This window comes from Undibacterium sp. (genome assembly GCF_030683615.1).
Classification (GTDB): domain Bacteria; phylum Pseudomonadota; class Gammaproteobacteria; order Burkholderiales; family Burkholderiaceae_D; genus Undibacterium; species Undibacterium umbellatum.
In genome coordinates, this window is sequence record NZ_JAUXQE010000007.1 from 1 (window position 1) to 57,671 (window position 57,671).

General features: G+C 49.2%; 53 protein-coding genes, 3 tRNA genes and 1 pseudogene (1 of these 57 running past the window's edge). 25 read left to right on the forward strand and 32 right to left on the reverse strand.

What is annotated here, in order from left to right; genetic code table 11:
* Both Q8K39_RS04050 and Q8K39_RS04055 read left to right on the forward strand, forming a co-directional pair.
* Positions 1-187: pseudogene (locus tag Q8K39_RS04050) on the forward strand (thioredoxin-disulfide reductase); the annotation flags it as partial.
* Between the two features lie 22 nt (positions 188-209).
* The gene (locus Q8K39_RS04055) at positions 210-845 is read left to right on the forward strand and encodes a Smr/MutS family protein (RefSeq protein WP_305258407.1); all 636 of its coding nucleotides are present in this window, start codon (positions 210-212) and stop codon (positions 843-845) included.
* A gap of 46 nt (positions 846-891) precedes the next feature.
* Here Q8K39_RS04055 and Q8K39_RS04060 read toward each other — a convergent pair whose 3' ends face one another.
* From Q8K39_RS04060 to Q8K39_RS04070, 3 genes are all read right to left on the reverse strand, one after another.
* Positions 892-1,989, reverse strand: coding sequence for an ABC transporter substrate-binding protein (locus Q8K39_RS04060; protein WP_370868564.1), 1,098 nt, complete (start codon positions 1,987-1,989; stop codon positions 892-894).
* Between the two features lie 92 nt (positions 1,990-2,081).
* Positions 2,082-2,420 carry a P-II family nitrogen regulator gene (locus Q8K39_RS04065; protein ID WP_110253085.1) on the reverse strand — a complete coding sequence of 113 codons (339 nt, stop codon included), beginning with the start codon at positions 2,418-2,420 and terminating at the stop codon, positions 2,082-2,084.
* Between the two features lie 46 nt (positions 2,421-2,466).
* On the reverse strand, positions 2,467-4,080 hold the full coding sequence (locus tag Q8K39_RS04070) for an NAD+ synthase (RefSeq protein WP_186954558.1): 1,614 nt from the start codon (positions 4,078-4,080) through the stop codon (positions 2,467-2,469).
* Positions 4,081-4,106: 26 nt separating this feature from the next.
* Between Q8K39_RS04070 and Q8K39_RS04075 the strand changes: the two genes are divergently transcribed.
* Together Q8K39_RS04075 and Q8K39_RS04080 are read left to right on the forward strand one after the other, a co-directional pair.
* Positions 4,107-5,288, forward strand: a complete 1,182-nt coding sequence (locus Q8K39_RS04075; RefSeq protein WP_305258409.1) for a GNAT family N-acetyltransferase — start codon at positions 4,107-4,109, stop codon at positions 5,286-5,288.
* Positions 5,289-5,319: 31 nt separating this feature from the next.
* Positions 5,320-6,360, forward strand: coding sequence for a serine/threonine-protein kinase (locus Q8K39_RS04080; protein WP_305258410.1), 1,041 nt, complete (start codon positions 5,320-5,322; stop codon positions 6,358-6,360).
* 94 nt (positions 6,361-6,454) lie between these two features.
* Here Q8K39_RS04080 and ppa read toward each other — a convergent pair whose 3' ends face one another.
* The 5 genes from ppa to hemC all read right to left on the reverse strand — a co-directional run bounded on the left by ppa (position 6,455) and on the right by hemC (position 11,220).
* Positions 6,455-6,991 carry an inorganic diphosphatase gene (gene ppa / locus Q8K39_RS04085; RefSeq protein WP_186954555.1) on the reverse strand — a complete coding sequence of 179 codons (537 nt, stop codon included), beginning with the start codon at positions 6,989-6,991 and terminating at the stop codon, positions 6,455-6,457.
* A 128-nt stretch (positions 6,992-7,119) separates the two neighbouring features.
* Positions 7,120-8,316, reverse strand: coding sequence for a heme biosynthesis protein HemY (locus Q8K39_RS04090; protein ID WP_305258411.1), 1,197 nt, complete (start codon positions 8,314-8,316; stop codon positions 7,120-7,122).
* A gap of 4 nt (positions 8,317-8,320) precedes the next feature.
* Positions 8,321-9,490: a uroporphyrinogen-III C-methyltransferase gene (locus Q8K39_RS04095; RefSeq protein WP_305258412.1), complete on the reverse strand. Its 1,170-nt coding sequence runs from the start codon at positions 9,488-9,490 to the stop codon at positions 8,321-8,323.
* Positions 9,487-10,260 carry a uroporphyrinogen-III synthase gene (locus Q8K39_RS04100; protein WP_305258413.1) on the reverse strand — a complete coding sequence of 258 codons (774 nt, stop codon included), beginning with the start codon at positions 10,258-10,260 and terminating at the stop codon, positions 9,487-9,489. Before Q8K39_RS04100 ends, Q8K39_RS04095 begins: the two co-directional genes overlap by 4 nt.
* A 12-nt stretch (positions 10,261-10,272) precedes the next feature.
* A complete protein-coding gene (gene hemC / locus Q8K39_RS04105; protein WP_305258414.1) occupies positions 10,273-11,220 on the reverse strand; it encodes a hydroxymethylbilane synthase in 948 nt (315 codons plus the stop codon).
* Between the two features lie 318 nt (positions 11,221-11,538).
* On the opposite strand from hemC, the gene trpS reads away from it, so the two are divergent.
* The 9 genes from trpS (at position 11,539) to Q8K39_RS04150 (ending at position 20,218) form a co-directional block, all read left to right on the forward strand.
* Positions 11,539-12,558 carry a tryptophan--tRNA ligase gene (gene trpS / locus Q8K39_RS04110; RefSeq protein ID WP_305258415.1) on the forward strand — a complete coding sequence of 340 codons (1,020 nt, stop codon included), beginning with the start codon at positions 11,539-11,541 and terminating at the stop codon, positions 12,556-12,558.
* Between the two features lie 55 nt (positions 12,559-12,613).
* Positions 12,614-13,840 carry a winged helix-turn-helix domain-containing protein gene (locus Q8K39_RS04115; protein WP_305258416.1) on the forward strand — a complete coding sequence of 409 codons (1,227 nt, stop codon included), beginning with the start codon at positions 12,614-12,616 and terminating at the stop codon, positions 13,838-13,840.
* Positions 13,841-13,980: 140 nt separating this feature from the next.
* A complete protein-coding gene (locus tag Q8K39_RS04120) occupies positions 13,981-14,436 on the forward strand; it encodes a universal stress protein (RefSeq protein WP_186954549.1) in 456 nt (151 codons plus the stop codon).
* A gap of 208 nt (positions 14,437-14,644) precedes the next feature.
* On the forward strand, positions 14,645-15,274 hold the full coding sequence (locus tag Q8K39_RS04125) for a response regulator transcription factor (RefSeq protein WP_186954548.1): 630 nt from the start codon (positions 14,645-14,647) through the stop codon (positions 15,272-15,274).
* A 231-nt stretch (positions 15,275-15,505) separates the two neighbouring features.
* Entirely contained in the window at positions 15,506-15,889 is a 384-nt protein-coding gene (locus Q8K39_RS04130; protein WP_186954547.1) for a response regulator, read from the forward strand.
* 27 nt (positions 15,890-15,916) lie between these two features.
* Positions 15,917-16,804 (forward strand): helix-turn-helix domain-containing protein, encoded by an 888-nt coding sequence (locus Q8K39_RS04135; RefSeq protein WP_186954546.1) that lies wholly within the window; start codon positions 15,917-15,919, stop codon positions 16,802-16,804.
* Between the two features lie 101 nt (positions 16,805-16,905).
* Positions 16,906-17,745: a universal stress protein gene (locus Q8K39_RS04140; protein WP_186954545.1), complete on the forward strand. Its 840-nt coding sequence runs from the start codon at positions 16,906-16,908 to the stop codon at positions 17,743-17,745.
* Between the two features lie 122 nt (positions 17,746-17,867).
* Entirely contained in the window at positions 17,868-19,796 is a 1,929-nt protein-coding gene (locus tag Q8K39_RS04145) for an MASE3 domain-containing protein (RefSeq protein WP_305258418.1), read from the forward strand.
* Between the two features lie 98 nt (positions 19,797-19,894).
* Positions 19,895-20,218 carry a flagellar basal body rod C-terminal domain-containing protein gene (locus Q8K39_RS04150; protein ID WP_305258419.1) on the forward strand — a complete coding sequence of 108 codons (324 nt, stop codon included), beginning with the start codon at positions 19,895-19,897 and terminating at the stop codon, positions 20,216-20,218.
* Positions 20,219-20,232: 14 nt separating this feature from the next.
* Here the strand turns inward: Q8K39_RS04150 and Q8K39_RS04155 are convergent, their stop codons facing one another.
* From Q8K39_RS04155 to Q8K39_RS04215, 13 genes are all read right to left on the reverse strand, one after another.
* Positions 20,233-21,018: a sulfite exporter TauE/SafE family protein gene (locus Q8K39_RS04155; RefSeq protein ID WP_305258420.1), complete on the reverse strand. Its 786-nt coding sequence runs from the start codon at positions 21,016-21,018 to the stop codon at positions 20,233-20,235.
* Between the two features lies 1 nt (position 21,019).
* Positions 21,020-22,423 carry an oxygen-independent coproporphyrinogen III oxidase gene (gene hemN, locus Q8K39_RS04160; RefSeq protein WP_305258421.1) on the reverse strand — a complete coding sequence of 468 codons (1,404 nt, stop codon included), beginning with the start codon at positions 22,421-22,423 and terminating at the stop codon, positions 21,020-21,022.
* Between the two features lie 17 nt (positions 22,424-22,440).
* A complete protein-coding gene (locus Q8K39_RS04165) occupies positions 22,441-22,698 on the reverse strand; it encodes a hypothetical protein (protein ID WP_230413767.1) in 258 nt (85 codons plus the stop codon).
* 58 nt (positions 22,699-22,756) lie between these two features.
* A complete protein-coding gene (locus tag Q8K39_RS04170) occupies positions 22,757-23,302 on the reverse strand; it encodes a FixH family protein (RefSeq protein WP_186954541.1) in 546 nt (181 codons plus the stop codon).
* Between the two features lie 9 nt (positions 23,303-23,311).
* Entirely contained in the window at positions 23,312-24,724 is a 1,413-nt protein-coding gene (gene ccoG, locus Q8K39_RS04175; RefSeq protein WP_305258422.1) for a cytochrome c oxidase accessory protein CcoG, read from the reverse strand.
* Between the two features lie 116 nt (positions 24,725-24,840).
* Complete coding sequence (ccoP, locus tag Q8K39_RS04180) at positions 24,841-25,842, reverse strand: cytochrome-c oxidase, cbb3-type subunit III (protein ID WP_305258423.1); 1,002 nt, start codon at positions 25,840-25,842, stop codon at positions 24,841-24,843.
* Positions 25,843-25,844: 2 nt separating this feature from the next.
* Positions 25,845-25,991, reverse strand: a complete 147-nt coding sequence (locus tag Q8K39_RS04185; protein ID WP_186954538.1) for a cbb3-type cytochrome c oxidase subunit 3 — start codon at positions 25,989-25,991, stop codon at positions 25,845-25,847.
* A gap of 50 nt (positions 25,992-26,041) precedes the next feature.
* Positions 26,042-26,659, reverse strand: a complete 618-nt coding sequence (ccoO, locus tag Q8K39_RS04190; protein WP_305258424.1) for a cytochrome-c oxidase, cbb3-type subunit II — start codon at positions 26,657-26,659, stop codon at positions 26,042-26,044.
* Between the two features lie 17 nt (positions 26,660-26,676).
* On the reverse strand, positions 26,677-28,116 hold the full coding sequence (gene ccoN, locus Q8K39_RS04195; protein ID WP_305258425.1) for a cytochrome-c oxidase, cbb3-type subunit I: 1,440 nt from the start codon (positions 28,114-28,116) through the stop codon (positions 26,677-26,679).
* A 197-nt stretch (positions 28,117-28,313) separates the two neighbouring features.
* Positions 28,314-30,233 carry a SurA N-terminal domain-containing protein gene (locus Q8K39_RS04200; RefSeq protein WP_305258426.1) on the reverse strand — a complete coding sequence of 640 codons (1,920 nt, stop codon included), beginning with the start codon at positions 30,231-30,233 and terminating at the stop codon, positions 28,314-28,316.
* An 86-nt stretch (positions 30,234-30,319) separates the two neighbouring features.
* A tRNA-Asp gene (locus tag Q8K39_RS04205) sits at positions 30,320-30,396 on the reverse strand.
* Between the two features lie 35 nt (positions 30,397-30,431).
* A tRNA-Val gene (locus Q8K39_RS04210) sits at positions 30,432-30,507 on the reverse strand.
* A 51-nt stretch (positions 30,508-30,558) separates the two neighbouring features.
* Entirely contained in the window at positions 30,559-30,831 is a 273-nt protein-coding gene (locus Q8K39_RS04215) for an HU family DNA-binding protein (RefSeq protein WP_186954534.1), read from the reverse strand.
* Positions 30,832-31,265: 434 nt separating this feature from the next.
* On the opposite strand from Q8K39_RS04215, the gene nadB reads away from it, so the two are divergent.
* From nadB to Q8K39_RS04245, 6 genes are all read left to right on the forward strand, one after another.
* Positions 31,266-32,873: an L-aspartate oxidase gene (nadB, locus tag Q8K39_RS04220; RefSeq protein WP_305258427.1), complete on the forward strand. Its 1,608-nt coding sequence runs from the start codon at positions 31,266-31,268 to the stop codon at positions 32,871-32,873.
* Positions 32,874-33,026: 153 nt separating this feature from the next.
* Entirely contained in the window at positions 33,027-33,698 is a 672-nt protein-coding gene (locus Q8K39_RS04225) for an ABC transporter ATP-binding protein (RefSeq protein WP_305258428.1), read from the forward strand.
* A 59-nt stretch (positions 33,699-33,757) separates the two neighbouring features.
* Entirely contained in the window at positions 33,758-35,683 is a 1,926-nt protein-coding gene (locus tag Q8K39_RS04230; RefSeq protein WP_305258430.1) for an HlyD family secretion protein, read from the forward strand.
* Positions 35,680-36,909, forward strand: coding sequence for an efflux RND transporter periplasmic adaptor subunit (locus Q8K39_RS04235; RefSeq protein WP_305258431.1), 1,230 nt, complete (start codon positions 35,680-35,682; stop codon positions 36,907-36,909). The genes Q8K39_RS04230 and Q8K39_RS04235 overlap by 4 nt, the downstream gene beginning before the upstream one ends.
* A complete protein-coding gene (locus Q8K39_RS04240) occupies positions 36,906-38,141 on the forward strand; it encodes an ABC transporter permease (protein WP_305258432.1) in 1,236 nt (411 codons plus the stop codon). Before Q8K39_RS04235 ends, Q8K39_RS04240 begins: the two co-directional genes overlap by 4 nt.
* A gap of 59 nt (positions 38,142-38,200) precedes the next feature.
* Positions 38,201-38,968 carry a hypothetical protein gene (locus tag Q8K39_RS04245; RefSeq protein WP_305258433.1) on the forward strand — a complete coding sequence of 256 codons (768 nt, stop codon included), beginning with the start codon at positions 38,201-38,203 and terminating at the stop codon, positions 38,966-38,968.
* Between the two features lie 68 nt (positions 38,969-39,036).
* Here Q8K39_RS04245 and Q8K39_RS24930 read toward each other — a convergent pair whose 3' ends face one another.
* The 5 genes from Q8K39_RS24930 to Q8K39_RS04265 form a co-directional block, all read right to left on the reverse strand.
* Positions 39,037-39,441: a pentapeptide repeat-containing protein gene (locus tag Q8K39_RS24930; protein WP_370868556.1), complete on the reverse strand. Its 405-nt coding sequence runs from the start codon at positions 39,439-39,441 to the stop codon at positions 39,037-39,039.
* 14 nt (positions 39,442-39,455) lie between these two features.
* Entirely contained in the window at positions 39,456-40,322 is an 867-nt protein-coding gene (gene nadC / locus Q8K39_RS04250; RefSeq protein ID WP_305258434.1) for a carboxylating nicotinate-nucleotide diphosphorylase, read from the reverse strand.
* A 39-nt stretch (positions 40,323-40,361) separates the two neighbouring features.
* Complete coding sequence (gene nadA, locus Q8K39_RS04255) at positions 40,362-41,492, reverse strand: quinolinate synthase NadA (RefSeq protein ID WP_305258435.1); 1,131 nt, start codon at positions 41,490-41,492, stop codon at positions 40,362-40,364.
* Between the two features lie 139 nt (positions 41,493-41,631).
* Complete coding sequence (locus Q8K39_RS04260; protein WP_305258436.1) at positions 41,632-43,683, reverse strand: M13 family metallopeptidase; 2,052 nt, start codon at positions 43,681-43,683, stop codon at positions 41,632-41,634.
* A gap of 24 nt (positions 43,684-43,707) precedes the next feature.
* The gene (locus Q8K39_RS04265; protein WP_305258437.1) at positions 43,708-45,657 is read right to left on the reverse strand and encodes a CocE/NonD family hydrolase; all 1,950 of its coding nucleotides are present in this window, start codon (positions 45,655-45,657) and stop codon (positions 43,708-43,710) included.
* 302 nt (positions 45,658-45,959) lie between these two features.
* On the opposite strand from Q8K39_RS04265, the gene Q8K39_RS04270 reads away from it, so the two are divergent.
* Entirely contained in the window at positions 45,960-46,412 is a 453-nt protein-coding gene (locus tag Q8K39_RS04270; RefSeq protein WP_305258438.1) for a hypothetical protein, read from the forward strand.
* An 87-nt stretch (positions 46,413-46,499) separates the two neighbouring features.
* On the opposite strand, the gene Q8K39_RS04275 is transcribed toward Q8K39_RS04270, so the two are convergent.
* Both Q8K39_RS04275 and ppnN read right to left on the reverse strand, forming a co-directional pair.
* The gene (locus Q8K39_RS04275) at positions 46,500-47,456 is read right to left on the reverse strand and encodes a chemotaxis protein (protein WP_186955422.1); all 957 of its coding nucleotides are present in this window, start codon (positions 47,454-47,456) and stop codon (positions 46,500-46,502) included.
* A gap of 65 nt (positions 47,457-47,521) precedes the next feature.
* Positions 47,522-48,892 carry a nucleotide 5'-monophosphate nucleosidase PpnN gene (gene ppnN, locus Q8K39_RS04280; RefSeq protein WP_305258439.1) on the reverse strand — a complete coding sequence of 457 codons (1,371 nt, stop codon included), beginning with the start codon at positions 48,890-48,892 and terminating at the stop codon, positions 47,522-47,524.
* 251 nt (positions 48,893-49,143) lie between these two features.
* Here ppnN and Q8K39_RS04285 point away from each other — a divergent pair.
* Positions 49,144-49,220, forward strand: a tRNA-Met gene (locus tag Q8K39_RS04285).
* A 122-nt stretch (positions 49,221-49,342) separates the two neighbouring features.
* Entirely contained in the window at positions 49,343-49,570 is a 228-nt protein-coding gene (locus tag Q8K39_RS04290) for a hypothetical protein (RefSeq protein WP_186955423.1), read from the forward strand.
* Positions 49,571-49,599: 29 nt separating this feature from the next.
* Here the strand turns inward: Q8K39_RS04290 and Q8K39_RS04295 are convergent, their stop codons facing one another.
* Together Q8K39_RS04295 and Q8K39_RS04300 are read right to left on the reverse strand one after the other, a co-directional pair.
* Positions 49,600-50,400, reverse strand: a complete 801-nt coding sequence (locus Q8K39_RS04295; protein WP_370868557.1) for a LytR/AlgR family response regulator transcription factor — start codon at positions 50,398-50,400, stop codon at positions 49,600-49,602.
* Positions 50,397-51,434, reverse strand: coding sequence for a sensor histidine kinase (locus tag Q8K39_RS04300; RefSeq protein WP_305258440.1), 1,038 nt, complete (start codon positions 51,432-51,434; stop codon positions 50,397-50,399). Before Q8K39_RS04300 ends, Q8K39_RS04295 begins: the two co-directional genes overlap by 4 nt.
* 208 nt (positions 51,435-51,642) lie before the next feature.
* Here Q8K39_RS04300 and argH point away from each other — a divergent pair, with 208 nt between their 5' ends.
* From argH to Q8K39_RS04315, 3 genes are all read left to right on the forward strand, one after another.
* Positions 51,643-53,046, forward strand: coding sequence for an argininosuccinate lyase (argH, locus tag Q8K39_RS04305; RefSeq protein WP_305258441.1), 1,404 nt, complete (start codon positions 51,643-51,645; stop codon positions 53,044-53,046).
* Between the two features lie 367 nt (positions 53,047-53,413).
* On the forward strand, positions 53,414-53,956 hold the full coding sequence (locus Q8K39_RS04310) for a TRAP transporter small permease subunit (protein WP_186955425.1): 543 nt from the start codon (positions 53,414-53,416) through the stop codon (positions 53,954-53,956).
* Entirely contained in the window at positions 53,953-55,710 is a 1,758-nt protein-coding gene (locus Q8K39_RS04315; protein WP_305258442.1) for a TRAP transporter large permease subunit, read from the forward strand. The genes Q8K39_RS04310 and Q8K39_RS04315 overlap by 4 nt, the downstream gene beginning before the upstream one ends.
* Before the next feature lie 141 nt (positions 55,711-55,851).
* On the opposite strand, the gene Q8K39_RS04320 is transcribed toward Q8K39_RS04315, so the two are convergent.
* Positions 55,852-56,943 carry a TRAP transporter substrate-binding protein gene (locus tag Q8K39_RS04320; protein WP_186955427.1) on the reverse strand — a complete coding sequence of 364 codons (1,092 nt, stop codon included), beginning with the start codon at positions 56,941-56,943 and terminating at the stop codon, positions 55,852-55,854.
* Positions 56,944-57,349: 406 nt separating this feature from the next.
* On the reverse strand, positions 57,350-57,671 hold the end of the coding sequence (gene pmbA / locus Q8K39_RS04325) for a metalloprotease PmbA (protein WP_305258443.1). The gene runs 1,031 nt beyond the window's last position; the window shows 322 of its 1,353 coding nt (coding positions 1,032-1,353); its start codon lies beyond the right edge, outside the window; it ends in the stop codon at positions 57,350-57,352.

Sequence of the window (57,671 nt, forward strand, 5' to 3'; positions counted from 1 at the left end):
CCAACTGGAAATGTATAACGGTTATATCAAGACCCGCACAGGTACAGAAGGCATGGCAACAGCCACTAATGTACCAGGCGTGTTTGCAGCAGGCGACGTACAGGACCATATTTATCGTCAAGCCATTACCAGCGCGGGCACAGGCTGCATGGCAGCCCTGGATGCACAGCGCTTCCTGGAAGAATAAGTTCACATCAAGGAAGTACAGCATGTCGTCTTTTAAAAACCTTGCTGACCTGAAGTCACTCAGTCAGCAATTAAAGCAGCAAGAAGAAAGCCGACAGCGCGCCGAAGCAGGACGTCTGGAACGCGAAAAGAAAGCCAAAGAAGAAGCCAATATTTTTCGTTCCAGCGTAGGCAAGGTCGAAGTTTTAAAGACTGTGGTCAAACATCACCCCGCGCCCACTCGCCTTGAGCCTCTACCCTTTCAGCACATCGCCGATGAGCAGGCAGCGCTACAGGAATCTTTATCGGATGAGTTCGACGCTGACTCCTTGCTGGAAACAGATGAGAACCTGAGCTACACCAGATCAGGTGTAGGCCAGGATGTCGTAAGGAAGCTGCGTAAAGGCCATTGGGTCATACAGGCGCAACTTGACCTGCATGGCTTGCGTAGGGATGAAGCCAGGGACAGCCTGGGAGAATTCCTACGTAAATGCATGCGCAATGGCACACGTTGCGTGCGTATCATTCATGGTAAAGGTCTGGGCTCTATCAACAAGGAACCTGTGCTTAAGCAAAAAGTCAGGAACTGGCTGATACAGAAAGATGAAGTATTGGCATTCAGCCAGGCGACTGCGGCTGATGGTGGCGCTGGTGCATTGATCGTACTACTGAAATCCTGAGCATAGATAATGCACCTGAGCCCGGTCGGATTCAGGTGCAACAAACTTAATTGCGGAACTTCTTGTCTTTGGAAATAACGGTCATATCCACATATTTTGAACCGTTATGATTTGAAGGCGAGAAGCTGACGTCAAAACCGCCGACATCATAACTACTGCGATTGATGCTTTCCAGCGAAGACACCAGTTTTTCTCTCGTCAATCCAGGTCCGGCACGCTTTAATCCTTCAACAAACACCTTGGCCGCAACGTAGCCTTCAAGGCTGGAGAAATTCAGGTTTTTAATGCCTGCCTTTTCCAGTGTTTTTGTATACTCACCCACGACAGGTATGGAAGGCGACCACGGAAATGGCACTACCTGAGAAATTACCACACCTACCCCGTCTTTATCGAGTGCATCTGCCAATGCCTGGCTACCGACAAAGGACACGTTGTAGAACATGCCAGTGTAGGATGCCTTGCGCATTTCTTTGACCAGCGCACTACTCGCGGCATAGGTGCTGATTTGGATGATGGCATCCGGGCGCTTGGGCAAAAGCTTGCTTACGGCTGCGGCCACATCGAGGCTGTTTCGCTCTACTGTTGCCACTTCAGAGACGCGCAAATTCCTTTTTTTCATCGCCAGTTCTACGCCAGCCAGACCAGCCTTGCCATAAGCATCGTTTTGATAAAAAACGGCGATATTTTTAGTGCCAAGATTCACCAGGCGGTCGATCAGATATTCAGTCTCATCGTTATAACTGGCCCGGATATTGAAAATTTGCTTATTGAAAGGTTCTCGCAAAGACTGCGCACCAGTATAGGGGGCAAAGAATGGAACTTTGGCTTGCGTGAAAATGGGTAAAGCTGCATTACTGGTGGCTGTTCCTACATAGCCAAATAAAGCAAACACACCATCATTTTCAATCAGGGCCTTGGTATTCGTGGCCGCCAAGTCTGCCTCATACTTATCATCCTTCTTTATAATTTCAATCTTACGACCATATACACCACCAGTTGCATTGACCTGATCAAAATATAACTTGGCACCAGAATTCAACTGTATGCCCAACTCTGCAGCAGGTCCGGTAAACGCTGCGGACTGCCCAAGTAAAATTTTCTTATCAGTGACACCAGTTTCAGCTTGGACATTTGCCATCGCCATCAACACCAGTGCCACCCCTATTTTTGTTTTTGCTCTTGCTTTTGAAACACCAACAAATTCACTTACTGCTAACTGCTTTAACTTCATCATATTTAAACCGCATCAGGTCCCGTCTCGCCAGTGCGAATACGTATCACCTGCTCCACATTTTGTACAAAAATTTTCCCGTCACCAATCTTGCCGGTGTGGGCTGCCTTGATAATTGCGTCGACAACATTGTCGGCAATCTTGTCGTCGACCACGACTTCTACCTTGATCTTGGGTAAAAAATCGACGACGTATTCTGCGCCACGATATAGCTCAGTGTGGCCTTTTTGACGACCAAAACCCTTGACCTCGACGACGGTCAGACCCGTCACGCCAACATCAGCGAGTGCTTCACGGACTTCGTCGAGTTTAAAAGGTTTGATGATTGCGGTGATCTGTTTCATTTCTCTCTCCTTATAATTACGGTTAATACAATTAATGCGGATTAAACTAGTCTCTGAACTTCGAAGTAATCGGATAACGCCAGTCGCGCCCAAAAGCACGATGTGTAATCCTGATACCTATGGGCGCTTGACGCCGCTTGTATTCGTTAATCTTGATGAGTCGCGTGATACGCTCAACATCTTCCGGCTGATAGCCAGCTGCGACAATTTCTGCTCGGGCCTTGTTTTCTTCCATATACATGGCCATGATGCCATCCAGAATGTCATAGGGCGGCAAGGAGTCCTGGTCTTTTTGATCAGGTCGCAATTCAGCTGATGGCGCCCTCGTCAGTATCCGCTCGGGTATTACGGCTGACAGGGTATTGCGATAGGCGCACAGGCGGTACACCAGGGTTTTGGCTATGTCTTTGATAACAGCAAAACCACCTGCCATGTCACCATACAAAGTACAGTAACCTACGGCCATTTCACTTTTGTTACCTGTTGTCAAAACGATGGAACCATATTTGTTCGACAAGGCCATCAAGAGTGTGCCGCGTATCCTGGCCTGGATATTTTCTTCTGTCGTGTCTTCTTTCAAGCCGGCAAACTCCTGGCTCAGGGTAGAACGGAATGCATCGAAACAATCGCTGATGGCAATTTCATCATAGCGCACACCTATTCGGGCGACCATATCACGCGAATCCAGCCAGGAGATATCGGCTGTATAGGGCGAAGGCATCATGATGGCCCTGACCTTATCTGCACCCAAGGCATCGACAGCAATTGCAAGTACCAGGGCAGAATCAACGCCACCAGACAATCCCAGCAAAACACTGGGAAAGCCATTCTTGCCAACGTAATCCCTGACGCCCATGACCAGCGCCTGATAAACCTCGGCTTCTAGCGTCAACGCCGCCTCGATCCGGGTAGGCAAAGGCTGTGCTCCATCAAATTCTATCAACTGCAAATCAGCTTCACAGTGTTTCAATTGCGCACTGATCTGGCCCTGAACATCCATGACAAAGGAATTGCCATCAAAAATCAATTCGTCCTGGCCGCCAACGAGGTTAGCGTAGACCAAGGACAATCCTTGAGAAATGACATTTGCACGCATGACATCATAGCGTTGATGCTGCTTGCCCATATGGTAGGGTGAACCATTGGGTACCAGCAGCACTTCTGCGCCAGCCTGTTTGGCCAGCAGAGGAGCATCAGACGACCAGGTATCTTCACAGATATTGATACCGAAATTCACGCCCTTGATGGTGAACACGCAAGCCTGATTAGCAGATGAAAAATAACGCTTTTCATCAAACACCATGTCATTAGGCAAGTCGCGCTTGAAATAGGTTGTCAGTACGACACCGTCTTGCACGACAGAAACAGCATTATACCTCTTTCCGTCCACTTCACTGGGATGACCGACCAAAACAGCAAGTCCGGGAAATAGCGTAAGCTGTCTCTTCAAGCTATCCAGAGCATGGGCAGCATCCAGATAAAATGCCTGGCGCAGCAACAAATCTTCTGGCGGGTAACCTACCAGAGATAGTTCTGGCGTGACGAGTATATCTGCGCCCTGCTCTGCAGCACGACGGGCATATTCTGTTATCTGTGCAGCATTGCCGGTAAGATCACCGACAATACTATTCATCTGGGCAATGGCAACTTTTACTGTCATATTGGCAAATCTGTATAAAATCGAAAATGAAATCTGAATCTCCAGCCCCACATTATCGCATGCGCATCGTCACTTCACTGAGCGAGATCGCGCCCTTGGTCTGGGACAGTCTGGTGGCTGACCAGGCACATGCCAATCCATTTTTGTCGTATGCATTTTTAAGTGCACTGGAAGAATCAGGTTCTGCCATTGAAGAAACCGGCTGGCAAGCCTGCTTTATCACGATCTGGGATGGCGAACAATTGGAGGCCGCACTACCCCTTTACGAAAAGACACATTCTTACGGAGAGTATGTGTTCGACTGGGCCTGGGCCAAAGCTTACAAGCGCCATGGATTTGATTACTATCCCAAATTGCTGTCTGCCATTCCGTTTACGCCCGTGACAGGAAGCCGCTTGCTGGCGCGCAATGAGCCAGCCCAAAGGGCGTTGATCACCGCTTTGCAAGAACTCCAGCAAGCGGGCGATTACTCCTCAAGTCACCTGCTCTTTCTGCCCGAAGAGCAGGCACGGTTGCTCAGTGAAGAAGGTTACCTGTTACGCAAATCTGTGCAGTTCCATTGGAAAAATCAAGGCTACCAATGCTTCGATGATTTTCTGGATAACCTGGATAAAAAGAAACGCAAAAACATCCGTGCCGAACGCAGAAAAGTACACGATGCCGGCATACAGTTCAGACATGTGCGCGGACAAGAGATGCAAGACGATGACTGGCGTTTTTTTAAAAGCTGTTATGACCAGACTTATGAAGAGCATAATTCCTCGCCTTACCTGAATCTGGATTTTTTCTTGCGCTTAGGCAAGAGCATGCCTGAGAATATTCATCTCATTGTCGCATTGCATGACGACAATAAAATTGCCGCCTCATTGTTAATTCATGATACACAGCGCGTCTATGGACGCTACTGGGGTTGCCTGGAAACACATCCCTGTCTGCACTTCGAGACAGCTTATTATCAATCCATAGAATTTTGCATTCAAGAAAGAATCGCTATTTTTGAAGGCGGAGCTCAAGGCGAACACAAAATGGCACGCGGCTTTTTACCTACAACTACCTGGTCTGCCCACCATTTGAGTCATGCTGAATTTTCTGATGCCGTTTCCAATTTTCTGGTACGTGAATCCAGGGATATTGCACTATATTTAAATGAGTTACATGAACACACACCCTACAAAATCCTGAAACACATTGAAGCAAGCGCCACTTGAATTTTTACCTGGATCAGGGCATCCTGTCGCAATGCAAAACAATTTTATATCCACGCCAAATGCGCCGCCTGCAGCATTGCCGACCAAACGCGTAGGACGCTTTTATTTAAGCGAACGTATAGGCATGGGATCAAATGGAGCGGTGTATCGGGGGCACGATCCCGTTATTGACCGTGATGTTGCCATCAAAATATTTAGTGCAGGCAGTAATGCTGCCGACAAGAAACAACGCGAACAACAGTTTATCAACGAAGCACGTGCTGCTGGCAGATTATCCCACCCGAATATCGTCACCATTTTCGATGCATCGAGTGAAGGTGGCACAGCATTTATCGCGATGGAATTTCTGCAAGGCAAGGATTTGCGACATTTGCTCGCCGAAGGCAAACAATTCGACATTATTGAGACGACTACCCTCATACAAAAAATTGCCGATGCCCTCGCCTATGCACATGCCAATGGTGTGATACACCGCGACATCAAGCCCGCCAATATTTTTGTACTGCCCAATCAACATCCTAAAGTCGTGGACTTTGGTATCGCCCGCGCACCCAATCGCGTGCTGGATGAAACCAGGGAACAAGCGCATACCCTGTTTAATAATAATATCCTGGGCACCCCCAACTACATGTCGCCAGAACAGGCGAACGGCAGGCAGGTCAATGCACTGACTGATGTGTACTCCCTCGGCACCGTCATGTATGAAATGCTGACAGGACAAAAGCCTTTTCAGTCGCAGGATGTAGACAAATTATTGCAACAGATTGTAAGTAAAGTAGCAAAGTACCCGTCTGAAGTTCGCCCAAGCATCCCGGATTCCCTATCCAAAATCGTCATGAAGGCGATGCAAAAAGATCCGGCTGCACGCTATGAAAATGCAGCAGAAATGTCTTTGGCATTGGAAAAATTCCTTGAGCGCGACAAGAAATTGAAACGCAAACGCCAAAAACAGGGGGACGAGTCAAATAGCTACAGAGATGATGAAGACAAGCAGCCTAGCTCTTGGTTGAGTTGGGTGGCAATTGTATTCGCGGTTGTGGGAATTGCGGCCTATTTGATGCACAGGTTTTAAGTGATGCTTCCAGTCTAAAAAACTGGGGGCCAAAAAAAAGCTGCGATATGAATCACAGCTTTTGAATCGCAGCTTTTCTAAAGCAGCAGAAGTATTATGCTTCTGCTTTATTGAAATTTTCTACACCAGCAAGAATTTCTGCTCTGGCATCATCAGGACCACCCCAACCTTCAATCTTGACCCATTTGCCTTGCTCCAGATCTTTGTAATGCTCAAAGAAATGCTGGATTTGACGCAGACGCAATTCATTCAAGTCTTCCGGTTTTTGCCAGTGTGTGTAGATAGGCAAAATCTTGTCTACAGGTACGGCCAATACTTTGGCATCGTTACCGGCTTCATCTGTCATTTTCAGGATGCCGATAGGACGGCAGCGCACTACTACACCAGGGATCAGCGGAAAAGGCGTGATAACCAGTACGTCAACCGGATCGCCATCACCGGCCAGGGTTTGCGGCACATAACCATAGTTGCAAGGATAATGCATGGCAGTGCCCATGAAACGGTCTACAAAAATAGCGCCGGTCTCTTTATCAACTTCGTATTTGATCGGGTCCCCATTCATAGGAATTTCGATAATAACGTTGAAATCATTTGGCAGATCACGACCTGCTGGTACTTTATTCAAGCTCATCTTGCACTTTCTGTATAAGTATCAATAGAAGAAATGGTTTGGGCGAGATTATATAGTTTTTCAACGCAAAATTGTGCAACGCAACAGACATCAATACAATTTAACATGCACTTATACAATCAATTTCCTCATAACATGGTGGCAATCGCACATTGGCGATAACGACTGGCAGCCTCTTCTGGTTGCCCCAGCGCCTCATGCAATTGCGCCAGCTTCAAATTGGCTTCTCGCACAGTGCGCGGATCTACTGCGTCCGATAAGGCTTGCTCCATATGTCTTTGTGCCTTGCCCCATAATTTTTGGCGCAAACATAGTGTACCAAGGGTCAGTGCCAACTCAGGATCGGTAGGATGCTGCTCTGACCATTTTTCACAATGTTCAATTTGTGACAACAAGGCAGCCGAACCTTCAGAAGCAGCCGCATCACGGTAGGCACGCATGAGGCGTTCATCCCACTCTTCCATCAGCGCTTTTTCGACGATACCCCGAGCATCATCAAACAAACCATGAGAATTGAAGGCAGCAGCTGCAGTAGATGCTACAAAAGCAGACTTGCGATCTGCCTGAGGAATTTCATACCAGACGCGGCGTATGGATTCGGTGTCATGCCCCTGGTTTTTCAACAAGTCTTCATAAGCCAGCTCACGCAAACGCTGCGACAACGCCGGATGCAGGGCGCGGTGTTTGTCCAGGGTGCGTACCAGCTTCAAAACTTCCTGCCATTTTTGCGCTTGCTGGTTGGCCTTCAAGGCCCAGCGCAACACTTGGATATGGCGGGTCCCATTGGCATTCAGCTCACGCACTGCTTCCAGCGCCTTGCCAGGCTGATGCTGATCCACCAGCAATTCAGTCATACTCACCAGGCGAGCAACCTTGTAAGCATTGTCTTGCTCAAGGCCGGCAAACCAGGAGTCGCGTCGTTCAAACTGGCTCATATGGTGAGCAGCTCGCGCGCCTATCAGGGACGCAATCGCTGCATTGTCCGGCAATTCCGTAGCACGCATGGCCGCTTTTTCAGCATGACCGAAACGACCTTCAAACAGCGCCTTCAAGGCCTCACGCAAAGCCTTGTTACTGTCTTTTTCACGCTTGTTCTGACGATACAAGGCTACCTTGCGTGGCATTTTCCTGGTGGTGATAATGGTACGTATCACCAGATAAATCACCACAAAAACAACCAGCAAAAGGAACAGGAAGAAGTTCAGTGACAAGTCTATCCTGTAGGGTGGAAAGAACAGGACTACATTCCCGGGGTTATAACGTGCGCCCACAGCAAGACCAACGGCAAGCGCGAAAAGAATCAGAAGCCGGATAAAGATACGCATACTCTTATGGCTTCACTTTATAGTTACGTACCGCATTCAGGCTTTCACCCAACGTCGGCATTTCTATCGACAGATTGCTACCCTGCACCTGGCGCAACAAGGCTTGCACAGTCTGTGTCTGCTTGGCACGGGTATCAAAATATTTGGCGATAGCATCCTGGGCGGCAATCATATCGCTTCTGAAGATACTTTCATTTCTCGACAAAAGTGCCAGTCTGGCGTTCAACAAGCGCAATTTCAGGTTTTCACGAGCAAAATAAGATTGCGAGGGAGTCAGCAACAGTACATCAGGTGTTTCCACATTCCTGACACGTATCAATTGCTTAACTTCACCCCACATCTCGCTGGAAAAACTCTGCCAGCCATCTTGCAGGCGCATGCTCCAGGTACTCTCTTCTACGTCATCGACGACTTTCTTGTCTGCCTTGGCACTAGCAGCAGACTTGGGCAAGACGCGCAGCGGCGCTTTTGGCGGCGTCGCCGTCACAACGGATTTCTCATCCGACCACAGCGGTATATGGTCAATCTGGGCAATCACACTATCGAGACGCAGCGCCACACCTGGCAAATCGAGGGCAGGTAAAGATTTTAGTCTTTCTATGTCCTTGGCGAGTGCGCGGCGTATGGAGATAAACTGTGGTTTGTCTGACTTGGCCAGACGACCATCGGCATTTTGCAAGGCAATCAAGGCACCCTGTACATTGCCGGCCAATTGCAATTGCTGGCTGGCTGTTGCCAATACCTGTTCAATTTCAGCCAGGGCCCAGTCGTCACGATTCTTGGACAAATCCTGATAGAGCTGTTCCAGAGCCAGTTGCTGACTTTGCGATTCAGATTGCTTGCCTTCAAGGAGAATGACTTTGGACTGAATTTCCTTGGCAGTCTCCTGCACATTGCGCGCCAACAGCTTGGTTTCACTGCTATTGCTATCTGCAGTCAACAGGCGTTTGGCGACCTCGTCACGCAAACCGCTGATCTGGTTTTGCGAAGACCACCAGTTCGCGGCCAGCAAAACAGCCAGCACACCAGATATCAGGTAAGCAGGATGGTTCCAGCCGGGTTCTCTCTGTTCCTTGTATGCCTCTGCAGGCAAAACAGGGGCTGGCTGTCGCGCCACAGCGTCGACAGGGCTTGCCGTTACGACGGCTTCGGGATTTGATTGCTGTTCACTCATAGACGAGATTGTAACGCGACAAGCAGTTGTTCGTCGCCAGAAGCTGTTAAGGTTATGGATAGAAACCCCAGAGACTTTGCGGTTTCTTCGATACGGCTATGTGGCACCAGCAAATGTTGCCGTTGCATTTTTGCCACGCCGTCAGTTAAATCTAATGTTGCGACATAGTCACACAAATTGCGCAACGCTTCAGAACTGGTGATGATCCAGTCATTCTCAATGTTCAGCAAATGCTTCAATTGCTGTTGAAGGGCCTGATTGAATGCGGGCTTTACTCTGCGGTAGGCTGCTACTTGCACTACTTCTATGCCTTGTTCGCGCAAAGCATCAGCCAATAGTTCACGCCCTGACTCACCGCGCACAATCAGCACTTTTCGTCCCTGTAGAGCAAGCAAGTCCAGTTCGGCTAGCAGGGTTTCAGAATCAGTCTTACGCGAATTGCGCGGGCGCAAAACAGTTGCAGTCTGATCATTCACACCGTACTCCGCCAATTTAGCCCGACTGCCCTCACCCATGACGGCAAAAGTCAAACCTTGCGGCACAGTAGTCAGGTGGCGGAAAAAAGCATCAATCGCATTTGGGCTGACAAAGGCAATTAATGCATAGTCGTGCAACTGCTCCAACTGCGTCAGTAAAGCAGCATTGTCTTCCAGTGCCCCGATCTCAAGCAAAGGGAAATGCACTACTTCGCGCCCCATTGCCAGGACTTGCCTGGCAAAATCCTGAGCCTGAGCTATTGGACGTGTCAGTATGACCGTATTATTTTGCATGCCTGGGCTATGTCATTCTGTAATCTGGGCTTTGCAAACTGCCAATATCGCTTCGGCATCCTGGGCAGACAGGGCTTGCGCCAGCTTCAGTCCCAGCTCATGCGGCTTGTCTGCAGCCCCAGTCGCTTCAGCTTTGGCAATGCGCGTGCCATCAGGCGTTGCCACCATCGCCCTGATCTGCATTTGTCCGTGATCAACTGTGGCAAATGCCGCCAGAGGTATTTGGCAACTGCCACCAAAAGCCTTGGACACTGTCCGCTCCGCCGCTACAGCCTGGGCTGTCTCGGTATGATTTAAAGCTGCCAGCATGGCGTGCAGCTCTGGCCGGTTGTCTGGTATTTCTATTGCCATCGCCCCCTGCCCTGCAGCCGGCAGGCTTTCTTCAGGGTCCAGGCAGGCGCGTATGCGTTCAGGTACACCCAGGCGTTTCAGGCCAGCTGCAGCCAGGATGATGGCAGCATATTCACCATGATCAAGTTTGCGCAAACGGGTATCCAGATTGCCGCGTAGAGGCCGTATCACCAGATGCGGGTAACGGGCAGAAATCAGGGCCTGACGACGCAAGCTACTGGTCCCTATGACGGCGCCAGCAGGCAAACTATCCAGCCCGGCATAGTCATTGGAAACAAAGGCATCACGCGGATCTTCACGCTCCAATATGGCTGCAAGAGTAAAACCCTCAGGCAAATCCATGGGTACGTCTTTGAGTGAATGTACCGCCAGATCAGCACGACCTTCGGCCATGGCGACTTCGAGTTCCTTGACGAACAGACCTTTTCCACCCACCTTGGAGAGCGCCCGGTCAAGTATCTGGTCGCCACGGGTAGTCATACCCAAAATCTCTATCTGCCATTCAGGATACAGCGCGGCCAGGCGGTCACGTACATGTTCTGCCTGCCACATCGCCAAACGGCTTTCGCGTGAGGCAATAATCAATTTTTTAGAACTTAAGGAGGTCAAAATAAGGCTACTTTCAACTATAAAAGCGGGATGCACGGGATACAAAAACAAACCGCGATTTTATCATTGCAGGAAATGACTTTATAAGTAATTCAGATGACAAGATGGCAGTTTTAACAGAATTAAATTAAATCCACACTAAAACCAATCCCAAATTCGTCCAAAATCTGGTCAAACTTGACATAGCCAGCCTGAAAACGGCATCATAGCCGGAGAACACGCCTTGATTTACGTCATGCCGCCCAAGCTTCCGCGGCATTTTTTACGTATACTCTACGGCTACTGGCAATTTCACCGCATTACCCAATTGGATTTAGCATGCTCCCTGGTACTGAAGATAAAAAACACCTGATACTGACGGGTGACCGCCCTACCGGCCCCCTGCACCTTGGCCATTTTGTTGGCAGTTTGCGCAATCGCGTCAAGTTCCAGAACCAGTATGAGCAATACATCATGCTGGCAGACGCCCAGGCATTGACTGACAATATGGAAAACCCTGCCAAGGTCCACGACAATGTCATGGAAGTGGCGCTTGATTATCTGGCAGTAGGTATAGATCCTGCCAAATCAACGATATTTATTCAGTCACAAATCCCAGAACTGACAGAATTAACTTTCTATTACCTCAATCTGGTCACCGTAGCCCGCCTGGAGCGCAACCCGACCATCAAGCAAGAGATCGTTTTGCGCAATTTTGAGCGCGATATCCCTGCTGGTTTCTTGACTTATCCAGTCAGCCAGGCAGCAGATATCAGCGCCTTCAAAGCCAGCCTGGTGCCCGTCGGTGAAGACCAGATTCCAATGATAGAACAGACCAATGAAATCGTGCGTCGTTTCAACCGCCTGGCAAATAAAGATATTCTGGTTGAATGCCAGGCGCTGGTGCCTGAAATTGGCCGGCTGCCGGGCGTGGATGGCAAGGCCAAGATGAGCAAATCTCTGGGCAATGTCATCAACCTTGGCTTCACACCTGCGGAAATCAAGGCAGCAGTGCGTAATGTTTACACTGACCCATTGCATTTGCGCGTGGCTGATCCCGGTCATCTGGAGGGCAATGTCGCCTTTATTTACCTCGATGCTTTTGATGAAGACAAAACCGGTCTGCAAGAAATGAAAGACCATTATGTGCGCGGCGGCCTGGGTGACAGTATTGTCAAAGCCCGTCTGGAAGGTATCTTGCAAGATATGCTGAAACCGATACGTGAACGCCGTGAAGAGTATGCCAAAGACCGCGGTCAGGTTTTGCAAATGCTCAAGGATGGCACCCGAAAAGCACGCGAAATTGCTGCTCAAACCACCGATGAAGTCAGGGCTGCGATAGGCCTGAAACACTTCTGATCTGCGCAGGGATTCGAACCTCCGACCTACCAAATCACCTTTGAGCAATAATTTTATGAGCGCAACTGATTTTCATCTGACACTCAGTTCCGCTCGCGCCCTGCATCTGGCAGCACAGGGCTTGCTGCAACCGCCTCCGCGCAAGACTGGCAAAGACGATGTATTGGCTTGCATACGCAATATGTCGGCTCTGCAGATTGATACCATAAACGTAGTGGCGCGCAGCCCTTATCTGGTTCTATGGAGCCGCCTTGGGCATTTCGAGCATGCCTGGCTCAATGAATTATTGGAAGAAGGCCATTTGTTTGAATACTGGTCGCATGAAGCCTGCTTCTTGCCTATAGAAGACTATGGCCTGTACCGCCACCAAATGGTGTCACCACAAGGACTGGGCTGGAAATACAATCACAAGTGGCTACAAGAAAATACGGCACAGGTAGAAACCATACGGCAGCATATACGTGAAAACGGGGCCAGCCGTTCGGCTGACTTTGAGCGCACCGATGGCAAAAGTGGCGGCTGGTGGGAATGGAAGCCAGAAAAACGCTCACTGGAAATCTTGTTCACGACAGGTGAAGTGATGGTAGCCAAACGCCATAACTTCCAGCGCATCTATGATTTGCGTGAGCGCGTGCATCCAAAATGGAATGATAAAAAACATTTGCGCACGCCGCTAGAATGCGAACGCACGCAGATACTACAGGCAGTGCGTGCGCTAGGCATTTGCAAAGCCAGCTGGATGGCTGATTATTTTCGCATGGGTAAATTTGATGCAAAAAACCAGCCTGTGCAACTGGTTAAGGAAGGCTTACTGATACCAGTGCAGATAGCAAATCAGGAACAGCTTTTCTACGTTCATCCAGCCCGTCTGGACGCCCTGCAACTAGCGCAAGACAATCAACTCAAGGCAACAGCCACCCGTATACTCTCCCCTTTTGATCCAGTTGTCTGGGATAGAAAACGTGCCATAGAATTTTTTGATTTTGACTACAAGCTGGAGTGCTACACGCCCGCCCCTAAACGGCGCTACGGCTACTTCACCCTGCCTATATTGCGCAGGGGGGCACTGATAGGCCGCATGGATGCCAAAGCCCATCGCAAGGATGGCATGTTCGAAATCAAGGCTCTGCATCTGGAATCTGGCGTACGAGTTTCCAAGGCAATGACCACCGATCTAGGCAAGACCTTGCGCGAATTTGCCGCGTGGCATGAATGTACAGATATACAACTACAACACTGCAGCTCACCAGAGCTAGGTCAACTGCTGGCCACAGAAATTTAATTGTTGACAGACAAAAAGAAAAATACAGAACAAACAAAATTTCCACTCTATTGACCATATTCTCTTATTCTCCTTGTTTGAAATCAAGGCAGATGTGACAATCCACCTGCATGCTGGATACACCTTCAAGGGGATAGACTATGTACAAGCGTATACTGCTACCGACCGATGGCTCAGAACTGTCACATGCCTGCGTTACAGCTGGCCTTGAATTTGCCCAACAATTACAGGCAGAAGTGGTTGCGGTATATGTTGCTGGCAATTATCAATATCCGCTCTATGTCGATATCTTGCCACCCAATGGCCCCACCGAAGAAGAGTACCAGGCGGCCATGCAAACACTGGCAGAAAGCTACCTGCAACCTGCCAGGGAAGCAGCGAATGCAGCTGGCCTGGCTTATCAGGAAGTCATACAATTCAATGACTCCACCGCCAAGGAAATCGTCCATACAGCCCAGGAATATGCCTGCGACCTGATCTTCATGGGTTCACATGGCAGAAGCGGCCTGGGTCAATTCATACTGGGCAGTGTTACAACCAAAGTCTTGTCCTTGTGCCTGATCCCAGTGCTGGTACACAGGATCAAACATCACTAAGTGCATGTTTGCGATTCGTAGCGAGCGTCAGCGCTCGAAGAGCAGCGCATGAGCCCGATCATATGCGAGCAGTAAGATCGCAAGCAGGTTCTAAGCGATACAGAACCACACGCCTGCACTGGCTACAGTACAATGTTGGAAATCCTTGCTTTGGCACAAGTATGTGCCGAATGCGCCGCTGAACATGAAATGTAGCCCTATTGCCTCTATGACCCGCATCTTGATAGCCGACGACCATACCATCATGCGCGAAGGACTGAAACGCATACTTGATGGCATAGAAGACATACAAGTAGTTGCCGAAGCAGTCGATGGTTTCGATACCCTGGAAAAAGTACGCACTACCGAATTTGATGTCTTGCTGATGGATTTGTCCATGCCTGGCCGTAGCGGTGTAGACCTGATACGCCAGATCAAGGACGAATTCCCCAAATTGCCAATCCTGATACTCACCATGCATGAAGAAGAGCAGTATGCCGTGCGTGCCATACGCGCTGGTGCGCGTGGCTATCTGACCAAGGAAAGCGCAGGCACACAACTGGTCACTGCCTTGCGCAAGGTTGCCTCGGGTCGCCCGTACATCAGCATAGAAGTGGCTGAACAACTGGCTATGAGCGCCATGCCTGCAGATGACAGCCAGCCGCATACCAGCTTGTCTGACCGTGAATTTGAAGTATTTACCCACCTGGTCAAGGGTAAATCAATCACTGAAATCGGTGAACTCTTGCATTTGAGCGTAAAGACAGTCAGCACCCACAAAACTCGCATCATGCAAAAAATGAATATGAGCAATTTATCTGACTTGGTGCAATACGCCGTGGCACACCATCTCCTGTAGCCTGAATACTGTAGCCTGTACCCGCCTTCCTCCTCGACCATATCCCTTCTGACGGCACCTGATTGACCACCATCAAATTAGGTTGTCTTCTCCGTCCGCCATATTACTGCTAGGAATATTCCTACAGATACAGCGCCAAATCTGACAATTCAAATCAGCATCTCCTGATTTAAATCAATGCTGATGCTGACGATAATAGAGCCTAAGCAAACACGCACAACAAGTCACAACATGAACCTGTACATCGTCGAAGATTCAGTCCTGATTCAAAACCGCCTGGTGCGGTTCGTTGAAGAAGTGCCTGGCATGCATGTCCTGGGAGTCGCAAGTGACATGGGGAGCGCCTACCAAGCCCTGCTTGGCAATGACGCCGACGCATTGATACTGGATCTCCAGCTCGCCGATGGAAACGGCTTGCAGCTGCTGAGGAATATCAAGCAAAGCAGGCCAGCCATCAAGGTAGTGATACTGACAAATCACGCAACAGAAAACAATCGCGTACTTGCATTGCGGGCAGGCGCAGATGGTTTTTTGGATAAGTCCACGGACTTTGGTTCGCTACAAGATTATCTGCTGCGTTGGCAGCAACCAGATTCAAATCATCAAATTAACTAATGTCGCAAACCGTTCAAGGGGACTACCATGACTACAGCAACCTTTACAAACAGTACCAGCAGCCTGTCTTCAGTTGCCAGCAAGAATAGTTTTCCAGTCATCTCCAATGAGGCTGGCTGGCGTTGCCATGGCAATCTCTGGTCCAACCTGCATGAAGTTTGCGAACTTCTGCGCATACCTACCCCTGCTGCTTCTGCAGATGAAGAAGTGTTGTTTCAGCATGTACGTTACAAAGCGGGTCAGCGTGTACACACCATAGGCCAGGATTTTGAAACACTGTACATCGTCAATTCAGGATTCTTGAAAACTGTCCTCATCGACGAGTATGGCAATGAGCAGGTATTGAGTTTCCCCATGAAAGGTGATCTGCTCGGAATTGATGGCATACATAACCAACAACATGCCTCTGAAGCCGTGGCCCTGTCTGATTGCGACATCATACTCATGCCTTACAAGACTTTCTCTGCGCTGGGACGTATTTATGCAGAGCTGGAGCAAGCCATGTTCAGCGTCATGAGCCGCGAACTGGTGCGCGAACAAATCATGATAGGCATGCTGAGCGCCCTGAGTGCTGAAGCCAAGGTGGCTCGCTTCCTGACTACACTCGGGGAACGCTTTAGCCAGCTCGGCTATTCTGGCAAGTCCTTTAATTTGCGCATGACACGTCACGAAATCGGCAGTTACCTGGGCCTGACACTAGAAACAGTCAGCCGCACCCTGTCTGCCTTTAATGAAATGGGATTGATCAGTGTCGAGCAACGCCAGATCGCCCTTCTAGATGTGCCTGCACTGAAAACCCTGCGTCGCCTGCCACCTGCCAAAGCGCGTATCAAAGTCAGTGAAAAAGTGTCGGCTTTAGTTGGTAAGAACCTATTGCCACAGTGGGGCAAAGAAGTTGCCGTTGCTTTAAATTAGTGTAAGCTTTAGCAAGTAAGTGTCGACTTTTGCCGGAATCATACCGGCAAAAGCATCGCTGAACTTGTTTTTTCCCACGATTTGAGATCAAGGAGCAAAACATGCCGTACAAAACCATCCTGGTTCATATTGATGAATCTGAGCGTTCAAATTTTCGCGTGCGTGTCGCGGCTGAAATCGCTATGTGCGACGAAGCGCATCTGGTAGGCACTGCAGTCACTGGTGTGTCACGTTTCATCTATCAGGATGGCAATATCAGCGCGAATGACCCCAATCTGACCATACACTTGAGTTATTTGCGCGAGCGTGCAGAAAAAGCGGTAGACAGTTTCAACCAGCAAGCTCAAGCAATCGGCGTCAACTCTTTCGAAAGCATGATCGCCAATGATGAAGCAGGCGGCGGCATCGGTTTGCAAGCCAGATATAGTGATCTAGTTGTAATTGGCCAAACCAATCGCGACGAGCCTTCGCCTTCCGTACTGCCAGACTTCCCAGAGTATCTGATCATGAATTCTGGGCGCCCAATATTGATTATCCCTTATGTCGGTGACTTCACGACTGTTGGCAAACGTCCCCTGATCGCCTGGGATGCCAGCCGTGAGTCAACGCGCGCCATTACAGACGCAATCCCCTTGCTGCGCCGTGCCGACTTGGTCCAGGTTGCGATTTTCAACCCCAAGTCCGTGCCAGACAGTCATGGCGAACAGCCAGGCGCTGACATTGCCCTGTATCTGGCAAGACATGGCGTCAAAGTCGAAGTTGGCGTGCATAAAACTTCGACCGATATCGGCAATGCCCTGCTCTCGCTGGCACATGATCTCGATAGCGATATGCTGGTTATGGGTGGATATGGTCATTCACGCTTCCGTGAAATGATCATGGGTGGTGTCACCAGAACTATTTTGCAAAGTATGACCGTGCCTGTGCTCATGTCGCATTAAGCGATTTTACCTGTCATCGTCAATGACACTCCTGCTTCAGGAGTGTCATTTTCATTTATAGCTGCCAGCATGGTGAACTGCCATTAAAATACTCACTTCCTTTATTATCAAATCAAAAAAACATGGCACATGACTATTCCAGACTGGTAACAGCGCGCTGGACTGCAGGTTTACTCGCAATCTTGTCGCTTCTTTTATGGTTGAATCATGCTGCTCTATCTGCCATGCAGATGCCAGCACCTTTGCCAGTACATACGGTGCTGGAAACCGTCACCATCGTCATTTTCACGTCAGTGTTTATTGTTTGCTGGAATGCTTTTGGCGGCTCCAGAAAAAAAAGTAGCGTCATACTGGCGGTCGCGTTTTTGTGTACTGCCATACTTGGGTTCATGCATGCCATCAGTTTCCAGGGCATGCCAGGCTTTCCTGACGCAGAGGATATGCATAAGTCCCTTCTGTTCTGGCTGCTGTCACGTTCATTCATTGCAACTACCCTGCTGGGCTTGGCAATGGCGCCACAAGACTCTGAGGTCAGTCCGCTACAAGCTTACTTTGTTCTGACTGCCGGGCTCCTGGCGACTGTAGGCTGGATGGTGATGGTATTTATGTTTCCACACTTGTTACCACTGACGTATATCGAAGGCGAAGGACAAACCTCATTCAAAATGGCCTGTGAACTTGGCCTGATCGCCATCAATTTGTTCACCGCCTACCGATTTAACAAGCAAGGCGCTGCCTCATCCCCAACAAATGAACTGGTAGGACGCCTGCAAATAGAACGTGCGCCCTTGTTCCTGGCTGCGATTCTGCTGGCAATCTCGGAGGTATATTTCGCTATTTATGTAAATGGCAATGATATCTTTGTCGCGGTGGGCCATGTATTTCAATTGCTGGCGGCAATCGCCATTTACCGGGGCATGGTTGCAGTCAACATTCATACTCCCTATGCCACTCTGGCGGAGACCAGCCAGAACCTGGCGCGCTCGGCGGAAGAGCTGAGTATAGAGCGCGAACGCTTGAGTCGCATGATAGACACTGCCATCGATGGCATCATCACGATCGATGAAACCCAATCCATCATTCTGGTAAACCCTGCCGCAGCAGCCATGTTTGGTCATGATGTGCAGTATTTGATGGGGGCTTCACTCAACACAGTATTGCCCGAACGCCATCGTCAGGTGCATGGAAGACACGTAAAGGAGTTTGGCGAAACCGGTGCAACCCGCCGGAAGATGGGTAGCAATTTTGAAGATTTTTATGTGACGGGCGTCAAGGCAAATGGTGAGGAATTTCCCATCGAAGCATCAATCTCCAGCCAGATAGAAAACGGCAGGCGTTTTTACACCGTGATCTTCCGCGACATCACGGAACGCAAGGTAGCCAAAGAAAAAATGGCGCTCTACCATGATGAATTGACGCAGTTGTCCGCTACCCTGCAAAGCATACGCGAAGAAGAACGCAAGCACATAGCGCGCGAATTGCATGATGACCTGGGCCAATTGCTGGCCGCCCTGCGCATGGATTTATCGTTACTGCAAAGGGATAGCATACTCACTGGCAAGACCCAGCAAACCATCAACAGTATGGACCAGTTACTACTGACATCAATCACAACCTTGCGGCGCATCGCCACTGATCTCAGGCCACGCGCACTGGATGAAGGTGGCCTGTATTTCGCACTACAGACCCTGCAAAAAGATTTTTCCATGCGTCATGGCATAGCTTGTGACTTGGAAGCCAATGAAGAACAACTGGCGCTAGACGATGCGCGCAGCACTGCCATCTTCCGCATCGTCCAGGAATCATTAACGAATGTGGTCAGACATGCGGCTGCAACAGAAGTACAAATTGTCTTTGAGCGTAATGCCTCCATGCTAAGTTTCAGTATTGCTGACAATGGCAAAGGGATAGAGGCTGAAGAAATGCGCAAGTCACGTTCTTTCGGCCTGGTCGGCATGCGCGAGCGTGTCAAGGCCATGCATGGCGAATTCTTGGTTGACAGCCAACCTGGTGAAGGCACCAGGTTGAAAATTAATTTGCCACTAAGTTAAGCAAATAAAATAAGCAATTTGATTAGCTGTGCAAACTTGTTCATTCCAGTATAAGCTTGCGTAAAGTCATATCGCATTGCATCGCAACTGGAGTATTCATGTCAGTCTCAGCACTCAATAGTGGCCTGTCTGGGCTCAAGGCTTATAGCCGCGCGCTGGACAGTGCTGGCCATAATGTGGCGAATGCCAGCACCTCAGGCTTTGTTCCTCAGCAAGTCAGTTTCCAGGAACAAGCTGCCGGTGGTGTCATTGCCAACATCAGCAAAGAAGGAAGTAGCCTGGCGTCTCAGGACTTGAGCGGTACTGATCTTGCAAATGAAATTGTACAATCCATACAATTCAAGCTGGGTTTTGACTTGTCAGCCGAGATCGTCAAAACGGCAGATGAGGTAATGGGTACGCTCATCGACATAAAGGCTTGAAGACTATCTGACGGTCAAGCTGCAGGCACCAGGCATAAGAAAGATGGCATATCCTTCATATCAAAATACCACAAACCCATAGCACCTATCCCCATCAAAATCGCTGCCGCCAGATAACGCAATCCACGCATGATGCTCTTATTGTGCGCCTGCTGCATGATCGCCTGCGTCAGTAATAAATGCGGTAGCGCAAACAAGCCAAAGATCAGCATCAGCAAACCGCCAGACCAGGCATCGCCAGACAAAAGAGCGAACGGGGCAACGCCATACAAGAGTCCGCATGGCAGGCAGCCCCAGCTCACCCCCAAAAGAAAAGGATATTTTGCTGCTTGCTGCAATGATGGCAATTTCCTGCTCATACGAGCATGCAAATTTGCCCAAACATTTTGCAGAAACGGCAGGCGTGGCAACAGGCCTGATATGCGCAAGGCGAGCAATATCAACATCAAGTTACCAATTACAAACAGGATTTGCTGGACAGGGAGATAAGGTTTAAACCACATGCCCGCAGCACCCAGCCCGCCGAGTATTGCACCGGCGATTACATAGGTAAAAATACGCCCGCTTTGCAACAGGCTTTGGTACAACACCCTCGAATGCAGACTGTCGGTAGCACCAACTTGCCTGCTCTCAGCCGCCACGGTAATGGGAATAACTTTGCTGACCGATGCTGCTGGTTTACCGCTCTTCTGCCCCGCCTGTGTCAACAGCATGGAAATACCACCGCACATGCCAACGCAGTGAACGCCGCCTATGGCGCCAGCGGTCATCGCGGCAAACACCAAAGGCAGGGTCAGCATATCAAATCAACTTGGAATATCTGGCACCTGATTGCTGCCCCAGATAGCGGTCAAATACCATGGCCAACGCGCGCACAAATAAACGCCCCCTGGCTGGAATACTGATGCTGTTGTCATCAATGACCAGCAAACCTTCTTTCGCATAGTCCTGCAACTTCAGCAATTCCGCAGCAAAGTAATCATGAAAGGAAATGCCGTACTGCATTTCCAGAAATTTGAAATTGAGCGTGTTGCTGCACATCAGGCTCATGATGACTTGCCGGCGCAAGATATCATCTGCATCAAGGTGATATCCTTTTTCAACAGGCAGTTTTCCTTGATCGAGGCAGGCATAGTACTCATCAAGGGTACGCAGATTTTGCCCATAAGAAGCCCCAATCTTGCCTATTGCTGATAAACCCAGCGCAATCAGGTCACAATCTGCTCGCGTGGTATAACCCTGAAAATTCCTGTGCAGGCTGCCATCCAGCGTCGCCCGTGCGAGGCTATCATCCGGTTTGGCAAAATGATCAAGGCCTATGTAAACATAACCTTCTGCCAGCAAGCGTTTTATCGACATCAGGAAAATCTGCAGGCGCTGTTCAGCCGATGGCAAATCTGCTTCGGCAATACGACGCTGCGGCTTGAAGCGCGTGGGTAAATGAGCGTAGTTATACAAGGCAATGCGGGCTGGTGACAGCGCGATTACCTGATCCAGAGTTTGCGAAAAACTCTCCAGATTTTGTTTGGGCAAGCCATAGATCAAGTCGAAATTAATCGATTGAAAACCACAGGCGCGACTATCTACCACGGTCTGCGCCACCATTTCGTAAGGCTGTATGCGGTGCACAGCTTTTTGCACATCGGCATTAAAGTCTTGCACTCCCAGACTGGTGCGATTGAAACCCAGCTCAGCCAATAATTGCAAAGTCTCAGTGGTGACTGTGCGCGGATCGATCTCTATCGATATTTCCGCATCATCGGCAAAGTCAAAATGCTCGCGCAGCATGTGCATCAACTGGCGCAACTCGGCATGACTAAGAAAGGTTGGCGTACCGCCACCAAGATGCAACTGACTTAACGTTTCACGCACATGCAAGTGCTCAACCACCAGCTTCAGTTCCTTGGCCAGATACTCCAGATACTTGGCTGAGCGGCCATGATCCTTGGTAATGACCTTATTGCAGGCACAGTAATAACAAAGTGAAGCACAAAACGGGATATGTATGTACAGCGACAATGGAGGCTTATTGACGAGCAGGCTACGCTCTTTTAGATACTGCATATAAGATTCAGCAGTAAAGCCCACCGCAAACCTGTCTGCCGTTGGATAGGAAGTGTACCGAGGCCCCAGGCTATCAAAACGGCGTATCAGGTCTTCCGGGATTTCTATCGCTGGAAATGCAGCCGGCTCGTTCATGTTCATGATGCGGTTCTCTATTTCTAGTGTGCTTTTTGCACAAGCAAAGCCGTCAAACCACTAGACAGAATTCCCAGCAACCAGAAGGCAAAAAAGCCTACTGTGTATGCACCAGTTTCATGCATTTGCAGGCGCCGATCCAAGACAATCAACTCCATCGGATCAACCATACTGAAGAACAAGCCTGTTGCCGCACAAGCCATCAAAAAAGCTGGCCACAAAACGATCATTAACATCGAACGTAACTGTGGTTTGCGTGGTGTGATAGTGCTATGTTCCAAATCCTGTCCCCTTCTAGTGATTATCCAGCCTTCGGTCAGCAAAATTCAGGGATAGGCCTCATTTTGCTGCATTCAGTTGTACTGGTTTTTGTCCTGGATCAAACCAGTCACCAGTCAGGCGCCAGTCGGTAGTCTCCAGTTTGATATGAAACAGCTTAACAGTGTCTTCGCCGACCTTTGGCATCAGTTTTAACTCACCTTCATAATGCCCGGGCGCTGTCTGCTTCAGAGGTAAGCGGCGTATGACTTCGCTGACCGAATTGCTTCCTTTTGCTGCATTGGCCAGGCTGAGCTGTATGGTTTCAGGCAAATTACCTTTACCACTCAGTTGCAGTCTTACCTTGCTATTGGTAAGGTCGGCATTGATATAGGCGTTCAGTTGTAGTTCCCTGGCCTTGGCATCACGCTGTATATCTTTATTGATCATCAAGCCTTGCTTGTAATAGTCCTCGGCCACGACTTTGTCAGCACCATGCATGGCGATGTAGCCGGTATAAATACTTGCACACACCACGAATGCAGGGCCGCCAGCAACCAGCAGCAACCATGGTTCTCTGTACCAGGTATCGCGCCTGGATTTTGGGGGCATCAAACTGGCTTCCATTTTTTTCTCCTATCGCGGAACGATAAATACGGCTTTCTCAGTCACCGTCACTTCTGGCGAGTCCAGATCCTTGATTACAAATCGTATGCGGTTAGAGCCCGTTGCTAACACTTTGGCAGGCACCCGTACCCTGACCGGGAATGCTTTAGTGCTGGCAGAATCAACTTCAAGAGTAGCAGAATTAACGATAACCGCACCAGCCGCGCCATGCACTTCGACACTATAGTGGCGTGCTGATTCCTGGGTATTCATCACTTGCAGGCGGTAGACATTCTCAATCGCGCCAGTTTCTGTGATTTTTGGCATGCTTCTATCCTTGAGGACATCCACCTTCAAGGGCGTATGCAGGGCCAGAGAGACGGCCGCCAGTAAAATGATCAAGCCTAGCAAGCCACCATAGATGAGCGTGCGCATGCGGAATACGCGCTTCCACATGGCTTTGTCATCCAGTTTGCGTGTCAGCGCATGCTCTGTGGTATAGCGTATCAGGCCGCGCTCATAACCCATCTTGTCCATGACCTGATCACAGCCGTCGATACAGGCACCACATGCAATACATTCATACTGCAAACCTTCGCGGATGTCGATGCCGGTAGGACAGACCTGGACACAAATCCCGCAATCGACACAATCCCCCATACCCTGGGACTTGTAATCAACCTTCTTGTTCCTGGATCCGCGTGGATCACCTCGCGCAGTATCATAAGTAACAATCAGCGTGTCCTTGTCGAACATGGCACTCTGAAAGCGCGCATAAGGACACATGTATTTGCAAACCTGCTCGCGCATCCAGCCGGCATTGCCATAAGTGGCAAAGCCATAGAACAGGAACCAGAATGTCTCCCAGGGACCCAGTGTAAAATCACCAACAGCGATCGCCAGCTCACGGATAGGCGTGAAGTAACCTACAAAAGTGAAACCAGTCCAAAGAGCCAGAGTAATCCAGATGAAATGCTTTAGGAATTTGAGTGAGAATTTTCGCGTCGACATGGGCGAAGCGTCCAGCTTGATCCGGGCATTGCGCTCACCCTCGACCTTGGCTTCTATCCACAAAAAAATCTCGGTGTAGACAGTTTGCGGGCAAGCGTACCCGCAGAATAATCTGCCAGCGATGGCAGTGAACAAGAACAGACTCAAGGCCGAGATCACCAGCAAGACAGCCAGATAAATAAAGTCTTGCGGCCACAAAACCAGGCCAAAAATATAAAATTTGCGAGCTACCAGATCAAACAATACCGCTTGTCTGTCATTCCAGTTCAGCCAGGCTGTACCATAAAATAACGCCTGCGTAAAAAATACCAATACCCAGCGCCAGGAAGAAAACCAGCCTGTTTGTGTACGCGGATAAATCTTCCTGCGTTCTTCAAAAAGCGCCAATTCAGCTTCTTCTATCGGCACCGGGATGATGGGTATGTGCTTCATCTTGATTCTGTTCTTCTTAGTAAGGCAAAAAAGCAGCGTTATTCAACGCGGGTGGGGCGTGCTGTATGATCATGCTCGTCCTTATTGTTGATTAACGCTGCTGTTGATATCAACAATTACTTGCTTGCCGCTGCTTCAGATGCAGTCGCAGCAATTTGCTTGACCGCGCCAGCATCTGCATCACTGATCTGGGCTGAGGCAGAGTTGTTCGACAAACCCCAGACATAAGCTGCCAGCAAATGTACTTTGCCTTCGGTCAAGATACCTTTGTGCGCTGGCATCTGATTACTGCGACCCTTGTTGATGGTTTCCATGACGCTGTCGATACCACCTCCATACAGCCAGACTTTATCTGTCAGATTCGGCGCACCCAGCGCCTGATTGCCCTTGCCTTCACCACCATGGCAAGCAGCACAGGCAGCAAATTTAGATTTACCCAAAGCAGCCTTGATAGGATCATGGGCAGAATTCGACAAGCTCAGCACATAATTGGAAACGTTCCTGACGTCATCATCCGTACCCAGCGCTGCACCCATAGGTGGCATCTGACCGTGGCGACCTTCTCGTATGGTGGTCAAGATTGTTTGTGGATCACCGCCATACAGCCAGTCATTATCCGCCAGATTCGGATAACCCTTGCCGCCTTGCGCATCTGAGCCATGACATTGGGCACAGGTATTGAGGAACAGACGCTGACCAATGTCCCGTGCTTGCGCATCCATGGCAACTGCTTTGATATCCATGGCAAGGTATTTGTTAAAGATGGGACCATACTGCGCCTCTCCATCCTTCATTTCTTTTTCATAGGCTCCCTGTTGGCTCCAGCCAAAAGTACCCTGCCACTTGCCAAAGCCAGGATAGACCACAAGATAGCCCACGCTATATACCACTGTCAGATAAAACAACCACATCCACCATTTGGGCAGGGGATTGTTTTGCTCCATCAAGTCACCATCCCAGACATGGCCTGTAGTTTCTGCTGGCAAAGGCTTGCCATCACTACCTACCTTCACCTTGACCTTGGATTGTGACCACAACAGTAAAACACAGGCCAGCATGGACAAGGCCGTGACGATGGCGATACCGGTACTCCACCATTCATTAAAAAAGTCTGCCATGGCTATTTTCCATTCTCATTATCAATTGGCAAGCGTGCCATTTTTTCGAATTTCTCCTTATTCCTGGCACTGAATGCCCAGTAAATAATGCCAAGGAATACGATGAGGCTGACGACCGTTACAACGCTGCTGATTATTGTGAAATTCATTTCATTTCTCCCCGAAAGGCCGGGCCATTAATGTCCCGGCTATTCCTTTATCAATTCTTGCTCTTGATCGCGGTACCCAGCACTTGCAGATAGGCGACCAGCGCATCCAACTCGGTTTTGTTGGCCACATCAGCCGAGCTTGCCTTGATTTGTTCGTCGGTATAAGGAACACCCAGGGTTTTCATGGCCTGCAATTTTGGAGCAATCGCATTTGCATCCAGTTGAGTCTTGGCCAGCCATGGGTAGGCGGGCATATTCGACTCCACTACCACTGAGCGAGGATCATTCAAATGGTCCCGGTGCCAGCTATCACTGTAACGACCACCTACCCGCGCCAGATCCGGGCCAGTACGCTTACTACCCCACTGGAAAGGATGGTCATAAACAGATTCCCCAGCGACGGAATAATGGCCATAACGTTCAGTTTCAGCACGGAAGGGACGTATCATCTGCGAATGGCAACCATAGCATCCCTCCCTTAGATAAATATCACGTCCAGCCAGTTGCAGTGCCGAATACGGCAGCATTCCCTGTACTGGCTGAGTCGTCGATTTTTGAAAGAACAAGGGTACGATCTCAACCAGACCACCAACACTGATCGTCAGAATCACCAGCACCAGCAACAAGCCGACATTGCGTTCAATCAGATCATGAGTAAACTTACGCATCAAATTTCTCCTTTGATTTATGCATGTGCTGCATTAGCAGGCAAAGCCGGGATCGCATTATTGACAGGCTTGGCAGCCATGATCGTTTTGGCGACGTTGTAGGCCATGACCAGCATGCCACCCAGATACAGCAAGCCACCCGCCATACGTATGACATAGTAAGGGTAAGTCGCTTTCACGCTTTCCACGAAGGAATATGTCAACGTGCCGTCTTCGTTGACTGCGCGCCACATCAGACCTTGCATAACACCAGCAATCCACATCGATGCGATGTACAAGACAACCCCAATTGTCGCCACCCAGAAATGCACTTCGATGAGACGCTTGCTATACATTTGAGTTTGACCAAACAGGCGCGGGATCAGGTAATACAAGCTACCGATGGTAATGAAGCCAACCCAGCCCAGAGCGCCAGAGTGAACGTGGCCTACAGTCCAGTCTGTGTAGTGAGACAAGGCATTGACAGTCTTGATCGCCATCATCGGTCCCTCAAAGGTCGACATGCCATAGAAAGACAGGGACACGATCAGGAAACGCAGGATAGGATCAGAGCGCAACTTACTCCAGGCACCAGACAGTGTCATGATACCGTTGACCATGCCACCCCATGACGGAGCCAGCAAAATCAGCGAGAACAGCATGCCTATGGATTGTGCCCAGTCTGGCAAGGCGGTGTAATGCAAGTGATGCGGACCCGCCCACATGTAAGTGAAGATCAATGCCCAGAAGTGAACGATGGACAGGCGATAAGAGTAAACCGGGCGCTCGATTTGTTTGGGAATGAAGTAATACATCATCCCCAGAAAGCCAGCAGTAAGGAAGAAGCCTACCGCATTGTGACCATACCACCATTGCACCATTGCATCCTGCACACCGGCATAAGCAGAATAGGATTTCATGAACGACACGGGCATGGCTGCACTATTGACGATATGCAAAACAGCTACCGCAATGATGAATGCGCCGTAGAACCAATTGGCTACATAAATATGCTCAACCTTGCGTTTCATCAGCGTACCGAAAAACACCACGGCATATGATACCCAGACCACGGCGATCAGCAAGTCGATAGGCCATTCCAGTTCTGCATATTCCTTACCCTGGGTATAACCTAAAGGCAAACTAATGGCTGCCGCGACGATGACCAGTTGCCAACCCCAGAAAGTGAATTCGGCAAGACCATCAGAAAACAAGCGAACATTGGAGGTACGCTGTACGACATAATAAGAAGTCGCAAACAAGGCACTACCGCCAAAAGCAAAAATCACGGCATTGGTATGCAAGGGACGCAAACGCCCATAGCTTAGCCAGGGTATCCCCCCAAGAAATTCCGGCCAGGCAAGTTGAGTTGCAATCACCACGCCCACGAGCATGCCGACTATTCCCCACACCACTGCCATGACAGAAAATTGCCGTACAACCCGATAGTTGTATGTGTTTTCTTTAGTTATTGTCATGATCTCACTCTGTTGTAAAAATACACTGCAAGAATAACAATCGGACTGCACGGCTACATTGATACACATCAAATATTGCCGGATTCAAAGTCGATTGCTCGCGAAAGACAACATTAGCAAGATTAGACAAAATTTTAATTTTTGACAAAAAAAAGACACCTCGAAGGTGTCTTTTTCCAACAGCAGAAAGTACAGAATTATGGTGCTGCCGTTACTGGCGCTGCTATTGCGGCTTTATTGATGGTGACTTTTGCTCTTTGCTTCAGCAATTCAAGATAGGCATACAGGTTCTGTGACGATTGCATGCCAGCCAATTGCTGTGCCTCGGAAGCACGGCGCTCTTTGTCAGCCGTACCTGGGCTGACCTTGCCTATGCGGAAAATAACATAGCCAGCCGTACCCAGCGATGTCCCAACGAACGCCGGCAGCTTTTGAGTATCTGCACGCATCAAATCAAGCAGAGCAGCAGGAGGAATATCCTGATTTTTCAACCGCGATACCATTTTGGCATCTGTAAATCCAGCCGTTGCATCTGCTGCTTTCAATGCAGCCAGTTTGGCGATACCTTCTTTTTCAGCCAGCGCAGCTGCTTCGGTTGCGGTTACTTGCGCCTGAATTGACGCCTTGACTTCTTCAAACGGACGTTTGGATGCGGCTTTGTATTCAACAATGCGACCAGCAATCAAAGTATTCGGGGCAACTTCTACTGCCTCTGTATTGTGTTTTTTCTTGACCACATCATCAGAGAAAATCGCCTTCAGGAATTTAGGATTATTGGTTTCCACAGTCGCTGGTAAGCCTGGTTTGCTGTTACGTGACAAGCCATTCACCGTTTGTATTTTCAGTTTCAACTTTTCGGCCGCGGGCTTCAAGCTATCGCCTTGCTCGTACAAGACATTGGTAAATGTCTCTGCAGCTTCTGTGTAAGCTTTGCCTGCTTTTTGCTTCTTGATATCAGCAGCAATCTGCACCTTGACTTCATCCAGTGTTTTGACACCGGCAGGCTTGATGCCGGTTACTGTGATGATGTGAAAACCATAGTCAGACTGCACCAGTTCGCTGATATCACCTTGCTTGAGCTTGAATACACTTTCATCAAACTGCGGAACCATCATGCCTTTGCCAAAGAAATCCAGATCACCGCCTTTTTCTTTAGATCCTGGGTCATCAGAATTTTCTTTTGCCAGTTTGGCAAAATCTTCTGGCTTCTTGCGCAGTTGCGCCAGGATATCGGCAGCTTTGGCTTTCGCCTTGGCTTTATCAGCGGCACTGCTATCCTTGGCTACGGCGATCAGAATATGGCTGGCGCGACGCTGCTCTTCTGTCGTATAGGATTTTTCATTAGCTTTGTAGTAGGTCTGGACATCGGCATCAGACACTGTCGTTTGCTCAGCCAGCACTTCACTATTCAAGACGACGTATTCAGCATTGATTTGTTCCGGGATCACGAACTGCGCCGAATTTTTTTCATAATAGGCCTTCAGCATCTCATCAGTGATCTTGACACGATCAGCAAAATCACCAGGCTTGTACATCAACATCTGTACTTCACGTTCTTGCTCATTAATCGCCGAGAAGCGTTCTGCCACCGTTTTAGGGACAAAAGCACCAGCCTGAACAGGTGCAAGCAATTGCTGGAGCACCATATCCTGACGCAAACGCTGCTCAAACATCAGCGGTGTCATACCCTGCTGTGCCAACACGCGTGTGTATTCCTCATTGTTAAAATGACCGTCAGCCTTCAGCATGCCTGGTGATTTGGCAATTTTATCTTGCAAAGTGGCATCGGCAATTGTCAGTTTTTTAACAGCAATCTCACCAGCTATCGCCTTGCGGTCTATCATTTCATCCAGAATGCTCTGTCTTGCTTCTAGCGTATTGAGCATCTTTGCATCAAATTGCGGGCCATACATTTGACGCATGCGATCCAGTTGATCTCTCAGTGCCTGATCGAACTCAGCCTGAGTAATAGGAGCGCCAGCGACCTTTGCAATACCCTCCTCTTTACCAAAGGAACGCAAAACGTCGGGATTGCCGAATAAAACAAGAGACGGCAAAATCAGAACAGCTAACAAAATTTGCATTAAGCGCTGATGGGTACGAATAAATTCAAACATGTTCAACCAATCACGTGGCTAAGTATCACAATAACAATTTGACGAATACAAAAAAAGGCGAACTTTCGTTCGCCTTTTCGATTTTCTGGCGGAGCGGACGGGGCTCGAACCCGCGACCCCCGGCGTGACAGGCCGGTATTCTAACCAACTGAACTACCACTCCTTTTTTACTGCATGAAACTATATTTTGCTTGATACTGGTGGGCGCTGAGAGGCTCGAACTCCCGACCTAAGCCTTGTAAGGGCTCCGCTCTACCAACTGAGCTAAGCGCCCCACACATACAAACAAACATCGCGGCACATGTCACTGGGCCACGAAAGAGCATTAGTTTACCGCATCTTTCAAAGCTTTGCCAGGTTTAAATTTCGGAACCATGGCAGACTTGATCTTGATTGGTTCACCAGTTTTAGGATTGCGGCCGGGCCTGGCAGCACGTTTGGCAACAGAGAAGGTACCAAAACCGACCAAAGTTACCGTGCCTTTTTTCTTCAATGTGGTTTTTACCGCGCCGATCACTGCATCCAGCGCACGCGACGAAGCCGCTTTGGAAATATCCGCTGTTTTCGCAATATGATCGATCAACTCAGTCTTATTCACTTATAGCCCCCTCACAAAAATTTGAATTTCGTGATGATGTATTCGATTATTTTATTGGTCGTGCATCTATCACGGCAAGCAGGAAATCTGCATCCGGTATTAGAGCAAGCCGCCAAGCTTTGTGTCAAGCTGTTTGCAAGCTTTCTTGGCAAGTTTGATGATTTGTAATTTGCTTATACAAATTTTCTGCGTTTCAAGGACTAAGTTAAGTGCAAAAATTCAGATAGCTACTTTTTTTTGCTGCGTGGAAAAGCTACTCTCTCCTTGATCCTGAATTAGAATGCAAGCAGCATATTGTGCAGTCATTCCAAAATCAGGATACGGTATGAACTAAAGTTATAGAAAGCCCTGACCGTCATCCTGCTGCGAGTTCGGGACATGGGCACTGGGAAAACCCTTGGGTAATAAACACCCAAATACAATCACAAAAGATAATGAAGAATTTTGACGTAGCAATTGTAGGTAGTGGACTGGCTGGCTTATCTGTCGCTTTACATCTGGCACAAACACGCAAAGTCGCGATTATTTCCAAACGTGAATTACTGGATGGCGCCAGTAACTGGGCACAAGGTGGCATTGCTGCCGTGCTGGATTCCCACGATAGTCATGAGCAGCACATATCAGACACGCTGATAGCTGGTGGCGGCCTCTGTGATGAAGGCGCCACCCGCTACATCATCGAACATGGCCGCGAAGCGATAGACTGGCTGATAGAGCAAGGTGTGCCGTTCACCCGTGATGAAGAAGCAGAACTCGGCTTTCACCTGACACGTGAGGGTGGCCACAGCCAGCGTCGCATCATCCATGCAGCCGACGCTACTGGTCATGCTGTACAAGTTACACTGGAACAAAAAGTACGCAATCACCCCAACATCAGTTTGTTTGAACATCACTATGCGATTGACGTGATTACGACTGCAAAACTGGGCGATACATCGTCTACACCACATTGTCTGGGCCTGTATGTGCAGGACGTAAAAACCGGCAAAGTGCACACCTTTGCCGCGCAACATACCGTGATGGCCACTGGCGGTGCAGGCAAAGTTTATCTGTACACCACCAATCCTGACACGGCAACCGGTGACGGTATCGCCATGGCCTGGCGTGCTGGTTGCAGGATAAGCAATATGGAGTTCATCCAGTTCCACCCTACATGCCTGTATCATCCATTTGCCAAATCATTTTTGATTACAGAGGCCGTGCGTGGTGAAGGTGGCATCTTGAAGTTACCCGCCGAAGCTGGCGCAGCAGCAGGCAAACGCTTCATGACCAATCATGATGAACGCATGGAACTGGCACCGCGCGACGTGGTTGCCCGTGCGATTGACTTTGAAATGAAAAAACGTGGTCTCGATTTTGTTGAGCTTGATATCAGCCACCAGCCGCCAGAGTTTTTGAAGGAACACTTCCCCACTATTTATGCACGTTGTCTGGAATTAGGCATAGACATCACCAAACAGGCCATACCAGTGGTCCCTGCAGTTCACTTCACTTGTGGCGGTGTCGTCACTGATACAGATGGCCGCACTGATTTGCCTGGACTATATGCCGTTGGCGAAACTGCATATACGGGCTTGCATGGCGCAAATCGCCTGGCCAGTAATTCTTTGCTGGAATGCCTGGTAGTAGGCCGCGCCGCAGCCAAACATATAGAAGCCCAGGAGCGTGCCAACGTCATTGCCCTGCCTGACTGGGATGAAAGCCGGGTTTCGGATGCAGATGAAGAAGTAGTCATTGCCAATAATTGGGATGAGCTACGTCGCTTCATGTGGAATTACGTGGGTATAGTCCGCACCACCAAACGCCTGGAACGCGCCAAGCACCGCATACGCCTGCTGAAGGAAGAGATAGACGAGTATTACGCCAATTTCCGCATCTCGAACAATCTGCTGGAGTTGCGCAACTTGGTAGAGGTGGCCTCACTGATCGTCAACAGTGCCTTATCGCGCCGGGAAAGCCGTGGCCTGCATTTCAGCCGTGACTACCCTGATACCCTGCCCAAAGCCCTGCCAACAGTGCTGTCGCCAAAGCGTAAAAAATAGAAAATTACAAAAATCAAGCCAGTATTCCACCCATAAAATCAATAGCCATTTGACAAATTAAATTATCACCGTGATACTGCCCTGCATATTCGCTGGGCGTTATCACTACACTTTTTTCTGGCGAGATTCACACGGCTCAATAGAAAAATTTGCATGATAAAACTCAGTCAGATACGTAAAACATATACGCAGGGCGGCAATGAAATTCGGGCGCTTGACGGCATAGATTTACACATTGCCAGCGGCGAGTTTGTCGCCATCATGGGCCCTTCCGGTTCAGGCAAATCCACATTACTGAACGTCCTTGGTGCACTCGACCGACCTGATCATGGTAGCTACTTGCTGAATCAGGAAGACATCAGCATCATGAATGACGATGCCGCATCTGATATTCGCAATCGCAATATTGGCTTCGTCTTTCAATCCTTTCATTTATTGCCGCGCCTGACTGTGCTGGAAAATGTCTTGCTGCCGCAGCGTTACAGCAAATTACCAGATGCTCAGGCAGAAACACGCGCCCGCCAATTGCTGGAGCGCATAGGTCTGGCAACCCGCATGAACCACCGGCCAGGTGAATTATCTGGCGGCCAGTTGCAACGTGCTGCCATCGCCCGCGCCCTGCTAAATCAACCTGCCCTATTACTAGCAGATGAGCCGACTGGAAATCTGGATTCAAAAAGTGCCGCCGATGTATTGAGTCTACTAAGCGAATTGCACGCTGGCGGTCAAACCCTGGTGCTGGTCACACATGATCCCGCTGTCGCCGCAAGAGCACAAAGAACTATCCACCTGGCGGATGGCAAGGTTGCGGAGATGGCTGCATGAAGCACTTGCACAAATATATGCCACTGTCATCCATAAGCCTAAGCATATTGGTCGCATTCATGACTACACCAGCGCTGACCTCTGCCACGGCCATTACACCCGCAAACACAGCCAGCGCATCGCCATCATCAGTAGCAAAAAACCGCCCGGTTTTATTGACTGGCGAGGTGATTGCCAAAGATTCGCAAACCATCTTTGTGCCGCCATCGAATGCCGCTCCGGTGGTGCTGCGCAACTTCATTGCGGAAGGAAGTAAGGTAAAAAAAGGGGACCTGGTGTTGCGCATAGAAACGCCCGATAGTTCAAATATAGAACAATTGGAAATTGGCATGCAGCAAACCAGGGCCAAGGCCGAAGCTGAAGTAGCCAAACTTGAAGTCACCGCACTTGAAGCAGAAAAAAACCTCATTACCGCTAAATCTGCACTCGCAAAAGCATTAGTAGATGCTGCATTGCCGAAGTCGCAAATTTCTGGACTGGATTTTGACAAGCACCAGGGGGAAAAAGAAAGATCGGAACGTGATCTGCAAGTGAAACAACTGGCATTTGACAATGCCCAAAAATCCATCGTCAGGAAAAAATCAGATGCGGATCTGGAACTGAAGAAGCAAGAAATCAATATCAATTACCTGAAAACACAATTGACGCGCTCAGAAGTGCGCGCCGCTCAGGATGGTTATGTCGTACACGGCTACAGCAAATGGCGTAACGAAAGACTGGAAGAAGGCTCCAGTGCTTTCCCTGGCAATAGTGCCGGCCAGATCATAGGTTCAGGCCAGATGGAAGTCAGAGCTTGGGCACTGGAAGCGGACAGGATCTACTTAAAACAGGGGCAAGCCGTCAAACTAAAGTTTGACGCCCTGCCTGGCATTGAAGCGCTCGCCAGCATCGCACTAATATCGAACGCCCCTGAAGAACATAATACCTGGGGCTATGGCAGATACTTTCGTGTCGACATCAAACTGCCAGAGCAGCAGGATTTTAATCTGGTGCCTGGCATGAGTGTCCTGATAGAACCGGCTGCGCACATCAACAAGGTCAACAGCAACGCTCTCCCGAACAACAAAGAAATGACGATAGAAGGCGAGATAAAGTCGCGCAGCATCACCTCTGTAGGTCCGCCATCCATACCCTACATCTGGCAATATACGTTGGCGAAAATTGCCCCAGAAGGTAGTGTAGTCAAAGCAGGGGACATGATTGCCATGTTTCAGGCGGCAGAAGTACCGACCAAGCTCGCCAATCAAAAAAGCCAGCTCAATGAAAAACTGCGCGCATTGGAAAAATTTAAGCTGGAGCAAACCGAGGGAGAAAAAGCAGCTGATCTGGCGGTCGCAGAAGCCCAAAGCAATGCTGAAAAAGCCTCGCGCAAAGCCACCATGCCAAAAGAATTGATCCGGCGTGTGGATTACGACAAGCTGGTGATAGAAAAATCACTAAACAGCGAACTGGCGGCTCTTTCCTTGAAACTGCACACTTCGCAGGCACGCGCCCGCAAGGCTGAAAAAACTGGGCTAGAAACAGAAATAGCCATGCTGCAAGGAAAAATTGACGCTCTGACCAAAGGACAAAAAGCCCTGACCGTGCTGGCGACAAAGCCTGGGATGATCATTTACAAAAGTAATTTTGAAGGTGAAAAATTTACCACCGGCAGTCAAGTCTGGATTGGTTTATCCATCGCCAGTGTAGCTGATCCAGATAAATTATTTGTTTTGGCCAAAGTGCCCGAGGCTCAATCAAACTCAATTAAAATTGGACAGAGTGCGCGCATCAACATACCTGCCGCAAATTTGACAGTAGCAGCGCGCGTAAGCGGACTTGGCAATGTGTTCCATAGCAAATCGACTTCACAACCAGTTATCGTGCGGGATATAGAGCTGGAATTCGATCAAATGCCTAAAGGCCTTAAGCCCGGTGCGGCAGTGCAAGCAATTCTCAGCACATCAGGAGCAGAAACCATCGTTGCCGGAGCAGTCAAAAAATGAGAATTATCCCTCTCGTCACCTGTGTGACAATGACCCTGAGCATTCTGGCGTGCACCAACAAACAGGATCAAGCTCAGCTTGCAACTGAAACTTTCGCCCCCAGAATCTGGCAAGAAAACCTAGTCGTTGACGGCGAAATCATCGCCGCCAACAAAACCCCGCTGACTGTACCTGGTCAGGGCTGGGATAGTCGTACCCTGATAGAAATGATACCCGAAGGTAGCCTGGTAAAAAAAGACCAGGTCATCGCCCGTTTTGATGCACCCAAATCACGCATGGAATTGTCGCAGGCCGAACTGGAATTATTGCGCAAAGAGTTGGCAGCAGAATCCATACTTGCCAGCGATACCAGTAGCCGTTCCACTCTGGCTGCAGACAGTGCCAAAGTGCAGACTGATTTGCTCTTGAGTGAACGCTATGCCAACGCAGACCTGGCGATTTTTTCCCGCAATAAAATACTGGATGAATTGCAGGATAGCGGATTCCTGAAAAACAAGCGCACTTACTTGGATTGGAAAACAGGGCAAGTGCAGGCGCGTAGTGCTGCGGAACAGGCGGTATTAAGCTCACAGAAAGAAAGTGTCAACTTAAATGCCAGTCAGCACAAGAAAAACCTCGATGCATTGGAGTTAATGGCACCGCACGATGGCGTTTTCCTGCTACAAGCAAGCTGGGATGGCGCCAAACCTCAAGTAGGTTCCAGTTTCCGCCCCCGCGAAGAATTTGGTTCACTGCCCGACCTTGATCAACTGGTTGCCAACTTCAACATAGAAGAAGGCCGCACCTTTGGCCTGAAAGTTGGCTTACCAGTTAAAGTGCGCCTGGCTGGCAGCGGCCAGGAAATTGAACTCAGCATCACCAAGGTCGGCAATAGCGCCAGCGTCACTTCACGCGACTCCCCCGTCAAGTTCATCAGCTTCGAAGCCGCTTTCAAGAAAGAACAAGCGCAAAGCCTGGCACTGAAACCCGGGCAGGCATTGTTAGGTACAGTCAGCCTGATCAACCAAAGCAAAGCCATGACGGTGCCCAACATCGCTCTCGTGCAAGATGGCCCCAACTTCGCTACCTATGTCAAAGACGGCGATCAGCTCAAACGCCAGACCGTGGTCCTGGGACAGCGCGGCCCGGTGCGCAGTGAAATCAAATCCGGTATCAGCCAGGGCAATCAGATAGTCTTGCTGCCTGAAGTAAAAGATAAAGAAAAAACCAAGGATACTCATTCATGAACCGTGCCCTGATCCTGGAAGCCGTCAATGAACTGCAAAGACGTAAATTACGCACCGGCCTGACTTTATTGGGCATGATATTTGGCGTGGCCGCCATCGTCGCAATGCTCGCCGTGGGTGAAGGCAGCCGCCGCGAAGCCTTGCGCCTGGTGGCTGAGCTTGGCCTGGACAATGTCATCATCGAAAGCAAAAACATCGATGACAAGCGTCTGAAAGAAATACGTACTCGCTCGCTGGGCCTGTCAGTAGCAGATGCAGATGCAGCACTGGCGGTCGTGCCTGGTGCAAAAGCCGTGGCATTGAAAAAGGAAATCAAGGTTGACCAACTGGTTAGCGGTAACACTGTTGTCCCTGCCCGCGCCTTTGCTGTATCGGACTCCTACGCTGAACTCGGTGGACTGCAAATAGGCCTGGGTCGCTGGCTAAGCCAGCAAGATGATGCCAGTCTGGCCCCAGTCTGCGTGATAGGTCCACGCCTGGCGCATCAACTTTTTGGCGACAAGAACCCTGTTGGCGAACGCATCAAACTCAATCACGCCTGGCTAGAAGTTGTCGGCGTGCTGGCTAACCGTGCACTCAGCAAATCAGAATTTGAAGGTGTCAAACTGGGACTGGACGATGAGCGCCTGTTTGTCCCCTGGCAAACAGGGCGCGCCCGCTTCAACTTCACCGCACTGGAAAATGAAGTCGATGGCATGAGCTTGCGCCTGGATGGTCAGACCCCGCCAGACATCGCCGCACGAGTCCTGCAAAACTTGATTGAGCAAAGGCATGCGGGAAGTGACGACACCAACCTCATCGTACCCATGGGCTTGTACCGGCAGAATCAGCAGACCCAGCGCATATTCACCATCGTCATGAGTTCGATTGCAGCTGTATCCTTATTGGTGGGCGGGATAGGCATCATGAATATCATGCTGGCCAATGTACTCGAACGACGCCGTGAAATTGGCTTGAAACGTGCCCTTGGTGCGCGCAGACGTGATGTCATACAGCAGTTTCTTGCCGAAGCCCTGGTCATCGCCTTTAGCGGGGCTTTGCTAGGTGTATTGCTGGGCGCGATAGCGGCATACAGCATCGCCGCACTGGCGGGCTGGTCAGTTGCCTGGTCACCTTTCAGCCTGTTTATTGCCGTCAGTTCTTGCGTGGCAGTTGGCCTGGGCTTTGGCGTATTCCCGGCACGTCAGGCTGCGGAACTGGACCCGATTGCGGCATTGCGGACGGATGGCTGAAGCAACTCCATCTGCATCGTCGACTGTAATTAAATTTTGGCAATCCGAAACGGAAAAAAATGAAATTCAAACCCTTGTCATCCAAAGATTTTGAATATCTGTGTGATGTATATGAATCAGAAAAATACAATAGCCAGGCCGAATTACTGAAAGACTGGAGAACATTGGGAGAAATGTATCCCGACTCAAAAATACTGATAACTCTGGATAATTTAGGTCAAGCGCAGTACACATCCATGCATAGCACGAGTTCTCATGATCTGGACGATGCCGAGGGTTACGACTTAAGCTCTCTTGATGCGATATGTTTTGAGAACGGCGAGCATGTCGGCTACCTCAGTACAAAATCTGAATTTTTTATTCGTCTGGGAAATTTTGAAAGGCGATGCAAGGAAACCATCCTGGAACAAATCTTTCAAGAGAAAAATCTGCTTTTGAATGATGAGTCACTTTCAGAGCTCATATCAGCTCAAGGGAACTGGATATCAATTCTGGACGACAGCGTTTATGCGTTCAGAACCATCGTCAATACAGCAGAAGACAGTCTGGCAGCATTTCCCAATGGGTATTTCTCATCAGACCTGGATCCCTTTGAAAATCATGCCCTTTGCCGGCATCTCAGAGAAAATTACGCCTACAGCCTGATAGGAATCGGCGCATCATACCTTGCACTCAACCGAGAAACCACGCTAAACCCTGCACAGACAAGTGGCCTGACAGAGCTTTTGCTAAAGCTTTACGGTGAAAAAGCCACTAGCTGGATTGAGTTGGTCATGAGCAAAAAAGATGAATCGCAACATGTGCTGGTGTTGCGATATACGGAATAAGCTATTTCCAACACATTTTGACTTGTAAACTGAGGGAAATGCATCAATCGCGCGCAGTTCAAGAAAAATCAGGAAATATAACTACGCTCTTTATCTCTTGTACGAAATTCATTTTCAAGCCCTGTACAATTTTTCTGCTTACAAGTAAACCAATTGACCTGATTGAATGTGCATGATGAGTTGAGATTATCTTTTAAAAAAACACAATTCTCAAATTCACAGTTAACAAACCTGGCGCCTGAAAATGTCGTCCCGCGAAAAGTACAATTTAGAAACTTTACATCAACCAATACACAAGTATTGAACAATCCCCAGTACCATCCACAGTCCGTAAAGCTGCAAGCCAGGAAGGCAGATGTGATGTCTCCCCCGTCAAATTGTATATCTGAAAACTCGCAAAAGCGAAAGACATGCTCATCCAGACTGACGGGTTTCTTCAATCTGGATGCAAAATTTTGGTTTTCAAACAGCATGCAAAACGAAGAACTTAAATAATTCGCAAAGAATAATCCGTCGCCTTGATATCCTTGGTCAGACTACCTATGGAAATCCTGTCGACACCAGTCTCGGCAATCGCTCTCACTGATGCATGATCAATACCGCCAGATGCTTCCAGCAAGGCACGGCCAGCGGTGATGGCTACTGCTTCGCGCATCATGTTGGTGTTGAAATTGTCCAGCAAGATAGAAGTCGCTCCGGCGTCCAGTGCAACTTGCAATTGCTCCAGGGTTTCCACTTCTATCTGTATGCTGACACCCGCGTTCAGACTAAGGGCTTTCTGCATGGCTTCGATTACGCCATCTGCGGCTGCGATATGGTTTTCCTTGATGAGGATGCCATCGTACAAGGCCAGGCGCTGATTCTTGCCGCCGCCTACACGCACCGCATATTTCTGTGCAAGGCGAAGGCCTGGCAAGGTTTTACGGGTATCGAGTATTGAGGCTTTTGTGCCAGCGATGATGGCGACATATTTGCTGGTGGCGGTTGCAACAGCAGATAGCAATTGCAGGAAATTCAGTGCAGAACGCTCGGCTGTCAGCAAGGCTCGGGCAGGTGCCTTGATTTTGCAGACGACAGTGTTTGCCTTCATCTGCTCGCCTTCGGCGTACTGCCAGTCTACTTCTATGCTTGCATCCAAAGTCGTCATGACGGCATCGAACCAGGGAGCACCGCACAGAACAGCATCTTCGCGCACGATGACTTGAGCCTGCACCACTTCATCAGCTGGCACCAGTAAGCCCGTCAGATCAGCAGACCCAACATCTTCAGCCAGCGCATCGCTGATATTGCGTTCAAATGCTTTTTGTAAATCTGCATCAAAAGGAAAATGCGTATTCTTTAAATTGCCAGACATGTCCAGATAACCTCAATTAATTTTATTTTTGCGCAGCATTCAGGCCGGGCCTATGCCGGAGAACAACTTGGCTTCTTTAGCCAGATCACTCGATGGGCGCACATTGGCTTTTTTGGCCGCAGCAAAATCCAGCATGCGGTCTATGCAGACCTTGGCTTTTTGTCCGACTGCTGGATCAACCTGGACTTCATTATTGCCACGCTCCAGCACCTGCACCAGATTGCGCAAGCCATTCATGGCCATCCATGGGCAATGTGCGCAGCTCTTGCAGGTGGCGCTATTACCAGCGGTTGGAGCAACGATGAAACGCTTGGTCGGGGCAGCCATTTGCATTTTATGCAGAATGCCATTATCGGTCGCGACAATGAATTCTTCCGCATCGAGAGTCTTGGCAGCATGGATCATTTGCGAAGTTGAACCAACCACGTCAGCCAGCGCCACTACAGCAGCCGGCGATTCAGGGTGCACCAGAACTTTGGCATTGGGATGCTCAGCCTTGAGTACATCCAGCTCTATGCCCTTGAATTCATCATGTACCAGACAGGAGCCCTGCCACAGCAACATGTCTGCACCAGTCTGTTTCTGGATATAACCACCCAAATGCTTGTCTGGCGCCCAGAGTATTTTTTTGCCTTGCGCATGCAAGTGAGCAACGATGTCCAGACCTATGCTGGACGTCACCATCCAGTCAGCACGCGCCTTGACGGCGGCGCTGGTATTGGCATACACGACCACAGTGCGGTCAGGGTGTGCATCGCAAAACGCCGCAAACTCATCTGCCGGACAACCCAGGTCCAGAGAGCAGGTCGCATCGAGGTCAGGCATTAAAATGGTTTTTTCCGGGCTGAGTATTTTGGCGGTTTCGCCCATGAACTTGACACCGGCCACGACCAGGGTCTTGGCGGGATGGTCACGGCCAAAACGCGCCATTTCCAGTGAGTCTGAAACGCAGCCACCAGTTTCTTCTGCCAGGTCCTGCAGTTCGGCATCGACATAATAATGCGCCACCAGCACAGCCTGCTTTTCTTTCAGGAGCTGGCGCACTCTGGCTTTGAGTTCCAGTTTTTCTATTGCTGAGGGCGCATCAGGAATGCGTGCCCAGGCATTGGCGGTACAGCTACTACCCACATCCATTTGTGGGCGTTCAAATTCGACAACTTTGGTTTCCATATAGCCCTACATATCTTGAGTACATGCCTGGCATGCACTCTGATGACAAGAAATTTTGGCAGGCTCGGGTTACCAGATTTGCATCCAGCGCCCCTTTCGCCTGCATCCACTACTGCATTTCAAGCCATAGTATACGCTGTTACCAGATATTTACCCGCGTCGTCGTTGGGCGCAGTGGCGAACGATCGCCCTTGCACTGGAAGGCATCAGAAAATTCTGTCATATTTGCCAACGGCGCAATGACACGGTATTTGTCTGGTGAATGTGGGTCGGTTGCCAGTTTCATGCGTAGCATCTCATCACGGATAAGACTGCGAAAGCTTTGGGCATTGGCGACAAAGAAGCGCTGCTCTGCTGTCAAACCATCAATTTCCTTGGCCTGGGGCTTGCGCTCCAGCGATTTTCGCAAGGCTTGCAGGGCAATCTTCATTCCACCCAGATCGGCAATATTTTCACCGGCAGTCAGCTTGCCATTGATATGCAGTTTATCGATAGGGTTGAATTCGTCAAATTGCTTTTCTATGGCTTTGACACGGACCAGAAATTTTTTCTCATCGTCCTTGGTCCACCAGCTTTTCAAATTTCCTTGGGCATCGTATTGGCGTCCTTCATCATCAAAGGCATGCGTCAGCTCGTGACCAATTGTTGCACCTGTATTGCCATAGTTGGCAGCCGGGTCAGCATTTACATGGTACAGAGGCGGTTGCAAAATGCCCGCAGGGAATACCATTTCATTCATGGTGGGGTTGTAGTAGGCATTCACGGTTTGTGGTGTCATGCCCCATTCATTCCTGTCTATGGGTTTGCCCAGTTTGGCGAGATTGCGCTTGAATTCAAATTCAGCGGCGCGCGCCATATTCGCTGCATAGGGGCCAGTATCGATTTGAAGGCTGCTGTAATCGCGCCATACATCGGGGTAACCTATTTTTACCAGGATAGTGTCGAGCTTTTTATAGGCTTGCTGCTTGGTGGTGTCTGACATCCATTCCAGCTTGCTAATGCTTTCACGCATGGCGAGTTTGATGTTATCAACCATTTCCAGTACGCCAGCCTTAGCTTCAGGGCCAAAGAATTTGGCAACATACAATTCACCCATGGCCTCACCTGCCATGGAATCTATAGAGCCCAGAACACGTTTCCAGCGCGGCTGCAATTCCTTGGTACCTGCCAGCGTCTTGCCATAGAAATCAAAGCTGGCATTGACAAAGGCTGAACTCAAATCTTTGGCGCGTGCGTTCGTCAATTGCCAGCGCAAATAAATCTTCCATTGATCGAGGCTGACGGTATTGAGCATGCGCCCTGCTTCGGCAATGAACTTGGGATGGGCAAGATTGAACTGGCCGGACTGCGCCAAACCCAGTTCATTGAAATAAGTTGCCCAGGCAGTTTTATTATCGGTCTTCTGCAAGGCATTCAGGTCAGACAAGTGGTAACTGGATTGCGGGTCGCGCAATTCAACCTTGGTCAACGATGCCTTGGCCAGACGCGTTTCCAGCGACATCACGACTGCAGCATTTTTCTTCGCCTGATCAGGTGCATCACCTAGCAAGCTAAAAATCTGGCTCACATAAGCGACATATTTGCCACGGATATCTTTGGTCTTGGCGTCAGTCTTAAGGTAATAATCACGGTCTGGTAAACCCAGGCCACCCTGCATGATTTGCGGGAGGTAGCGGGTCGTGTTTTTTGCATCCTGGTCCACTGCAAAACCAAACAGTGGCATGACACCTTGCTTATGCAAACCAGCGATCACTGCCAGCAATTGCTGGCTATCCTGGATGCCATTGATTTTTGCAAATTGTGGCTCCAGTGGCTTGATGCCTTCTTTTTCTATTTGCGCTTCATTCATGCCACTGGCGTAAAACGCGCCCACCAGCTGCGCCGCTTTAGTCTTACCATCACCTTTTGCTGCGGTCTCGGCTATCAACTTCAACGCTGCCAGATTTCTCTCTGTCACTTCATCATAGGCGCTGTAACGCGCACGGTCTGAAGGAATGGGATTAGCCTTCAGCCATTCGCCATTTGAATACTGGAAAAAATCTGTACAGGGATCGGCTTTTTTATCCATGGTCATGGATTCCAGTACCAGTTGATTCGAGGTCGTTGTTTGCGCCATCACCGCATTACCCATGCATGTCAGCCCAACCAGGCTGGCCAGCAAACTGCGTTTGAAGATATTTTTTGTTTTCATTTTTTTCCCTGTCTTTTAATCTTGTTATGGCAGTACTTGTACTGCTATGCCTGAATACTGGCCGGGTGAACGAAAGACCCGCTGCGTCGCTTTCTGGAAGTCTTCAGGATTAGCTTTTGGTATATCCATGAATTTTTGCGGATTCAGATCCACCAGCGGGAACCAGCTACTTTGCACCTGCACCATGATGCGATGGCCACGGCGGAAAGTGTGCTGGATATCCGGCATGTTATAGCTGATAGCTGCAACCTTGCCCGGTACAAATGGCTCTGGTTTTTCAAAGCTGTTACGGAACTTGCCGCGTAAAGGCTCACCCCTGATCAGTTGTTGATAACCAGCCATCACCACTGGCGGTGGCGGCACGTCATTGGCACGTTCGCGCACCACTTGCTTGTCAGGATAAGTCGATGGATACACATCAATCAGTTTGACGACCCAGTCAGCATCCGTACCTGAAGTCGAGACAAACAATTTGGGATTGACTGGTCCAACGATGGTCACATCTTCTTCCAGAGGGTCCGTCTGATAAACCAGCACATCTGGCCGTGTGGAGGCAAAGCGCTGGTCGGACACCATATACTCGCGCGGCGCACCGGTAGCCGTATAAGAGATGAAAGGCACGGGCTTTTTTGGGTCGCTGATATATTCATCAAAGGTATTAAATTCTGTCTTTGGTTCTTTCCAGCTCAGGCTGCCATCACTACCAAAATATAGTGTACGTTTTTTTGCCTGCTGTGGCGGCCAGCTTGGGTATTCTCGCCAGACATTGGTACCGGTTTCGAATACGGTCACCTCAGGCAATGCTTTGCCAGTTGCGCCCTTTAAATGTTGTTCAAAGAATGGGAAGACTATGTTTTTGCGGTAGTAGTCGCCTGTCTTGGCATCAAAATTCACATTGCCCAAGGACTTGCCTTCTGCACTGCCCCATGCTCCGTGCGACCACGGCCCCATCACCAGGCCATTGTAATAGCCCTTGTTATTGTTTTTGATGCTGTGATAAGTGGTGAACGGTCCTTGCGGATCTTCTGCATCATACCAACCACCTACAGTTAACACGGCTGTCTTGATGTTTTTCAGGTGTGGCGCGATGTTCCGGCTTTTCCAGAATGCGTCATAACTGGTATGTTCTATCGTCGGCATCAGCAACTCGCGTTGCTTGTCGTTCAGTTGTGCCGTAATGTTTTTCAAACTCATGTGCTTGAGAAAATATTGATAACCATCAGATGTCCCATAATCAAACTCTTCCCAGCGCTTGGGCAGTGTAGTGGGATTTTTTTCTACCGTAAAATTGGAATAAAAACCAAAATTGGCCGCCAGCATGAAAGCACCGCCATGATACGAATCATCGCCCATGTACAAATCGGTTACCGGGGCCTGCGGTGATGCTGCCTTGATGGCTGGGTGTGAGTCTATGATGCTCGCGGAAGTATAAAAACCAGGGTAAGAAATACCCCAGATGCCGACTTTACCGTTATTACTCTTGACGTTTTTCAACAGCCATTCAACGGTGTCATGCATGTCCTGGCTTTCCACACCCTCGCCCGCCAGTCTGTTGGACTTGATATGCGGCGTCATTTCTTGCCAGACACCTTCAGACATGTAGCGGCCCCGTACATCCTGCTTCACAAAGATATAGCCGCTTTGATCAAATTCCCTGGAAGGGCCCAATGACTGCGGGTAAAAATCCACGCCATAGCGCGACTGTCCCGCATCATAGACCCCACTGCTATACGGTGACCGGTTCATCAGGAAAGGATAAGTTTTACTACTATCCTTGGGAACATACACAACAGTAAACAGCCGCACACCATCGCGCATGGGGATTTGGTATTCATATTTGGTATATTGCTCACGTATGGATGGCCTGGCAACGTCAGGAGCATCAGCCATGGCAGACCCGGCAGCTTGGGCCGGAAAATTTACCATCAAGGCCAGTGCGCACATCGCCGCACATTTCTTAATCACAAATGTCATAATTTCCTTCAGATTTCGCTAAATTTCACTAAGTTTTTTATTTTGGCGAGCATGCCTATAAGCTGAGCCCGCAAAGATCCGTTGATAAAGAGTGAATTTTTCCCAATAAGTTTCCTGATTTCGACCTAAACTGAAAAACGGGCTGAAAATAGGCATAAAGCCAGTCACTTATTTAGCACTTACGCACAATTGTCCCCGCAAAGCGTAGCGACGAAGACAGTACTTTAGTACGCGGCTCCTAGGAGAGGAGCTGCAACGCAGCTGGGGCGGTTTTGGGTAAGTCCTATTATTGCAAACGAGATATGAAATTATTCAAATCACTCCTTGTAGCACTCTGCCTGCTGAGCATCACTACGTCAGCATGGGCACGTCCTGGTGGGCATCATTTCCGCCCAAGGATCAGCATAGGTTTGTCTGCTCCGCCATTTTATTTTCAATTTAGCAATAGACACAGCAATGGAGTTACTTTTTACCCCTATGATTATTCCTGGCGCTACTACCCCGGCGTCGCAGTTTCACCAACAATCAGCTACGTTTCGCCAGTAGTCAGCACCAGCGATGTCGTGTATGAAGAAAGCTATAGCGTGTATCGACAAAACTATGTGAATGACAGCACCCTCATCAGCCAGCACAGTCCTGATCGACAAACTGCAACTGGCAAGGACTGGCTGTATTGTCATCAGCCCGATGGTTTTTATCCAGCCATCAAATCCTGTCCCGCCGGATGGCATCGTGTGCCAGCACAATCAAGATAAAGCAGTCTTGATCCAGATACAAAAAGGGTGCAATTATTTCACTAATTGCACCCTTTGATGACGATTTCTGCCTTATACAGCAAGAACTTATTTTGCCAATACTGCACGTATAGCCGCTGCCAATTCCTCCGCCACAAATTTGGCAACATAAGCATCAGCACCTACGGTCTTGATATGGTCTTCGTTGGTTGCGCCTGACAAAGATGAGTGTATGACCACAGGCAGGAATTTAAACCTGTCATCCTGCTTGATCTTGCGTGTCAAGGTAAATCCATCCATTTCTGGCATTTCCAGATCAGTCAACACCATCGCCACTTTGTCACGGACACCCTTGCCTTCAGCCTGAGCTGCTGCCGCGAGGGATTGCAATTTCTCCCAGGCTTCCTTGCCAGTCTTGGTCATGATGTATTGTGCACCCATGGCGGTCAGTGCTTGCTCAATCAAGCCACGAGCCACCGCTGAATCATCTGCTGCCAGGATAGATGCCCCTGCCTGCATTTTCAGCTTGGCACCTATCGTTTCAGGATCAACGTCCTTTGTGTCTGAGGGAGTGATCTGGCGCAGGATTTGCTCCACATCCAGCACTTGTGCGAGACGGGTATCTTCGGTATCACCATCCAAACGGGCGATACTGGTGACCATGCCGCCCACTGCACTGTTTTCAGCCGACAAAACCTGATTCCAGTCCAGACGTACAATTTCTTCAACTGATTCAACTGCAAAGCCCTGGGTGGTACGTGCATATTCGGTCACCAGCATGATGTTTAAGCCAGTCTTGGGTTTCAGCCCCACGACGGAAGGCAAATCAATGACAGGAATAATTTGCCCGCGCAAATTCACCACGCCCAGCATATGGGGCATCGCGCCAGCCATACCGGTAATAGTAGGCATGGCGACGATCTCTCGCACCTTGAAGACATTAATGCCAAACAATTCTGATCTGTCACTGCTGCCATCTGAGCCAAGGCGGAACAGCAATAGCTCAAATTTGTTGGACGCAGTGAGGTTGGTACGTTCGTCAACTTCTTGCTGTACGGAACTCATGTCTGTTTTCCTCATAGTGATGGAACAGGGATGCACCATTATCCTACTGTTTTACTGCAACACAATTACTTTATAACACGGTAGCAAGGTGTGTACGCCTTACCAGGCAATTTCATGCGGTTTTGTGCAACAAAAGATGCCAGCAAGGTATCCATAGATGCCATTATTTCACTATCACCGCGAATTTCAAAGTGCCCATGTTTTTCTATAGCACGAATACCCTGGTTCTTGACATTGCCTGCCACCACGCCTGAGAAAGCGCGGCGCAAATTGGCCGCCAGCAAATGGGTTTCCTGGTTTTTGTGCAGAGCCAGATTACGCATGTTTTCATGGGTAGGCTCAAAAGGCTTCTGAAATTCTGCATCTATCTTCAATAACCAATTGAAATAATAAGCGTCCCCCTTGGCTTTGCGGAATTCACGCACCTTCTTGATGCCTGCCTGCACCTCTTGCGCCACCCTGACCGGATCATTGACAATAATTTGATAACTCTGTTGCGCTTTAGGACCAAGCGTAGCTGCAATGAACTGGTCTATCTGACGGAAATAGTCTGCCGCTGTCTCTGGCCCGGTGAAAATCAGCGGGAAAGGCAAATCTGCATTATCAGGATGCAACAAGATGCCCAGCAAATACAAAATTTCTTCCGCCGTACCTGCACCACCAGGAAAGACGACGACGGCATGCCCCATGCGTACAAAAGCTTCAAGTCGCTTTTCTATATCCGGCAAAATCACAAGATCATTGACGATGGGGTTGGGGGCCTCGGCCGCGATAATGCCTGGCTCGGTGATCCCAAGGTAACGACCGGCAGTAATCCTTTGTTTGGCGTGGCCTATGGTGGCACCCTTCATTGGGCCTTTCATGGCACCTGGCCCGCAACCAGTACAGATATCCATGGCGCGCAAACCCAACTGATAGCCTACATGCTTGGTGTAATCGTATTCATCGCTGGAAATCGAATGCCCCCCCCAGCACACCACCATATTAGGATTGGCCTGTGGCTTGAGCAAGTTGGCATTACGCATGACGTGGAAAACACCGTCACTGATGCCTTCGGTAGTCGTCAAATCAAACTTGCGGTCATCCTCTATGGCAGCCTTGATGAACAGAATATCGCGCAGCACTGCAAACAAGTGCTCCTGTATACCCTTGATCATGACACCATCCACAAAGGCACTGGCAGGCGCGCCCTTGACATCAAGCTTGATGCCGCGCTCACGCTGCACAATGCTGATATCAAAGCTCTTGTATCGCTCCAGCAATTCCTTGCCGTCATCCAGGCCACTACCGCAATTCAATACCGCCAGTGCACAACTGCGAAACACTTGGTACAGACCACCATGACTATTGTCGAGCAATTGCACAACCTCGGCCTTGGATAAAACCTCCATACGGCCGCCTGGTGAAATTTGTGTGTCAATGACTTCGAATTCCATAACTGCTTTTTCACTCCTGAAAAATGATCTCTGGCTGGTGCGTTCACGCCACCACATTGTGCTTCCCTATGCGTTCATTATGCATGCAATTTATTCTGCGGGTTGCTTCAGCAACATTATTTTCTACATTTGCATTGTGAAGAATCGCAAATTTCGCATGTCCTTCGTTCTCCCTTTAACCGTCAAATAAAAATATTTTTATAAATGATTGTATAAGGCGCTCATGCCATGTACAATTTGCCTCCTTCAGACGCGGGGTGGAGCAGTCTGGCAGCTCGTCGGGCTCATAACCCGAAGGTCGTAGGTTCAAATCCTGCCCCCGCAACCAAAGTTTTTGTTCTGGTGCATACGCACAAATTTACCGAGCACAATTGATTCCCCTGACAAAGCATAGTCAGGGATTTATTGTCTCCATTTGTACAAACATCACCACCAACTACGTATAAGCTGATGAAAGACAATAAAGATCACGCCACCCTGGAATTGCCCGGCTTCGGCGCACCTGCGTTTTTATTGCCTGAGAACAGGAAGCCTGTAAAACCAGCACAAGGTCGACGCGGCAAAAAACAGGAGCAGCTAGAGTTGCTTGAAGTGCTTGGACCGACTGACCGCACTGGCCTGCCAGCCTGGGTGCAAGACGAAGATACTGATTTGACCGGCTTGCCTATCTGGCGCTGAACTGCCCTGCACCCTAACTCTTCAAATACCTAGACCCTTACCAATGCCTTGATGACTGGCCATTGCCGGCGTGAGATTGGCAGCCGTTCGGCGCAATCAGTGACAATGACTTGCCAGGATTCAGATACTTTTTCCTGATGATTCTCTACATCCACAACTTGCACCGCTCTTTCTACGCCATGAATAGCAGTACGGGCTACCAGGGCGTTTCTATGCACCCTGACCAGTAAACTCCCCAACTCCAGTTCTATCGACGTGAGTGACTCTTCCAGCAAATACTCTCGTTGCGCGGTATGCAAGGTCACATATTTTTGCTCTGCTTTCAAAAACAGCACATCTGCGACTGGTATGAGTAAAATCCGCCCCCTTTCCAGCACTGAGAAATGTTTACGTTTTGGACCAGGGCTGTCTGTAGCGATTTTCTCCGGCAAGCGATGCTCTACCTTCACTTTTTCAAAGCCACGCTGCAAGGCATCGACCAGCCGGCTTGCACGAACTGGCTTCATCAAGTAATCAAGCGCATGCACCTCAAAAGCCTTGACAGCAAATTCATCATAAGCTGTCACAAAAATGATTACCGGCGGGCGCAAGCTAGCTTGATGCTGAGCCAGATGCTGTGCCAACTCGATACCGTTCATACCCGGCATCTGCACATCCAGCAAGACAATTTCCGGATGTAAATTGCTTATTTGCTCAAGGCCCTGCATGGCATTTTCTGCCTCACCAACTACCGTGACCGGGCATTCGTGCTGGATGTCTGACAAAAGAGTCTTCAACCGTTGTCTTGCGGGTGCTTCATCATCAATAATCAATATTCTTGGGATCATCATCTTTTAGCTGGGAAATGCAATTTGACTTCAAAGTACTCATTTACAACGCCGTACTGGATTTGCGCTTCAATATCATAAAGCAAACTTAGTCTTTGACGTATGTTTTCCAAAGCCATCTGATTACCAGAAACCATATTTGAATCGGCGTGATAAGGGTTGCAAATGCGAATATCCACCTTATCCAGATGACGTCGTATCTCTACGGAGATAGTGGCTTGCTGCACAGATGGTTCAACACCGTAATGAACGGCATTTTCCAGCAAGGGTTGCAGTAGCAACGAAGGTATCTCAATTTCATTTAATTCTTTGAGTGAGATTTTTTCTTTATCCCAAGTCACATGCAAACGATCGCCCAAACGAATTTTTTCTATCGCCAGATATTGCTCACACAAACGCATTTCATCTTGCAAGCTGGTGACATTGCGGGTGTCACGCATCAATACCCTGAATAAATCTGCAAGGTCCTCCAGCACCATTTCGGCACGGCGCGGCTCTGTGCGTATCAATGACAATGCAGTATTAAGACTATTGAACAGGAAGTGCGGACGTATCCTGGCCTGCAAAGCCTGCAGTTTCGCCTCACCCAGCGCAGGTGAAAATGCCCTGGTGCGCAATTCAAAATACTGCTGAAATATCAGTGCAAGCACGCCGGTTGCAGCAACGACAAAAAGAGGATTAAGCTTGGGGAAGCCGGCCAAAAACCAGTCTTGCATGTGCAAATACACCATGATCAGCGATGCTATGGCTGTTGGCAACATGCAACATAACAAGCGCTGAAACCACGCAGACATGGGAAAACGCATCGCCAGTCTGCGTAAGCCGCACAGCGCCAGCAAAGAACAAAGGCTGATGGTTTCCAGCAACATCGCGCTCTCAAGAAAATTCTGCAAAACCAGGCGCCAGTCATCACCGCGCGACCACAGAACAAACAAACCGAGCAAATTCACGCTGATCAGAATTCGGGAAAATACACCCAAATTGCAACAATCAGGTATCAGTGGCTCGCCAATGCTGTTCATTTTATCGCTAGTCATCTCTGTCATCTTTATTGTTGATTGCCGCGTTGGCATCTCCTGCCCGGCTTGGTTTAGCCTTCATTTAACTACCTGATCTATCAAATAAAATGAAAAATTATCCCCAACTCTACAAGCATCTGGCATTTGCAAGGGTAATCAGCTTTAAAATCTGGGATAATCAGGGGAAATTCTCTCGCAAATGCAGCCAATATGGCAACAATTCACTATGACATCACAATTCAATAAAAAAAGCGAGGCATGGTCTGCCCGTTTCTCTGAACCTGTTTCCGATCTGGTCAAACGCTATACCGCCTCGGTTTTCTTCGACAACCGCATGGCTGCCTTTGATATTGAAGGCTCACTGGCACATGCTGAAATGTTGCAGGCACAAAACATCATCACTGCCCACGATTATGCCGATATACAACGTGGCATGGCACAGATCAAATCTGAAATCGACAGCGGCAAGTTTGAATGGCTGCTAGACCTGGAAGACGTGCATCTGAATATAGAAAAACGCCTGACAGAACTGGTAGGCGATGCTGGAAAACGCCTGCATACTGGTCGTTCACGCAATGATCAGGTTGCCACCGACATACGCCTGTACATGCGCAGCGCCATCGACAATATCCTCGACCTGTTGCGAGACTTCCGTCTGGCCTTGCTGGATCTGGCAGAAAAAAATGCGGATACTATCCTGCCAGGTTTTACCCATATGCAAGTGGCTCAACCTATCACTTTTGGTCACCACATCCTTGCCTATGTAGAAATGTTTGGCCGCGATGCAGAACGCATGCAGGATTGCCGCAGGCGCGTCAACCGCCTGCCGTTGGGTGCAGCAGCCCTAGCTGGCACGACCTTCCCTATCGACCGCGAACGTGTAGCCAAAACCCTGGGCTTTGACGAAGTTTGCTATAACTCGCTGGATGCCGTCTCTGACCGCGATTTTGCCATAGAATTTTGCGCTGCCGCCGCATTGGTGATGACACATATCTCGCGCATGTCCGAAGAACTGGTGATATGGATGAGCCCGCGCATAGGCTTCATCGATATCGCTGACCGCTTTTGCACAGGCTCTTCCATCATGCCGCAAAAGAAAAACCCTGACGTGCCGGAACTGGCGCGTGGCAAGACTGGCCGCGTCAATGGCCATCTGATCGCTCTGCTGACCCTGATGAAAGGCCAGCCACTGGCCTACAACAAGGACAACCAGGAAGACAAGGAGCCCTTGTTTGATACGGTAGATACTGTCATTGATACCCTGCGTATTTTTGCTGACATGGCAGGCGGTATCACTGTCAAACCAGAAGCCATGCGTGCCGCTGCCCTGCAAGGCTATGCTACAGCAACCGATCTGGCTGATTACCTGGTCAAGAAAGGCTTGCCTTTCCGTGACGCACACGAAGCCGTCGCTTTGGCAGTACGCACCTGCGTTGAAAAATCCTGCGACCTCAGCGACATGTCACTGGAAGAATTGCGGGCCTTCTCCAGTCTCATCAATGACGATATATTTGAAGTCCTGACATTGGAAGGTTCGGTCGCTGCCCGCAATCATATTGGTGGCACGGCGCCACAACAAGTCAAGCTGGCGATTGCCAGATTGCGCAGCCAACTCGGTCAGGCAAATTAAGCCTGCTTCATCAGTTTGCTGATATGGGTGCGATTTATAATTCAGAAATCGCGCCCATTTCACGCAAGCCCATATTTCCATCCTCGATGTCCATCTAAGTAGAAATACTGGGATTGTCGTTTTCACTCCAAAAAAGTATTTTTTCAGCACAGATGGACTCTCGTGCATGTGAAAAAATGTCTTATACTCGTGACGGCTTTGGAATACCTGCACTATGCTCATGGTAATTTCAGAAGCACAAAAAACAAGACTCAAAATAACATTTTCAGGTAGCAAGGTAAGGCAGCTCTTTCGCGAAAAGACTGCAGCCCATGCCCGACATTTGCGTCTTTGACGTCTGTAAAATAAAAACTCAGGAGATATGTATATGCAAGTATTTCTGCGTCTGTCTAAATGGATCGACGTAATGAATGAACGTATCGGCAGTCTGGCAAACTTGTTAATTTTATTATCATGTATCGTCAGCGCTACGAATGCGTTAATACGTTATGGTTTCGACTGGAGCGACAACTGGCCACTGGAATTGCAATGGTATTTGTTTGGTGCCGCGGTCATGCTGGGTGCATCGTACACGTTCCAAAGAAATGAACACGTCAGGGTAGATTTGATTTATGCCCATGTTTCTGAACGTGCTCAACTCTGGATCGATATTTTTGGTATCGTCTTTTTCCTTTTCCCATCTTGTATCTTGTTTTCCTGGCTGGCCTGGAAATCACTGTTCCTGCCGTCCTGGGCAATTCTGGAGCAATCGAGTAACTCTGGCGGCCTGCCGCGCTACCCGATCAAACTGATCGTTCCCGTTGGCTTTGCATTGCTGACTTTGCAAGGCGTATCTGAACTCATCAAACGTATTGCATCCTTACTGGGCAAGACACATCTGGAATCGAAATACGAAAGGCCTGTGCAATGATCCCTTTAGAGTATATGCCGCCACTGATGTTTGGCGGCCTGGTGTTGTTTATGCTGGTCGGTTTTCCCGTCGCATTTTCACTGCTTGCGGTTGGCCTGTCTTTTGGTCTGTTATCGATCGAGTTGGGTTTTTTCAACGTCGCTTTCCTGCAAGCGGTTCCTCAACGTATTTTCGGCAGCGTGCTGGCCAATGACCTTTTATTGGCGATCCCCTTCTTTACTTTCATGGGGGCGATACTGGAGAAGTGCGGCCTGGCAGAAGACATGCTCGATTCAATGGGGCAACTCTTTGGGCCAATTCGTGGTGGACTTGGTTACTCCGTCATTATCGTAGGCTTCATCCTTGGTGCCATCACAGGTACGGTTGCTGCGCAGGTGATTGCGATGGCAATGATTTCATTGCCCGTCATGATGCGCTATGGCTACAACATACGGTATACCACTGGTGTGCTGGCAGCGTCTGGTACGATCACCCAGCTGGTGCCTCCTTCTCTAGTGCTGGTAGTATTGGCAGACCAATTGAAAACCCAGACTTCCAGCGCTGACGTAGGCAGCATGTATCTGGGTGCCTGGGGACCATCGCTGGTACAGATCGCCTTGTTCATTCTGTACACCTTTATACTGTCACGTATCAAACCGGATTGGCTGCCAGCCGTCCCTAAAGAAGCGCGCACCTTGCAGGGCCGGGCCTTGTGGATGAAATGCCTGCAGGGGATTATTCCATCCGCCGTACTGATTTTCATGGTGCTCGGCACCATGATGCTGGGCATAGCAACGCCAACTGAATCCGGTGCCATGGGTGCGCTGGGTGCGATAATTCTGGCGGTCCTGCGTGACAAGGAATTCAACAAGAGGGACAAGCTGGCCTTCCGTGCTGGTCTTGCCGGCCTCGGTGCAGCCTTGATCGTCGGTCTGTTTTTTTACTCGGACACCCAGGAGATCAGCAAACCTGCGAAACTTGCGTTGCAGATCGCTTTGGTTGTCGTGTATGTCGCCATTGTCTGGCTGGTGACACGCGCGTATCGTATTGCTGATCTGCGCGCTCTCATCACGCTGGGGTATCAATCCACCATGCGCCTTACCGCCATGGTTGTGTTTATCCTGATAGGATCGACCTGCTTCTCGGTCGTGTTTCAGGGTGTGGATGGCGGAGTCTGGGTAGAACACATTTTCACCTCCCTGCCTGGTGGCTGGATAGGCTTTTTGCTGATCGTCAATCTGTTCATTTTCTTCCTGGCGTTCTTCCTGGATTTCTTTGAAATAGCCTTCATCGTGGTGCCCATGCTGGCACCGGTTGCAGAAAAAATCCTTGCACCTGTATTACTGGAAAGCATGGGCAGCCCACAAGCTGCGTCCTCTGCCGCGCTGGTATGGTTTGGCGTCATGTTATGCGTGAACATGCAAACCTCGTTCATGCATCCGCCATTTGGTTTCGCACTGTTCTATTTGCGCGGAGTAGCCCCGAAGGAAGTCAAGAGTTCAGACATCTATTGGGGCGCCCTGCCCTGGGTAGGCCTGCAGATGATTATGGTGGTATTGGTCATGTGTTTCCCCGTCATGGTTACTGCTTTGCTGGACAAGGGTTCCAACAAGCCCGTGTCAGACAATCTGGTGATAGAGAAGACCATCAATGAACCAGATGCCGACGTCAAGCCGCCAGTGTTTAGCGACAACACTGAAAAGCCAGCCAGCACGCCTGATACACCGCCAGAAGAGGAACAACCAAAGTTCCAATTTCAAGAGCAGCAGAAGTAAGTGCTGAATAAATAAGCAGCATAAAAGACCTCTGACTAGCAATAGCAGAGGTCTTTTCATTTCTACAGGCAAATGCATCTATAAAATAAAATCCCCGCAGAAATTCTGCGGGGATTTTTTATTTGCAAACTCAGATCAAGATTATTTCAAAGCCTTGCCAAAGTTAAATCGTGCAAAGGATTGCTCTGCAACGCCAAACCATTGACCCTGATTATTGCGGAAGTTGATCCAGTCTGTATAAACCTTGGCAAATTTAGGATTTTTTGCAACTTCTTCTGAAAAAGTTTCCTGAGCAGCTTTAAAGCAGGCATCCATGACCGGCTGTGGGAAAGGTTTCAGATTAATCTTTTGCGCCAGCAAACGCCCCAGAGCAGCCGGATTACGGGCATCGTACTTGGCTTGCATATCGTTATGTGCTTCGTGCGAAGCTGCCTCTATCGCTGCCTGATATTGCTTGGGTAACTTGTCCCATTCTTTTTTGCTGACGTAGAAAGACAATTGCGCACCGCCTTCCCACCAGCCGGGATAGTAATAAAACTTGGCAATCTTGTTGAAGCCCAGTTTTTCATCATCGTAAGGACCTACCCACTCTGCTGCATCTATCGTGCCCTTTTCCAATGCAGGGTAAATGTCGCCACCAGCAATCTGTTGAGGCACTGTGCCCAGTTTGGACAGCACGCGGCCAGCAAAGCCACCGACGCGAAATTTCAAGCCATTCAAATCTGCTGGCGTCTTGATTTCTTTACGGAACCAGCCGCCCATTTGGGTGCCAGTATTTCCGCCCAGGAAATTCACGACATTGTATTCAGCGAAAAATTCGCGCATCAACTTCATGCCATTACCATGCAGCATCCATGCAGTTTGTTGGCGTGAAGTCAGGCCAAATGGTACAGCTGTATCAAATGCAAATGTTGGGTCTTTACCAAAGTAATAATAAGATGCAGTATGCCCCATTTCCACCGTACCATTTTGCACGGCGTCTAAGACCGCAGTGCCAGGCACAATCTCACCGGCAGAAAACACTCGTATATTCAACTTCCCATCAGTCAATTCTTTGACACGTGCAGCGAAAACCTCGGATGCACCAAAAATGGTATCCAGACTTTTAGGGAAACTGGATGTCAAACGCCAATTAAGGGTAGGCAAAGCATCCGCAGCCAAGGCTGGTGCGGCGACCGCAGCGCCAACTGAAGCACTTGCTGCGGCTTTTTTAAGAAAGGAACGACGTTCCATACTATCTCCGATATTTTGAATAAAGACCTGAATTGCTCCCGGCCAGCACACTGATCAATGACATTTACGTCATTTACTAAAAACCGAAATCATTCTATGGGCGTAATCCTGGCCTAGCAATAAATGTTTATATTGCATTGCAACATTCGCAAGGACTCCAAGAAACCAGGACTGCTAAATTGTAGTTTTTTGAATACTTCAACAGCAATCTCTACCTATGCCAAGTTTCATATCACCAAGCAGAGCCTAAGTACTTTTACTGAGGGTGAATAACAACGGTTATTGTTACGAGTACGCAAATCTTGCTGAAGCAGGTAAAGCTTGAGAGCCCGGACGAAAAACCGGGCTGCATCAAATATATTGACGCAGCCCGGCATGTGTATTGCTTTTACTAACAAGTTGCCTGTCAGCTACCTGCTATTGTCATACTCTCGATAAGAATGGACCCAGTTTGCTTGCTACCACGTATTAAGCTGTCACTACCTACAGCAGCAATTTGCTGAAACATTTCGCGCATATTGCCAGCTATAGTAATTTCTTCTACCGCATACTGAATTACACCATTTTCCACCCAGTAACCAGAAGCACCTCGCGAATAGTCGCCAGTCACATAATTCACACCCTGCCCCATCAGCTCAGTCACCAGCAAGCCCGTGCCCATTTTTTTGAGCATACCAACAAAGTTGTCGGCCCGCTTGGTCAGACTTGATGTCAGGGACAGGTTATGT

Bases quoted from the DNA above. Each gene is read 5' to 3' on its own strand.
- Q8K39_RS04245 (WP_305258433.1), top strand. From the start codon at position 38,201: ATGAAATTCAAACCCTTGTCATCCAAAGATTTTGAATATCTGTGTGAT.
- Q8K39_RS04100 (WP_305258413.1), bottom strand. From the start codon at position 10,260: ATGCAAAATAATACGGTCATACTGACACGTCCAATAGCTCAGGCTCAG.
- Q8K39_RS04135 (WP_186954546.1), top strand. From the start codon at position 15,917: ATGACTACAGCAACCTTTACAAACAGTACCAGCAGCCTGTCTTCAGTT.
- Q8K39_RS24930 (WP_370868556.1), bottom strand. From the start codon at position 39,441: ATGCTGTTTGAAAACCAAAATTTTGCATCCAGATTGAAGAAACCCGTC.
- nadC (WP_305258434.1), bottom strand. From the start codon at position 40,322: ATGTCTGGCAATTTAAAGAATACGCATTTTCCTTTTGATGCAGATTTA.
- Q8K39_RS04230 (WP_305258430.1), top strand. From the start codon at position 33,758: ATGACTACACCAGCGCTGACCTCTGCCACGGCCATTACACCCGCAAAC.
- Q8K39_RS04080 (WP_305258410.1), top strand. From the start codon at position 5,320: ATGCAAAACAATTTTATATCCACGCCAAATGCGCCGCCTGCAGCATTG.
- Q8K39_RS04260 (WP_305258436.1), bottom strand. From the start codon at position 43,683: ATGAAAACAAAAAATATCTTCAAACGCAGTTTGCTGGCCAGCCTGGTT.
- argH (WP_305258441.1), top strand. From the start codon at position 51,643: ATGACATCACAATTCAATAAAAAAAGCGAGGCATGGTCTGCCCGTTTC.
- Q8K39_RS04055 (WP_305258407.1), top strand. From the start codon at position 210: ATGTCGTCTTTTAAAAACCTTGCTGACCTGAAGTCACTCAGTCAGCAA.
- Q8K39_RS04265 (WP_305258437.1), bottom strand. From the start codon at position 45,657: ATGACATTTGTGATTAAGAAATGTGCGGCGATGTGCGCACTGGCCTTG.
- Q8K39_RS04170 (WP_186954541.1), bottom strand. From the start codon at position 23,302: ATGGAAGCCAGTTTGATGCCCCCAAAATCCAGGCGCGATACCTGGTAC.
- ccoP (WP_305258423.1), bottom strand. From the start codon at position 25,842: ATGGCAGACTTTTTTAATGAATGGTGGAGTACCGGTATCGCCATCGTC.
- Q8K39_RS04155 (WP_305258420.1), bottom strand. From the start codon at position 21,018: ATGCTGACCCTGCCTTTGGTGTTTGCCGCGATGACCGCTGGCGCCATA.
- Q8K39_RS04315 (WP_305258442.1), top strand. From the start codon at position 53,953: ATGATCCCTTTAGAGTATATGCCGCCACTGATGTTTGGCGGCCTGGTG.
- nadA (WP_305258435.1), bottom strand. From the start codon at position 41,492: ATGGAAACCAAAGTTGTCGAATTTGAACGCCCACAAATGGATGTGGGT.
- Q8K39_RS04130 (WP_186954547.1), top strand. From the start codon at position 15,506: ATGAACCTGTACATCGTCGAAGATTCAGTCCTGATTCAAAACCGCCTG.
- Q8K39_RS04300 (WP_305258440.1), bottom strand. From the start codon at position 51,434: ATGACTAGCGATAAAATGAACAGCATTGGCGAGCCACTGATACCTGAT.
- Q8K39_RS04075 (WP_305258409.1), top strand. From the start codon at position 4,107: ATGAAATCTGAATCTCCAGCCCCACATTATCGCATGCGCATCGTCACT.
- Q8K39_RS04270 (WP_305258438.1), top strand. From the start codon at position 45,960: ATGAAATTATTCAAATCACTCCTTGTAGCACTCTGCCTGCTGAGCATC.
- Q8K39_RS04320 (WP_186955427.1), bottom strand. From the start codon at position 56,943: ATGGAACGTCGTTCCTTTCTTAAAAAAGCCGCAGCAAGTGCTTCAGTT.
- Q8K39_RS04060 (WP_370868564.1), bottom strand. From the start codon at position 1,989: ATGGCGATGGCAAATGTCCAAGCTGAAACTGGTGTCACTGATAAGAAA.
- Q8K39_RS04225 (WP_305258428.1), top strand. From the start codon at position 33,027: ATGATAAAACTCAGTCAGATACGTAAAACATATACGCAGGGCGGCAAT.
- Q8K39_RS04290 (WP_186955423.1), top strand. From the start codon at position 49,343: ATGAAAGACAATAAAGATCACGCCACCCTGGAATTGCCCGGCTTCGGC.
- Q8K39_RS04095 (WP_305258412.1), bottom strand. From the start codon at position 9,490: ATGAGTGAACAGCAATCAAATCCCGAAGCCGTCGTAACGGCAAGCCCT.
- Q8K39_RS04150 (WP_305258419.1), top strand. From the start codon at position 19,895: ATGTCAGTCTCAGCACTCAATAGTGGCCTGTCTGGGCTCAAGGCTTAT.
- Q8K39_RS04145 (WP_305258418.1), top strand. From the start codon at position 17,868: ATGGCACATGACTATTCCAGACTGGTAACAGCGCGCTGGACTGCAGGT.
- Q8K39_RS04240 (WP_305258432.1), top strand. From the start codon at position 36,906: ATGAACCGTGCCCTGATCCTGGAAGCCGTCAATGAACTGCAAAGACGT.
- Q8K39_RS04125 (WP_186954548.1), top strand. From the start codon at position 14,645: ATGACCCGCATCTTGATAGCCGACGACCATACCATCATGCGCGAAGGA.
- Q8K39_RS04090 (WP_305258411.1), bottom strand. From the start codon at position 8,316: ATGCGTATCTTTATCCGGCTTCTGATTCTTTTCGCGCTTGCCGTTGGT.
- Q8K39_RS04275 (WP_186955422.1), bottom strand. From the start codon at position 47,456: ATGAGTTCCGTACAGCAAGAAGTTGACGAACGTACCAACCTCACTGCG.
- Q8K39_RS04200 (WP_305258426.1), bottom strand. From the start codon at position 30,233: ATGTTTGAATTTATTCGTACCCATCAGCGCTTAATGCAAATTTTGTTA.
- ccoG (WP_305258422.1), bottom strand. From the start codon at position 24,724: ATGAAGCACATACCCATCATCCCGGTGCCGATAGAAGAAGCTGAATTG.
- Q8K39_RS04120 (WP_186954549.1), top strand. From the start codon at position 13,981: ATGTACAAGCGTATACTGCTACCGACCGATGGCTCAGAACTGTCACAT.
- ppa (WP_186954555.1), bottom strand. From the start codon at position 6,991: ATGAGCTTGAATAAAGTACCAGCAGGTCGTGATCTGCCAAATGATTTC.
- Q8K39_RS04235 (WP_305258431.1), top strand. From the start codon at position 35,680: ATGAGAATTATCCCTCTCGTCACCTGTGTGACAATGACCCTGAGCATT.
- trpS (WP_305258415.1), top strand. From the start codon at position 11,539: ATGCTCCCTGGTACTGAAGATAAAAAACACCTGATACTGACGGGTGAC.
- ccoO (WP_305258424.1), bottom strand. From the start codon at position 26,659: ATGCGTAAGTTTACTCATGATCTGATTGAACGCAATGTCGGCTTGTTG.
- ppnN (WP_305258439.1), bottom strand. From the start codon at position 48,892: ATGGAATTCGAAGTCATTGACACACAAATTTCACCAGGCGGCCGTATG.
- Q8K39_RS04115 (WP_305258416.1), top strand. From the start codon at position 12,614: ATGAGCGCAACTGATTTTCATCTGACACTCAGTTCCGCTCGCGCCCTG.
- nadB (WP_305258427.1), top strand. From the start codon at position 31,266: ATGAAGAATTTTGACGTAGCAATTGTAGGTAGTGGACTGGCTGGCTTA.
- Q8K39_RS04070 (WP_186954558.1), bottom strand. From the start codon at position 4,080: ATGACAGTAAAAGTTGCCATTGCCCAGATGAATAGTATTGTCGGTGAT.
- Q8K39_RS04310 (WP_186955425.1), top strand. From the start codon at position 53,414: ATGCAAGTATTTCTGCGTCTGTCTAAATGGATCGACGTAATGAATGAA.
- ccoN (WP_305258425.1), bottom strand. From the start codon at position 28,116: ATGACAATAACTAAAGAAAACACATACAACTATCGGGTTGTACGGCAA.
- hemN (WP_305258421.1), bottom strand. From the start codon at position 22,423: ATGAACATGAACGAGCCGGCTGCATTTCCAGCGATAGAAATCCCGGAA.
- Q8K39_RS04295 (WP_370868557.1), bottom strand. From the start codon at position 50,400: ATGATGATCCCAAGAATATTGATTATTGATGATGAAGCACCCGCAAGA.
- Q8K39_RS04140 (WP_186954545.1), top strand. From the start codon at position 16,906: ATGCCGTACAAAACCATCCTGGTTCATATTGATGAATCTGAGCGTTCA.
- Q8K39_RS04185 (WP_186954538.1), bottom strand. From the start codon at position 25,991: ATGAATTTCACAATAATCAGCAGCGTTGTAACGGTCGTCAGCCTCATC.
- Q8K39_RS04065 (WP_110253085.1), bottom strand. From the start codon at position 2,420: ATGAAACAGATCACCGCAATCATCAAACCTTTTAAACTCGACGAAGTC.